The organism is Gordonia spumicola (genome assembly GCF_009932475.1).
Lineage (GTDB): Bacteria > Actinomycetota > Actinomycetes > Mycobacteriales > Mycobacteriaceae > Gordonia > Gordonia spumicola.
In genome coordinates, this window is the sequence record NZ_BJOV01000001.1 from 57074 (window position 1) to 113089 (window position 56016).

Consider the following 56016-nt stretch of genomic DNA (forward strand, 5'->3'; position numbering starts at 1 on the left):
CGCCAACCTGACACTGCTCACCGGCCTCGGCGAGCTCGTCATCTCGATGATCAAGGCGGCGTTGTTCGGCCTGTTCGCCGGCCTCGTCGGCTGCTACCGCGGCCTCAACGTCAAGGGCGGAGCCAAGGGTGTGGGCGACGCGGTCAACGAGACCGTCGTCTACTCGTTCATGGCCCTGTTCGTGGTGAACGTGGTCGTGACCGCGGTCGGACTGAAAGCGACGATGGGCTGACATGGTTCTTCCAGGCACAACTCGACTCCTCACCGCTCGCGTCGCGCTCAAGCGCGCGGGCGACGACTGGAACAAGATCGGCGACCAGGCGCTCTTCTACTGGGACTCGATCGCATCGATTCCACGCGCGCTGCGGCTGTACAAGAAGGAGACGCTGCGATTGATCGCGGAGATCTCCATGGGCACCGGCGCGCTCGCGATGATCGGCGGCACCGTCGTCGTCGTCGGCTTCCTGACGCTGTTCACCGGCGGCACCATCGCCGTCCAGGGCTACAGCTCGCTGGCGAACATCGGCGTCGAGGCCCTGACCGGCTTCTTCTCCGCGTTCATCAATGTCCGCATCGCGGTCCCCGTCATCGCGGGCATCGCGTTGGCCGCGACGATCGGCGCGGGCGCGACGGCGCAGCTCGGCGCCATGCGGGTGAGCGAGGAGATCGACGCGCTCGAAGTCATGGCGATCTCATCGATCCCGTACCTCGTGAGCACCCGCATCGTCGCGGGCCTCGTCGCGATCATCCCGCTGTACTCGCTGGCCGCGCTCGCGTCGTTCATCGCGAGCCGGTTCGCGACCGTCGTCCTGTACGGACAGTCGTCCGGCGTGTACGACCACTACTTCTCGACGTTCCTCATCCCGTCGGACATCCTGTGGTCGTTCGTGCAGGCCATCTGCATGGCCGTCGCCGTCATGCTGATCCACACGTACTACGGCTTCAACGCCTCCGGCGGCCCGGTCGGCGTCGGCGTCGCGGTCGGCAACGCGGTCCGCGCGTCGCTCGTGGTGGTCGTCGTCATCACCCTCCTCACGTCGCTCGCCATCTACGGCTCCGACGGCAACTTCAATCTGGCCGGGTGAGACGTGGCTAAGCAGACCCGCAGTAATGGCGTGCGCAAACTCGCCGCATTCATCATGGTCGGTTCGTTGGCGGCCATCGTCGCGCTCGCATCCGGCCAGTTCCTCGGATGGTTCGACAGCACCAAGACCGTCACCCTGTACGCACCGCGCGCGGGCCTGGTCATGAACCCCGACGCGAAGGTAAAGCTTCGGGGAGTCACCGTCGGGCGCGTCGCGAGCGTCGACGACAACGGGACCAATGCTCGTCTGGTGCTCGACATGGACGCCGACCAGCTCTCGCACATCCCGGCCAACGTAACCGCCGACATCAAGTCGAACACCGTCTTCGGCGCCAAGAACGTGAACCTCGTGATCCCGGAGTCGGGAGGCGAGGGCACGCTCAGCGGCGGCGACGAGATCAAGGCCGACCACGTGGTCGTCGAGCTCAACACCGTGTACCAGCAGCTCGTCAACGTGCTGGCCCAGGTGCAGCCGGACCGGCTCAACGTGGTCCTCGGTGCCGTCAACGACGCGCTGTCGGGCCGAGGCAAGCAGATCGGTCAGTCGCTCGTCCAGCTCAACGACATCCTCGGCAAGACGAATCAGCACCTCCCGGAGCTGAACCGCCTGTTCACCGAGGCCGCGACGGCGACCAACGTGTACGCCGACGCGATGCCGAACCTGATGCGGACCATCGACAACGCGACGGTCGTCGGCAACACCCTCGTCGACAACGCGTCCAACCTCGACAGCCTGCTCATCAATGTGACGGGCATGGCCCGCAGCGGCAACGGGGTGCTCTCCAAGAGCAAGAAGAACCTGATGTCGACCCTCACCGATCTGGCCCCGGTGACGGCGCTGCTCGGTTACCAGGCTCCCGGTCTGCGCTGCTTCATCACCGGAGCCAGCGACGCGGCCGACATCGCCGAACCGCTCCTCGGCGGGCGCAACGGCATGCTGCTGCTCGACGCGGGCCTCATCCCGGGCCAGGACCCGTACCGCTACCCGCAAGACCTCCCCGAGGTCCGCGGCGACGGCCCGCCCACCTGCCAGGCAGGCCTGTCGGACATCAACTCCAAAGAGAAGATCCCGTTCTACGTGATCGACAACGCGGCCCAGCCCTACAAGCCGCGCACCACCCCCAAGGTGCAGGGCCACAAGCTCTTCAACCTGCTGTTCGGAGGTACGCCACGTGGATAGTCGCGCACGCGCCTTCCGCGCAACCGTCATCAAGCTGACGACCTTCGCCGTCGCCATGCTGCTCGTCCTCACCGGACTCGTGCTCGTGTTCAGCCGCTATCAGGGCGGCAGCAGCGAGTCGTACTCGGCGCTGTTCACCAGCGCGTCGGCGATGAAGTCGGGCAGCGTCGTGCAGATCGCTGGCGTCGACGTCGGCACCGTCGACAAGGTGGAGCTGACGCGCGACAACGAGGCGCGCGTCGAGTTCAACGTCAACGAGAACTACCGTCTGCCGAAGACCGTCAAGGCGCTGATCAGGTACCAGAACCTGACCGGCGACCGCTACCTCGAACTGCAGCCCGGTACGGGATCGCTCGCCGACACGTTGTCCGCGGGCTCCGAGATCCCGATCGAGCAGACCGAGCCCGCACTCGACCTCGACAAGCTCCTCGGCGGTTTCAAGCCGCTGTTCCGCACCATGAGCGGCGACGAGGTGAACCAGCTGTCGTCGGCCCTCATCGCGGTCTTCCAGGGGCAGGGCGGTTCGCTGAACAAGCTGCTCGCCAGCACCGCTGAGTTCACCAACACGATCGCCGACCGCGACGCGCTGGTCGGCAGCGTCATCGACAATCTGAACACCACCCTCGGCACCTTGCAGGCCGACCATCAGGGTCTGGATCAGAGCGTGGACCGTCTCCAGCAGTTGATCACCGGACTCGAGGGCGGCAAGGAGGTGATCGGCCGCGCGATCAGCGAGAGCGCGGAGGCCACCACCGGCCTCGCCGACCTGATGAGCACCGTCCGACCGGACATGAAGAAGGCGCTCACCGGACTCGGCAAGACGTCCGAGGAAGCGCTGAAGGCCGAGCCGTTCATCCGCGACCTGTTGGGCCGCCTGCCGGGCGACTTCCACATGCTGTCGAACCTCGGCAGCTACGGATCGTGGCTGCAGATCTACTTCTGCCGCATCCGGCTGCTGCTGCCCGGACCGGGCAACACCCAGTACTACTTCACGGCCATCGACGTGATGGGCGACAAGACCACCGCAGGCGGGAGGTGCGCGACGTGAGCGGCGAGAACACTCCGGACCGCCGGACGAAGCGCTCGAAGGCGTCGGTCGGCGTCATCGGCTTCCTGCTGACCGCGATGCTCGTCATCAGTGCGCTCAACATGGACCGACTGCCGTTCTTCGCGCAGGTCAGCACATACGACGCGTATTTCGAAGACGCGGGCGGGCTGGTCCCCGGCGACGTCGTCATGGTGGCGGGCATCAAGGTCGGAGCCGTCGAAGGCATCTCGATCGCGCAGAAGGACGGCGGGCTGCAGGCGAAGGTCAATTTCCGCCTCGACGACACCGTCCAGCTCGGCGACCGCACCCGCGCGGCCATCAAGACCGAGACCGTCCTCGGCAGGCGCAACCTGACGTTGACGCCGATCGGCGACGGACGCATCAAGCCCGGCGGCTCGATTCCGCTCGAGGCCACCGCGTCGCCCTACTCCCTGACCGACGCCCTCGATCAGGCGACGACGACGCTCGGCGAGACCGACACCGATCAGCTGAACAAGGCCATCGAGACGATGACCGACACGTTCTCGAAGACGCCAGCCAACGTGCGCGGGGCAGTCGAAGGCGTCGGCCGTGTGTCCAAGGCCATCGCCGACCGGGACAACGCGCTGAACGAACTGCTCGACCGTGCACGCGGCGTCACCGACGTCGTCGGCGAACGCAGCAGGCAGATCCGCCAGATGCTGATGGACGCGAACTCGCTGCTCGGCGAGCTGGAGATGCGGCGCGCCGCGATCCGACAGGTGATCTCCGGGACGCGCGACCTGACCGCGCAGGTCAGCGGATTCATCGCCGACAACGGCGAACAGCTTCGGCCGGTGCTGGAGAAGTTCAACCGCGTGATGGACATCCTCAACGACAACGAGGAGAACTTCGGCAAGGCCATCGACAACCTCGGGCCGTACGCGAACATCCTCGGCGAGGCCGTCAGCTCCGGGCCGTACTTCTCGTCACTGGTCGGCGTCGCCACGTTCGGCGACTACTTCGGCACGTTCCTGAAGGTGCTCCAGCGCAAGTACCCGGAGGCCGCGAAGTACTTCTACGACTTCTCCGGCTTCCCGCTGTTGCCGAAGAACTGGAACCAGGGACCGAACGCGGGAGCCCCCGACGTGAAGCGCCCCTCGCCCTCGAACACCTATCCGACGCCTAAGCAGAACGGAGGCAACTGACATGCGGATCTCTCGCCGTGTATGGGCGACCGTCGCAGCAGTCGTCGTCGTGGCGCTCGTCGCCGGAGGCGTGTGGTTCGGTGTGCAGCGCGCCACCACCCGCACCATCACCGCGTACTTCGCGACCGCGGCCAGCGTCTTCGAAGGCGACTCGGTCCGCGTGATCGGTGTCCCGATCGGCACGGTCACCTCGATCGAACCGCGTCAGGGCGACGTCAAGGTGACGATGCGGATCGACCGCAGCACGCCGATCCCGCAGGACGTGCGGGCCGTTGTCGTCGCACAGTCGCTGGTGTCCGGCCGCTTCATCCAGTTGACTCCCGGCTACACCAAGGGCCCCGAGCTCGAAGGCGACGCCGACATCCCCATGGAGCGCACCGCGGTCCCGATGGAGTGGGACGACATCAAGAAGCAGCTGTCAGAGTTGAGCACGGCGCTCGGGCCGAAGGGCGGCGACAAGTCGCCCGATCAGGGTGTCGCGGCGCGAGCCGTCGACGTCTTCGACAAGAACCTGTCGGGCAACGGGCAGGCGATCGCCGATTCGATCAAGCAGATGTCGACAGTCGTCGGCACCCTGTCGGACAATCGCGACGACGTGTTCGGTGCGGTGAAGAGCCTGCAGCAGCTCACCGAGCAGCTGTCGACGAGCCACGATCAGCTCGTCCAGTTCAACGGCCGGATGGCGTCGGTCAGCGAAGTCATGGCGGGCAGCAGCCAGTCGCTCGGCGACGCGATGAGCAACCTCAACGGCGCGATCAGCGACCTCGAAGGCTTCCTCGGCGAGAACAGCTCGACCGTCGTCTCGACCGTCGACAAGCTCGCCCAGCTCACCGGGACCCTGAAGAAGAAGGACGAGCAGCTCCGCGGACTGCTGCATTCGGCTCCGACGCAGCTCGCGAACTTCTTCAACATCTACAACCCGCTGACCGGTTCGCTCGACGGCGTGTTCGGTCTCGGCATGGGCGCCAACCTGATCTCCCTGCTGTGCGGCACCATGCAGTCGACGGCGCGCCCCGGCGACACCAAGCTCGACATCGATCAGTGCGTCGACCTGCTCGGGCCGATCATGAAGGACATCGTCGTCAACTACCCGCCGTTCATGGCGAACCCGGTCATCGGCCGGACCGCGTCGCCCGACCAGATCACCTACCAGAACGCCGACGTGCGGGCCCGCGCCCGACAGGGCGTCGTCGAACGCGACGCCGAGAGTCGTGCCGCGATGCCCGACCCGTTGACGAAGCTGCTGGTTCCGTTCGGAGGCGACAAATGACGACCACGCGCATGCGCCTCGTCGCGCTCGCGGCGGGACTCCTGGTGCTGGCACCGGTCACCGCGGCGTGCAGCGGCAACCCGGTCACCTCGCTCTCGTCGATCGGCGCCGAAGGCACCGGTGCGGGCGCGTACACGATCACGGCGACGATCCCGTCGGCCGCGGGCGTCGTCCGGAACGCTCCGGTGATGATGAACGACGCGACCATCGGCAGCGTCGGCGACATCGAGATCGTCGATTGGCACGCCAAGCTGACGCTCCGGCTCAACGAGGGCGTCAAGATCCCGACGGGTTCGCACGCCATGATCGGCATGACGAGCGTTCTCGGCTCGTCGCACATCGCGATCGTCGCGCCGTCCAAGGCGACGGGGCAGTACCTCTCCGCCGGCGGCTCGCTCTCGCTGCCGAACTGCCCGAAGCAGGACAACATCGCGATGCCGGAGACCAAGCCGGTCGCCGACATCAACGCGGCTCAGCAGGTCGATCCCTGCATGTACCCGACGACCGAGCAGGTCCTCAGCTCGCTGTCGGTGGTGCTCAACGGAGGCGGTCTCTCGCAGGTCGGCGACATCGTGCACGAGATGAGTCAGGCGCTCGGCGGCAACGACGATGAGATCCGCACCCTGATCCCGCGTCTGAACACCCTGGTCAACGACCTCAACGGCCAGACTCAGAACATCATCTCCGCGATGGAGGGGATGGACCGCCTGTCGCAGACGATCAACGACCAGACGCCGACGGTGCAGCGCGCCCTCGAGTCGGGTCCGAAGATCCTGCAGCTGCTCGTCGATGAGCGGGCCAACCTGATCTCGGCGCTCGACAACGTCGGCGACCTGTCGTCGACGGTGAACGACATCCTCGCCGAGAACAGCGACGACATCAAGACGATCGTCCCCAACATGCGGAAGCTGATGGAGCAACTGTCGATGACGGGGCCCGCGCTCTCGAACTCGCTGCGCATCCTGTTGACCTTCCCCTTCCTCGAAGAGAAGATCCCCACGATCGTCAAGGGCGACTACGTGAACTCCGACCTGGTGCTCGACCTGACGTGGAGCCGTCTCAACAAGACGATGGTCGCGTCGGTGACGAACCCCGAGGGCGTGTCCGGCAAGCCGGCGAACCTCGCCAAGCGCGGCACCAACCCGTTCACCGCGCCGCTGACGCCGGGCATCACCACACCCAAGCAGAAGGACCCGGCCAACCCGAAGCCGTCCGAGCTGACACCGAAGTCGTCGGTCCCGACAACCACGAAGAAGAGCGGAGGCGATCGATGAAGATCACCCGCTTCGTCCGCATGCAGCTGCTGATCTTCAGCATCGTCACGGTGATCTCCCTCGTCGTGATGGCGGTGTTCTACATCCGCATCCCGCAGATGTTCGGCATCGGCAGCTACAACGTCGAGGTGTCGATGAAATCGACCGGCGGCCTGTACCAGAACGCGAACGTGAGTTTCCGCGGCGTCAACGTCGGCAAGGTGACGGGCGTCCGTCTCACGTCCGACGGTGTCGCCGCCGACCTCACGATCGAGTCGGGAACCGAGATCCCGGCCGATTCGGTGGTCTCGGTCCGCAGCGTGTCGGCCGTCGGCGAGCAGTTCGTCGAGTTCACGCCGCCTGCCGACTCGTCGGGCCCGGTCCTGTCGAACGGCGCGAGCGTGACCGCGACCGACCTGCCGGTCGAGATCTCCTCGATGCTCGACCAGGCCGATGCGCTCCTGGCCGACGTCAGCAATGCCAAGGTCCGCGCGGTCATGGACGAGGCTTTCACCGCGTTCAACGGCACCGCGGACGAACTGCAGCGGCTCATGGACTCGATGGTCCTGTTCGTCGGCGCGATGAACAAGAACGTCGACGCGACCGTCGACCTGGTCCGGCAGGCCGGCCCGATCCTGGCGACCCAGAATCGGACCGCCGATCAGATCCGCAGCTGGACGCGCGACCTCACCAAGGTCACCGACACTCTGCGCGCGGGCAATCCGGATATCACCGACATCCTGGCGAAGGGGCCCGGCGTCGCGTCGCAGGCCAAGAACCTGTTCGACGACATGGCACCGGGCTTCGAGCTGGGCATGTCGAACCTGAAGGTCGCGGCGCGCACGATGGCCGTCTACCTGCCGAACCTGCGGCAGACCATCGTGCTGTACCCGCGCGTGCTGTCGGCGCTGATCACGGCCGTGAACACCGGCTCCAACCGGCACGGTGCGAACGTGAACTTCACGCTGGGCTTCCAGGACCCGCCGACCTGCACCGTCGGCTTCCTCGAGCCGAGCAAGTGGCGGTTCCCGTCGGCGACGACGCCGCAGGACCTGCCGCCCGGCCTGTTGTGCCGTCTCCCGCAGGACTCGCAGACCTCGGTCCGCGGCGCCCGCAACTTCCCGTGTGTCGAGTTCCCCGGCCGTCGTGCGCCGACTCCGGCCGAGTGCCGCACCGGTTTCGTCCCGTCGAACAAGGACAACGTCGCGCTTCCGAACGGCTTCCCGGGCACCAACTTGCCCAAGCAGCCCGCCGGGTATGTCGTTCCCGGCAGTCCGACCGACTACGACGCTTCGCCCGCCACGTACGCGACCACGTACGATCCGGAGACGGGGGAGTTCATCGGCCCGGACGGCAAGACGTACAAGACGCAGGCCGGCGCCGACAACCGCAACCAGAAGAAGCAATGGTACGAACTGATCACGAAGACGGTCCAGTCCTGAATCCGGACTCGCCCGACGACACGAAGAAGACTGCGGCGGTCCGCAAGTCGAGTCCCGTCTCCCGTCGACGCAAGCCGTCGTCGAAGGCGGCCCCGACACCCGACACGGGCGTCTCGGCCGACGCCGAGACCGACGACGTCGCGGACACGACGGAGAAGGTCGACCTCGAGAAGAGCGAGACCGTCGCCGCCGTCGAGACTGTCGACGCTGCCGAGGCACAGACCGTGGTCGCCGGTCCGCAACCGGTGTCGTACCGGGCGCGGCGTTCGTCCGTGAAGGCGCCGATGGGCTCGTCGTCCGGCGGAGTGAAGCTGCTGCCGGTGCTCGCCGTCGTCTTCGGTGCGCTGCTGCTCATCGGGTCGATCGTCGCGTCGAGCATCTTCCTGGTGCGGTCGTCCGACATCAACGACGAGCGCGCGCTCCGGGCGAGCTACGACCAGTTCGCGCAGGAGGTGGTCATCAAGCTGACCACGCTCGACAAGGCCAACGCCGACGACATGTACAAGTTCATGCTCGAACACACCAGCGGTCGTGCGAAGACGCAGTTCGACGCGTCGATGAAGCAGGCGAGAGACCTCATCAAGTCGGACAACATGAAGACCACCACCACGGTGGTGGCCTCCGCGGTGGAGAAGGCCGAGCAGGATCAGGGTTCGGTGCTCGTCGTGTTCGTCTGGCAGGGCATCGCGCCCGAGGCCCCGCAGCAGCCCGACATTCAGACGTTCCGCTCCCGCATCTCGATCACGCGGATCAACGGCGATCTGAAGATGACGAACTTCGAGTGGGTGAACTGATGTCGACGAATCGAATCCTCGCGGTCGTCGGCGGACTGCTCGTCGTCGCCGCCGTCGCCCTCGCGGTGTTCTCCGGCGTCCGCTACTGGGGGCTGCGCGCGGAGGAGAACTCCAGGGACAGCGCCCTGCAGGCGGCGACGGAGTACACGGACACGATGTTCGCGCGCAACCCGAAGACCGTCGTCGACAACATCAACAAGTCGATGGACTTCTTGACCGGCAACGCGAAGGACGAGTTCCAGAAGAACGTCTCCGAGTACGACATCGCGACGAAGGTGAAGTCGGACAAGATCGTGTCGGTGGTGACGATTCAGGGTGCGGGCGTGATGTCGAATACCAGCGACACCGCGAAGGTCCTCGTCTACATGAACCTGTCGACCACGCGGAACACCGTCGAAGACGTGCAGATCGACCCGTCGCGTCTGGTCTACGACATGGTGCGCCGCGACGGCAAGTGGCTGATCAGCGCGATCGACATCCTCGACGACGACTCGTTGAAGTCGCGCGTCCAGAAGGCCGAGACCGTCCCGTCCGGTGCGGTGAAGATCCCGTCGGCGTCCAGTTCCGTCCCCGTCCCGTCGGCCCCCGTCCCGACTTCCTGACCTGGCCCGTACACCCACAAGAACTTCGGCACTCGCCGCCGCGTCAGACGCGGCCGCGAGTGCCGAAGTTCTTGTGGACGCGTTGACGACCGAAGGCCCGGACTCCCGTGGTGTGGGGGTCCGGGCCTTCGGCGCCGTGCTTACGTGGTGGTGTAGCCCATCGGCATGAGGATCGACTTGTGCTCGAGGTAGCTCTCGAGGCCTTCCTTGCCGTTCTCCCGGCCGATGCCCGACTTCTTGTATCCGCCGAACGGCGACGACGGATCGATGGCGTACCAGTTGATGCCGACGGTACCGGTGCGCACCCGCTTGGCGACCTCGATGCCCTTGTCGACGTCGGCGGTCCAGACCGAGCCGGCGAGGCCGTAGTCGGAGTCGTTCGCGATGGCGATCGCCTCGTCGAGTTCGTCGTAGGCGATGACGCTGATGACGGGCCCGAAGATCTCCTCGCGGGCGATGGTCATGTCATTGGTGACGCCGGTGAAGATGGTCGGGCCGACGAAATTGCCGGTGCCGACCGACGGAGCCTCGACTTCGAGGACCGCGGTGGCGCCTTCGGCCTTGCCCTTGGCGATGTAGCCGGTGACCTTCTCGTGCTGGCGGTCGTTGATGATCGGGCCCAGCTTGGTCTCCGGGTCGGTCGGGAGACCGGGGGTGAACGTCGACGCGACGGCGACCATCGCGTCGACCACCTCGTCGTGGCGCGAGCGCGGGACGAGGACGCGGGTCTGCGCGACGCACGCCTGGCCTGCGTTCAGGATGCCCGAGAAGACGAGCATCGGGGCGCTGGCGGCGGCGTCGGCGTCGTCGAGGACGATGGCGGCCGACTTGCCGCCGAGTTCCAGCGAGCAGCGCTTGAGCTGTTCGCCGCAGCGAGCGGCGATCGACGCGCCCGCGGCCGTCGACCCGGTGAAGGTGATCTTGTCGACCTCAGGGTGATCGACGAGTGCCTTGCCGGTCTCGACGCCGCCGGGGACGATCGAGATGACGCCCTCGGGGACGCCGGCCTCGGTGAAGATCTCGGCGAGCACGTTGGCGTTGAGCGGGGTCTCCGGGGCCGGCTTCAGGACCACCGAGCATCCGGCGGCCAGTGCGGGGCCGAACTTGTTGCAGAAGAGGAACAGCGGCACGTTCCAGGCGATGATCGCTCCGACGACGCCGATCGGCTCGCGGACGATCAGCGTCTCACCGAACAGGCCGGTGCGCTTCTCCTCCCATTCGTAGGCCTCGGCGGCGTCGGCGTAGGCGGAGAGCACGCCGGTGCCCGCGAGCTGCTGGAGTGTGGCGACGTCGCCGGGGGTGGCGCCCATCTCGGCGGAGACGAGTTCGCCGATCTGCGCGCCGCGCTCGTTGATCAGTTCGACGGCGCGGCGGATCACCGCAGCTCGCTGGGCCGGGGGAGTTGTGCTCCAAACGCCGGAGTCGAATGCTTCGCGCGCCGCGCGGACCGCGTTGTCGACGTCGGTGGCGTCGGCCGACGGGACCGACCCGACCTTCTCGCCGGTGGCGGGCGAGAACACGTCGAGGACTTCGGTGGAGTGCGGGTCCACCCACTTTCCACCGATGTACAGCTGAGTGGTCTCGATCGGGTCGGTCATGCGTGCTCCTGGGTAGCAGAGAGGGTTCTCCCCGATACTAGAGCACTACTAGAACACGTTCTAGAAAAATCTGGCCGGAGTCGTGAATTCAGGCGCTCGGCTTCGCGTCGATGACCACCTCGAATTCGAGCAGGCTCGCGCCGGACGCCACCGGCTTCTGATCGCCCGAGTGCGCGGCGCGCGCTCCTCCATTCGCCCACGCCTGGAAGCTGGCCTCGTCCTCCCACTGGGTGACGACGAAGTAGCGGTCCTCGCCCTTGACCGGGCGCAGGAGCTGGAAGCCGAGGAATCCGGCCGCGCCGTCGACGGTGCCCGCCCTGGCGGCGAACCGCTTCTCCAGCTCGGGGCCCGCACCTTCGGGGACTGCGATCGCGTTGATCTTGACGACGCTCATGACGTGATTCCTTGCCGTTCGGATCAGGCGGACCCGCCTGATGAGTTGACGAGTGCCCGACGGGCACACCTCTGGTCACTGTAGTGCCGCGATCTCGGCAGGCCCGTCGACCGTCCGCGTACGTTCGAAGGCATGGCCGAGTCGACGTCGTATCCGTTCCGCACGCTCCGGGAGGGGTTGAACGATCTCGACATCAGACTGTTCGACGCCGTCGCGGAGTCGCCGAGCCCACTGCTGGACGCCACGATGCGCCCGTTGTCGGCCGCGGCCGATCACTCCAAACTGTGGATGGTGATCGCCGCCGGGCTGGGCTTCGGCGGGCAGTCGTCCCGGCGAGCCGCGGTCCGTGGGCTCGGATTGCTCGCGGTCACGAGCCTGGTCGTCAATCAGGGCCTCAAACGGCTCCTTCCGCGGCGAAGGCCGCTGTTCGACGGCGTGCCGATCGCTCGCCTGCGCCGCCAGCCGACCTCGTCGTCCTTCCCTTCCGGGCATTCGGCGGCGGCCGCGGCGTTCGCGATCGGCGTCGGCCTCGAGAACCGCGGCGCCGGATACGTCCTCGCCGGACTGGCCGGTGCTGTGGGACTGTCGAGGATCGCGACGGGCGCGCACTATCCGGGCGACGTCCTGGCGGGCTTCGCGATCGGAGCGGGTGTCGCCGTCGCGGGCGCGCGCCTGGTCCCGATCGTCGACGACAGCAGGACGATGATCCCCGAGCCGACCGTGGAGACGATCGACGTGGACCCCGACGGCGCCGGGCTGATCGTGGTGCTCAATCCGGCGTCGGGCGACGGCACCGGAACGCGCGTCGCCGAGGAACTCCGCGACGCGCTGCCCGCCGCCGAGATCGTGGAGCTCACGGACGACTCGGACATCGACGTCATCGCGGCCGATGCCGCCGCCAGGGCCCGCTTCCTCGGCGTGGCGGGCGGCGACGGCACGGTGGCGACCGTCGCCGCGCACGCGATCGAGGCGGACAAACCGCTCGCGGTGTTCCCCGCGGGCACGTTCAACCACTTCGCCAAGGACATCGGGGCCCAGACGGTCGCCGCCGTCGTCGAGTCGATTCGTTCGGGGCGGATCGCGCACGTCGACGCGGTGTGGCTGAACGACGAGAAACTCCTGCTCAACACCGCGAGCATCGGAGCCTATCCGGAGTTCGTTCGCGCGAGGGAGCGGTATCAGCGACACCGAATCGGCAGGGTCACGGCCACTGTTCGGGCGTTCCGCGCGGTCAGGGCCCAGTCGGAACCCGCGCGCGTGCGGATCGAGGGCAGGCCGACGACGGTGTCGTTCTTCTTCCTCGGCCACTCCAGGTACGGGGCGTCGAACTTCGTGCCGGGTCGCCGTTCGCGCCTCGACGACGGCGTCCTCGACGTGCGTTACCTGGAGGACGGGCACCGGTACGCGAACACCAGGCTGCTGTTGTCCCTGATCAGCGGGCGCATGCAGAACTCGAAGGTGTATCGGGAACTGCAGGCTCCCGTCGTCACCATCGAGGCCGACGAGCCGTTCCGGGTGGCGCACGACGGCGAGGCGGGCGATCTCCGCACGCGGGCGAGATTCCGGGTCGCCTATCGCGAGCTCCGCGTGTTCGGCGTGAGCCGCGTCGGGTGAGCTGCAGGGCCCGCGAACCCGGCTCGTCGTGTCGGTGCGGATAGTGTCGATCGATGTGAACCCCGATTCCACCGATCCGCGCCTGATCGCCGATACCGGGCTGCTCGATCACGGCGGCCTCGACATCTCCGACGGCGGGTTCGGCGCGATCGTCCTCGTGCACGGACTCATGGGACGGGGTCGTACGTGGCGCAGGCAGATCCCGTGGCTTCGTCGGTACGGGCGCGTCTTCACCTTCGACTCGGCCAATCACCAGGGTGTGCACGCCGTCGACGCGTCGGACATCTCGACCGAACGGTTCGTGACCGACCTCGCCGAGATCCTGACGTGGATCGACCGCGGTCCCGCCGTGCTGATCGGCCACTCGATGGGCGGGCTCCACTCGTGGTGCACGACGGCCGCGTACCCCGAACTCGTGGCGGCGCTCGTCGTCGAGGACATGGCTCCCGACTTCCGTGGACAGACCACCGGCACCTGGCAGCCGTGGTTCAGCAGCTGGCCCGACCGGTTCCCCGACCTGCGGGCGGCGGTCGACATGTTCGGTGACGTCGCGGGCCGCTACTTCTACGAGGCGTTCGACGACGGACGGCTGCACGGTTCGATTCCGGTGTGGGCCGATATCGCGGAGGAGTGGGGGACCCGCCACTTCTGGGACGAATGGTCCGCGGTGTCGGTTCCCACGCTGCTCCTGGAGGCGGGATTCTCGGTGACTCCGCCCGGCCAGATGGCGGAGATGGCCGCCGGGAAACCGTCCGCGTCGTACCTGCGCGTCGAAGGCGCGGGTCATCTCCTGCACGACGACGCCCCCGGCGTCTACCGCGGGGCCGTCGAAGCCTTCCTCAGCGGCCCGGCCTGCCGCTGACGGTTCCGCAGCGCCGTCCTGAGCGAGCCTGCGAGCCGAAGGGTCGAGACGCCGTCAGGCTTCGCCCGCGAGGCAGAAGAGACCGTCGTCGGTCACTTCGACGAGCCCGTCGACGAGGAGGGAGTCGAGGGCCCTGGCGCGTTGGCCGGGGTCGCGTTCCCACGCGAGGTCGAGGGCGGCGCGTTCGACGGGCCCGGTGGTTCCACGTAGAACATCGAGCAGGCGGCCGCGGGCCTGGCGATCGGTGCCTTCGAACTTCTGCACTCTGCGGGGCGGGCCGTCGTGTTCGGGGCGGCCGAGCCGGACCCACTCGCACGTCGGCTCCAGCGGGCACTCGCCGCAGCGGGCTTCGCGGGCGGTGCACACGAGGGCGCCCAACTCCATGAGCCCGGCGGAGAAGCGGGGCGTCTCCGGCGCGGGTGAACCGTCCGCGGAGCGGGGGAACAACGCCTCGGCGTCGGCGAGATCGCGACGTCCGGGGTTGCCCGGATGCTGCTTGCCGTGGACGGCACGCGCGATCACGCGCCGGACGTTCACATCGACGACCGGCACCGACTGCCCGTACGCGAAACAGGCGACGGCGCGCGCCGTGTAGTCGCCGATGCCCGGCAACGACAGCAGCGTGTCGACATCGGACGGGACCACGTCGTCGTACTCGTCGGCGAGGACGCGGGCACATTCGTGAAGTCGCATCGCGCGGCGCGGATATCCGAGCTTTCCCCAGGCCCGGACCACTTCGCCCGCGGACTCGGCGGCCATCGCGGACGGGACCGGCCACCGCTGCACCCACCGCGTCCACGGTTCGATCACCCGCGCCGCGGGCGTCTGCTGCAACATGATCTCGCTGATCAGAATGTGCCACCCGGTGAGATCGGCGTCACGCCATGGTAGAACCCGTTCCGCAGACCCGAACCAGGTCAGGACTGTGGCCGGTGGCACACTCGAGGTCATGAAGGATCTCACCCCCACTCAGGCTTGGACATATCTCAAAGAAGGCAACCAGCGGTTCGTCGAGAACCGTCCCGCGCACCCGGGCCAGGGTAGCGCCGAGCGCGAGGCGCTCGTCGCCGGGCAGTCGCCTCACGTCGTGCTGTTCGGCTGCGGCGACTCGCGACTGGCCGCCGAGATCATCTTCGACCAGGGGCTCGGCGACATGTTCGTCGTCCGCACCGCGGGCCACGTCATCGACTCCGCCGTGCTCGGCACCATCGAGTACGGCGCCGACATCCTCAGCACCCCGCTGATCATCGTCCTCGGACACGACCACTGCGGGGCCGTCGGTGCGACGCTCGACGCCCTCGACAACCTCAACCTGCCCGGCGGCTACGTCCGCGACATCGTCGAGAAGGTCGCGCCGAGCATCCTCGCCGGACGCAGCGAAGGACTCACCGACTACTTCGAGTTCGTCACCCGCCACGTGCAGGAGACCAGCCGCGTCCTCATGGATCGCAGCCCGATCATCAAGCAGCGCGTGGAGAACGGCGAACTCGCCATCATCGGGCTCAGCTACCAGTTGGCCGACGGTCGAGTCCACCTCGTCGAGGTGATCGGTGACATCGGCGAGGAGCCCGAGCGCGACCCGCGCAAAGTCGGCAAGGGAGAATAGCCGCACTCGGCGTCGACCAATCCGCGACACGCCGAACGCCCACGCCGCCGAACGAGGTCGTGCGGCGATACCGTTGCAATCGTGATCGAACCACAGGGACCCCTGCCTTCCGAGGTGTACTGGCGACGCCGCGTCGTCGCCGGCATCGGCGCCGTGGTGGCGATCGCTGTGGTCATCGCCCTCATCGTCTGGGCGGGCGGCTCGTCCGACGACTCGGCGCCCAAGAACGCCGCGGCGGCGTCGTCGACGACACCGTCGACGTCGGCGCCCGCTCCGGCTCCGTCGTCGACGCCCGCCGCGCCGACGACCAGCGAACCGGTCAGCGGCGGCGGCGAGCACGGCTCGGACGGCGGGCCGACGAGCACTCAGCCGCCCGCCCCCGCCGCACCCGGCGACGCCGCGGCACAGAACATCTGCGCCGACCAGAGCCTGTCCGTGGTGCTGTACACCGACAAGCCGACGTACGCGGTCGGCGATCAGCCGGTGTTCACTCTCGTCGTCACCAACGGCGGACTCAGCGAATGCAACCGTGATCTCGGCAAGAACGCGCAGAATGTCGTCGTGCGGACGCTCGACGGCTCCAAGACGCTGTGGGCCGCGCAGGACTGCGCGCCGGACAAGGCCGTGAACAACCAGTTGCTCGCGCCCGGCCAGCAGTTCAGCGACACCATCACCTGGTCGGGAACGACGAGCAGCCCGGGCTGCAAGAAGCCCCGCGTCCAGATCCCGGCGGGCGGCTACCAGGCCACCGCCAAGATCGGCGAGAAGGAATCGGCCCCGATCACCTTCAACATAGTCAAACCCGCTCAGGGATGAGACCTGCGTTGAACCGTCGCCGGGAGCGGTGACGGCTCAACGCAGGTCTTATCCCTGTCAGTCGAAGCGCTCGAGTGAACTCTCGGCGAGGCGGGACAGGCCCTCGCGGATGTGGCGAGCCCAGATGCTGCCGATGCCCTCGACGGTCTCCAGATCGGCGGCGCTGCTGGCGAGAAGCGCCTGCAGGGTGCCGAAGTGGCGGACCAGGCGGTCGATGTGCGCGAACTGCAGACGCGAGATGCGGGCGAGCAGACGGTAGCCGCGCGGGCTCATCGCGGTGTCCTGCGCTTCGAGGGTTGTCGGGTATCCGAACGCGCCCGCGACCATCGTCAGGTCGAGCAGGTCGACGTCCGACAGACTCTCGACGGCCTCCAGGATCTGCCGCACCTGCTCGGTGCCCGCGGCCTCGGGGGACGCGTGGTAGTCGCGGACCAGGAGTTCGCGCATGGTGTCGTTGTCGCTGATCAACTCCTCGAGCTGCAGTGCGACCTGTCGACCGTTGACGCCGAGTTCGAGGACGTACTCCTCGATCTCCACCGACACGCGACGGACCATCTCCATGCGCTGAGCGGCGCTCATGGCGTCGCGGAGCAGCACGTAGTCTTCGATCTCCGCGCGCGAGAGCTGGGAACTCACCTCGTCCAGCCGAGACTTGTACCGCTCCAACGTCGACAGCGCGACGTTCGCGCGCGACAGGATCGCGTCGGGATTCTCGACGACGCGGCGCTGTCCGTCCGCGTACACGCTGACGATCGACATCGACGAACTCACCGAGATCACCGGCACCTGCATCTGGATCGCGGTCCGCTCGGCCGCGCGATGCCGGGTGCCCGACTCCTCCGTCGGAATCGACGGATCGGGAACCAGCTGCACGTTCGCGCGGACGATCCGCCGACCGTCCGCCGACAGGACCACGGCGCCGTCCATCTTCGCCAGCTCGCGTAGTCGGGTCGGGGCGAACTCGACGTCGAGGTGGAAACCGCCGTCGCAGATGCGTTCCATGTCGTCGTCGTAGCCGACGACGATCAACGCGCCGGTCCCACCGCGCAGGATCCGTTCGAGGCCGTCGCGCAGTGCCGTTCCCGGCGCCACCCGACGCAGGGTCTCGCGCGTCAGATCGGTGCGCTCGGCATCGGCTCTCTGCGTGTCGTTCATCGCACCTCGTCCATCCTGGGGCATTCGAATGCCGGCGACCGCCGGACCACGTACTAGCGTAACTGGACGTGAAGCATGCTTTCGTCCCGCCCGCAGACCTCGAACCCCTCGTCCGCCATCCGAAGGCGACGGCGCCGGGGGAGCACATCAAGATGCACCACAGCACGTGCTTCGGATGCGGTGAGGACACACCGCTCGGCCTGCACCTGAAGGTGATCGCGGGCGATGACCTGACGGTGACCGCGGAACTGCCGGTCCTCGACTGGATGCAGGGCGGCCCCGGAGTGATCCACGGCGGCGTCTTGTCCGCGGCGTTCGACGAAGTGACCGGTACCGCGCCGCTGCTCATCGGGGCGCCGGTCGTGACCGTGCATCTCGAAGTGGACTTCGCCAAGCCGATCCCGCTCGGCAGCACCCTGCACTTCGAAGGTCGGATCCTCGGCAAGCAGCGGCGCAAGATCTATCTCGCGGCCTCCGCGCATCTCGGCGACCCCGACGACATCGTCGCGTCCGCGCACGCCCTCTTCGTCACCATCGACGTCAAGGAGCACTTCGCGGAGCACTACGACAAGCGTGTGATCCTCTAGCGTCCCGAACCGTCAATCCGTTGAATAAGTATTCACCTGCACATGGTGGTTGAGCCGGGCCGGAGCGATAGCGAAGGCCCGCGTCGAAACCCGGTGACATTCGCTGGAACTGCGGTCCGGCTACTGTCGAATCGTCACCCTGAAACAGGCGTGACCAGTGATTTCACTCAATGCTGTGACCGAGTTCGAGCCGACCTCACCAGGTTTCGACTCGGCCCTTCGCTATCGCTCCGGGTCCGGCTCAACCACCATGGAGGTACGATTATTTATGCAGCGGATTAGCGGTTCGGGACACTAGCGTCAGAAGGGAGCGTCGACAGGCCGCAGCCGACGCCGCGGCGACCCGAGAGCGGAGACCGCCTCGTCCAGGCTCGCGACCTTGGTGACGCGGATGCCCGTGGGCATCTCCTCGTCGGTTCCGGCGGGGATGATCGCGTGCCGGAAGCCGAGTCGTTTCGCCTCGGCCACTCGGCGGGCGGTCGACGAGACCCGCCGGATCTCGCCCGCCAGGCCGACCTCGCCGATGGCGACGGTCGTCGACGGCACCGGCTTCTCGCGGGCGGATGACACGATCGCGAGGAAGATCGCCAGGTCGGCCGCGGGTTCCGTCACCTTCATGCCGCCGACAGTCGACGCGTACACCTCCTGCTTGCCGGTCTTGACGCCGATCCGCTTCTCGGTGACGGCCAGCATCATCGCGACGCGCGCCGGGTCGAGGCCGGACACGGCGCGGCGCGGCGACGTCATCTCGGAGTTGTTGAGCAGCGCTTGGATCTGGCCGACCATCGCCCGCCGACCGTCCATCGCGACGAGTGCGACGCTGCCCGCGACGTCCTCGGGGTGCTCGTGGACGAAGATCCCGGACGGGTCGCTCACCTGGTGGATGCCGTCGGAGCGCTGCTCGAAGCAGCCGACCTCGTCGGACGGCCCGAACCGGTTCTTGATGCCGCGCACCATGCGCAGCGACGAATGACGATCGCCTTCGAACGACAGCACCACGTCGACCAGATGCTCCAGTGACCGCGGCCCGGCGACGTTGCCGTCCTTCGTGACGTGTCCGACGAGGACGATCGCGACACCGCTGGTCTTCGCGAGAGAGACGAGGGCGGTGGTCACCGCTCGGATCTGGGTGACGCCGCCGGTGACGCCGTCGACTCCGGACGCGACGAGCGTCTGGACGGAGTCGACGATGAGCAGGCTCGGGCGGACCTCGTCGACGTGCCCGAGGACGGTGCCGAGGTCCGTCTCGGACGCCAGGAAGATGTTCTCGTGGACGGCGTCGGTCCGCTCGGCGCGCAGCCGGACCTGTCCCGCGGACTCCTCGCCGGTCACGTACAGCGCGGTGCGGCCCGCGGCCGCCCAGTGTTTGACGGTCTCCAGCAGCAGCGTCGACTTGCCGACGCCGGGTTCGCCTGCGAGGAGGACGACGGACCCCGGGACGATGCCCCGGCCGAGGACTCGGTCGAACTCGGAGATCCCGATCGGCGTCGCGGTCGCCACCCCGGCGTCGACGTCGGTGATGCGGCGCGCCGGACTACGGGGGGCGACGGACACCGCACCGGCCGCGGCGACGGCCGGAGCGCCCTCCTCGATCGAACCCCACTCGCCGCACTCCGGGCAGCGGCCGACCCACTTGGACACCTGGTGTCCGCACGCCGTGCACCGGTAGATCGCCTTCGCCTTAGCCACGCCCCGACTCTAAACGTCGGGTACGACAGAACGACCCCCGGCCGTGATCGGCCGGGGGTCGACAGCTGTGCGAGGCGAGGGTCAGTGGCCCTCTTCGCCGTCGATGTGCGCCTGCGGGTCGCGGATCACGTCGACGCGGTGCGCCAGCGTGCCGTTGTCGACGGGTGTCTCGATGGTCACCTGCTTGTCCTCGACGTGCTTGCCCGAGAGGTCGAGGATCTCGAACTTGAACGTCACGGGAGCGGTGACACCCGATGCGACGGTGTCGCCCGCGTTGGTCAGGGTCACGGTGAAACGGTCGATGCCCGCGGCCTGAGCCTCGGTGGTGTCCACGTTGGCCGGGGTGCCCGCGAGCAGCACGCCGTTGGGCTCGATGGTGCGCACGTCGGTCGTGTCGGTATCGGCCTTGGCGGCGGTGGACGACGACTTCGTCGGATCGGTGATCTCGACCTTCGACGAGTCGCCGGGGCCGACGATGTCGACGAGCTTCACCCTGCGGGTGTTGCTGTTGTTGGAGATCGAGAACGAGACGTCGAACGGCCCGCCGTTCTTGAAGGTGTCGTCGGCCTTCTTCGTCGGGTACACGATCTGCACGTTGCTCAGGGTGACCGTGCCGTTCGACAGGTCGCTGCCGGCCTCGGGGCTGAGCGTGATCGAACCGCCCGCGCCGTTGATGGCGGGGAGCTGGTTGTTGGTCTGGGAGATCTTGCCCGCACCGCAGGCAGAGGCGCCGAGGACGACTGCTGCGCCAAGGGCGCCGACGGCTGCAGCCCTGACCAGTCGGCTGCTTGTCCGATTGAGCACTGACACCTTGTTCCTCCGGGTGGTCGTCGCAGGAGTCCGCATGTTGCGAACCTTCACTACGCAGCGTAGTGGCCCGGGGGTGAAAAAGTTCCCTCGGGTCGGCATTCCGGGCCGCGAAAGTGTCGTCTGGCCCGGTGAATGCGGGTTGACCTGCACCGTTGGAAAAGGTGTCGGAGGGTGGGTGTTACACTGGTAACACTGAAGAAGGGGTAGGGAACATTGAATTTCAAAGTTGGCGACACCGTTGTGTACCCCCATCACGGTGCTGCTCGGATCGAGAACATCGTTGTTCGGACCATCAAGGGTGAAGAGGTCGAATACCTGGTCCTGAAGGTCGCCGACGGCGACATGACGGTGCAGATCCCCTCGAGCAAGCTCGAATACGTCGGAGTGCGAGACGTGGTCGGCGAAGAGGGACTCGACGAGGTATTCCAGGTGCTGCGCGCACCGAACGTGGAGGAGCCCACCAACTGGGCCCGCCGGTTCAAGGCCAATCAGGAGAAGCTGAACTCGGGCGACATCATCAAGGTCGCCGAGATCGTCCGCGACCTGTGGCGTCGCGAGCAGGACCGCGGTCTGTCCGCGGGTGAGAAGCGGATGCTCACGCGCGCCCGCCGAGTGCTCGTCGACGAGCTCTCGCTCGCGCGCAACACGAACGACGAGAAGGCCGACAGCATCCTCGACGAGATCCTGGCTGCGGCGTCCTGACCGCTCAGCGTCACAAGATCGCGGCATTGATTCCGGCCGCGGGCATGGGTACCCGATTGGGCGAGCCCGTGCCCAAGGCCTTCGTGGAGGTCGGCGGCGTCACTCTGCTCGAACGCAGCGTGACCGCGGCCCTCGCCTCCGGAGTGGTCGACGACGTCGTCGTCGCCGTTCCGGAAGAACTGATCGACCGCGCGCGGCAGGTGGCCCCTGCCGCGCGCGTCGTCGTCGGCGGGTCCGAACGCAGCGACTCGGTTCGCGCGGCGCTGGCCGTGACCGACGCCGACCTCGTCCTGGTGCACGACGCGGCCCGCCCCCTGACCCCGCCCGGCCTGTTCGCCGCGGTCGTCGACGCGCTCATCGCGGGTGCCGAGGCCGTCGTCCCCGGGCTGCCGGTCGCGGACACGCTCAAACGCGTCGACGACGCCGATCTCGTCGCCGACACCGTCGACCGGTCCGTCCTGCGCGCGGTGCAGACCCCGCAGGGCTTCACCGCGCGGCTGCTGCGTCGAGCCCACGAGAGTGCGCAGGACGCGACCGACGACGCCGGTCTCGTCGAAGCGCTCGGCGTGCCCGTGCACGTGATCGCGGGCGACGCGATGGCGTTCAAAGTGACCACACCGTTCGACCTGCGGCTCGCAAGGCTGCTGGCGTGACCGAGAAGGCGAGGAACATGCGAGTCGGCATCGGAACCGACGTCCACCCGATCGAACCCGGCCGCGACTGCTGGATGGTCGGGCTCCTCTTCGACGACGCCGACGGCTGCTCCGGTCACTCCGACGGCGACGTCGGCGTCCACGCGCTGTGCGACGCGCTGCTCTCGGCGGCGGGCCTCGGCGACCTCGGTCTCGTGTTCGGCGTCGACCGTCCCGAATGGCGGAACGTGACCGGCGCGTCGATGCTGACGCACGTCGTCGGGCTGCTGGACGCCGAGGGTTTCGAGCCGGTCAACGCCGCAGTGCAGATCGTCGGCAACCGGCCGAAGATCGGGCCGCGCCGCGCGCAGGCTCAGGAGGTGCTGTCGGATCTGCTCGGTGCGCCCGTATCGGTGTCGGCGACCACCACCGACGGTCTCGGCCTGACCGGGCGCGGCGAGGGCGTCGCCGCAGTTGCCACCGCGCTCCTGGTGCTCAAGTAGAATCGCAGGCCGTGACCCTAAGCCTGTACGACACCGCCGCCCGCGAGGTCCGCGACTTCGTTCCCCTGCAACCCGGGACCGTCGGCGTGTACCTGTGCGGCGCGACCGTGCAGGGCGTGCCGCACATCGGGCACGTGCGCAGCGGAATCGCGTTCGACGTCCTGCGCCGCTGGCTCACCCATCGCGGATTCGACGTGTTGTTCGTCCGCAACGTCACCGACATCGACGACAAGATCCTCCGCAAGGCGGAGGAGGCCGGTCGTCCCTGGTGGGAGTGGGCGACCACCCACGAGCGCGCCTTCACCTCGGCATACGACGCCTTGAACGTGCTGCCGCCGTCGGCGGAGCCGCGGGCGACCGCATTCGTGACGCAGATGGTCGAGTACATGGAACGCCTCATCGAGCGAGGTCACGCGTACGTCGCGGACGGCAACGTCTACTTCGACGTGCTGAGCCTGCCCGAGTACGGCAGCCTGTCCGGCCACAAGCTCGACGACGTCCATCAGGGCGAGAGTGCGGGCACCGGCAAGCGGGATCCGCGCGACTTCACGCTGTGGAAGGCCGCGAAGCCGGGCGAGCCGTCGTGGCCGACACCGTGGGGCGACGGTCGTCCGGGCTGGCATCTCGAGTGCTCGGCGATGGCGACGTCGCTGCTCGGAGCCGAGTTCGACATCCACTGCGGCGGCATGGACCTGGTGTTCCCGCACCACGAGAACGAGATCGCGCAGAGTCACGCCGCGGGTGACGGGTTCGCGCGCTACTGGCTGCACAACGGGTGGGTGACGATGTCCGGCGAGAAGATGAGCAAGTCGCTCGGCAACGTCGTGTCCATCCCCGCGATGCTGACGAAGGTGCGTCCGGTGGAACTCCGCTACTACCTCGGCAGTGCGCACTACCGGTCGATGCTCGAGTACTCCGACGGCGCGCTCCATGAGGCGGCCGCGGGCTACCGCCGCATCGAGTCGTTCGTGCAGCGGGTGGCCGAACGTGTCGGCGACGTCGGCGTCGGCGAGGTCGGCGACGATTTCGCGGCGGCGCTCGACGATGATCTGGGTGTCCCCGCCGCGATGGCGGCCGTCCACAACGCGGTCCGCGAAGGCAACACCGCGCTGGATGCGGGCGACGGCGCGAAGGCGCTGCAGGTCGCCGAGTCGGTCCGTGCGATGACCGCGATCCTCGGCACCGACCCGCTCGACGAGCATTGGGCGCACTCGTCCGACTCCGACGACGCCGCGACGGCGGCGCTCGACGTCCTCATCCGAGCCGAACTGGAACGACGCGCGGCCGCCAGGGCGGCGAAGGACTGGGCCGTCGCCGACGAGGTGCGCGACCGTCTCGCCGCCGCGGGCGTCGACGTCACCGACACACCCGACGGCGCCCAGTGGGCGCTGAAGACGAAGGACTGAACGCATGGCCGGCAACTCCAAGCGCAAGGGCGCCATCCGCAAGGACGGCAGCAAGAAGGGGCAGACCGTCGGATCGGGCGGTCAGCGTCGTCGTGGTCTGGAGGGCCGCGGTGCGACCCCGAAGGCCGAGGACCGCGTCTACCACGTCGCACACAAGAAGGCGAAGTCCGCGGCCAAGGCGTCCGCCGCTCGTCCGCGCAACCATCGCAAGTCCGAGGACGGGCCCGAGTACGTTCTCGGCCGCAACCCGGTCGTCGAGTGTCTGCGGGCCAAGGTCCCGGCGACCGCGCTGTACGTGATGACGTCGATCGACGCCGACGAGCGCGTCAGGGAAGCCGTGCAGACGGCGGGCGACCGCGGCATCTCGATCCTCGAGGTCGGCAAGCCCGAACTCGACCGCATGTCGCCGAACGGCCTGCATCAGGGGCTCGCCCTCCAGGTGCCCGAGTACCGCTACGCGCATCCCGATGACCTGATGGCACGGGCGCGCGCCGCATCGGAGCAGCCGCTGATCGTGGCGCTGGACAACATCACCGATCCGCGCAACCTCGGAGCGGTGATCCGCTCGGTCGCGGCTTTCGGCGGTCACGGAGTGCTGATCCCGCAGCGTCGCAGTGCCGGCGTCACCGCGGTCACCTGGCGGACCAGCGCCGGTGCGGCGGCACGACTGCCCGTCGCACAGGCGCCGAATCTGACGCGGACGCTCGTCGAGTGGGCCCGCTCGGGTGCGCAGATCGTCGGACTCGACGCGGGCGGCGACGTGACGCTCGACGAGTACGACGGCACGGGGCCGGTCGTCATCGTCGTCGGTTCCGAGGGCAAGGGCCTCTCGAGGCTGGTCCGCGAGACGTGTGATTCGATCTTGTCGGTGCCGATGGCGGGCGATGTCGAGAGCCTCAACGCGTCGGTCGCGGCCGGTGTGGTGCTGGCTGAATTCGCGCGTCAGAGGCGCGTGCAGTGAGCCATATGTGACTTAAGAAAAAGTGTCATTTGAATGACATTCACGTGAGCGACTTACGACTCTATCCCTACCGTTGGGTAGCGTGTAGTGCGTGGTCGACCCATCACGCCCCGAGTTCTTCGAGCGCGTTCGCCTCCTGACTCGGCGGCGCGTGGAGCTCGGCGTGCGCGGATGGTCCGCCGTCGTGGCATCGGTCGTCGGGTTTGCGCTGGTCATCGAGGTCGCCGCGCGACTGAACTCCACGCGCGGGCCGCTCGACCTGATCGTCCACGACTTCGCGGGCCGTCCCGGCGTCGGCGAGATCAAGACCGCCGCGCTGATCCTCGCCCTCGTGTGCATGCCCGCCCGTCTGCGGTGGCGGGTGCTCGGCGGCGTCGCCGCGTTGGAGATCCTGTGGAATCTTCAACGACTCGCCGTCGGCAACACGCCGATCGTCGGCAACGGCATGCTGTGGGGGCTGGTCGCGACCGGAGCCTACGCGCTGTGGCGGCTGCACGGGACCGAGAAGGCGTCCACGCTCAAAGCCGTCGGCCTGGGTCTGATGATGATCGTCGTCGGACGTGTCGGCGACGTGTGGCTGGTCTTGTCGATGAAGGCGAGCCCGCTGGTCCTCGATCACTACGTCGAGATGGCCGACCGCGCGCTCGGCTCGCCGTCGTGGGTGGTCGGACGGGTCGTCGACGACAGCACGGTCCTCACCGAGGTGCTCGGTCGGATCTACGTCTACCTTCCGGTCGGTGCCGCGGTCATCGCGTATCTGCAGTTGCGGAACTCCGCGCGCGACGGGTTCCCCCGGCACCACATCATTCGGACGTTCCTGCTCATCGGCGCGATCGGCCCGATCATCTACTTCCTGTTCCCCGTGGTCGGCCCGACGTACGCGTTCGGCAGCGAGGTCCCCGGAGCGGGCTGGCTGGACGTGTGGCCGCACGCGGTGCCCGAGACGACGGTCCCGGCCGCGCAGTTCTACGACCAGTCGGTGCCGCGGAACTGCATGCCGAGCCTGCACACGGCGTGGGCGATGGCGATCTTCCTGCACGGGTGGCGCGGCGGCACCGGGTCGAAGGTCTTCGGCTCCGTGTGGCTGCTCGCCACGACCGGTGCGACGCTCGGCTTCGGCTTCCACTACGCGGTCGACGTGCTCGCGGGCATCGTCTTCGTGCTCACGCTCGAGGCCGCCCTGACCAGGCCGGACATGGGGTGGACTCGCCTGCGGGCCGGCGTGATCGCCTGCGGTGCGGTCATGTTCGCCGCGCTGCTGCTGATGACGCGCTATGCGGCGCCCTGGCTCGCGGTGGGCGGGGCGCTCCCGGTGCTCCTGCTGCTCGCGCCGGTCGTGATCACGGTCGGCGGGTTCCTCCTGGTGGAGCGGCCCGAGAAGTTCCGGCTCCCAGATTTCTCCGACGGCCCGCGAATCGGCGGCCGTCTACCTCAGAGAGTGCAGGTCTGATCGGATGTTCTATCAGTCGCCTGCGGGCCTCTTCGAACGCGTCCGCCTCCTGACTCGGCGGCGCGTGGAGCTCGGCGCGCGCGGATGGTCCCTCGTGGTCGCGGCTCTCGCCGTGTTCGTCGTCGTGATCGAGATCGTCGCGATCCGATTCGGCATCCACGGTCCGATCGACAGGCTCGCGCACGACTTCGTGGGACGGGCCGAGATCGGTGAGATCAAGCTCGCCGGTCTGATGCTCGCCCTGGTCTGCATGCCGTCACGGCTGCGCTGGTGGACGTTCGGCGCGGCCGTCGCGCTGGAGACGGTCTGGAACGTCCAGCGAGTCGTCGTCGGACACGACCTGACAGTCGGCAACGGCATTCTCTGGGCACTGGTCGGGACGGTGGCGTTCGCGGTCTGGAAGCTGCGCGACGGCGAGCGGACGGCCACGCTCAAGGCCGTCGGCCTCGGCATGATGCTGATCGTGATGGGCCGCGTCGGCGACGTGTGGCTGGTCCTGTCGACGAAGGCCAACGCCAAGGTCCTCGACGGCTACGTCGAACTCGCCGACCGTGCGCTCGGTTCGCCGTCGTGGGCGGTCGGCCGCATCGTGTCCGAGAGCACGGTCCTCACGCAGACGTGCGGTCGGGTGTACATGCTGCTGCCGGTGGGCGCGGCGGTGATCGCGTTCTTCCAGTTGCGGAACTCCGCGCGCGACGGCTTCCCTCGGCATCACATCGTCCGGACGTTCCTGCTCATCGGCATGATCGGGCCGCTGATCTACTTCATCTTCCCGGTTGTCGGACCGACGTACGCGTTCGGACACGACGTCGCGGGCGCTGGCTGGCAGGACGTGTGGCCGTGGTTCACGCCCGACGGCTCGGCGCCGACGCCGACGTACTTCGATCAGCACATCGCCCGCAACTGCATGCCGAGCCTGCACACGGCGTGGGCGATGGCGATCTTCCTGCACGGCTGGCGCGGGTCCACCGCGTCCCGGGTCTTCGGCACGTTCTGGCTGATCGCGACGACGGGGGCCACTCTCGGCTTCGGCTACCACTACGCGGTCGACGTGCTCGCGGGCATGGTGTTCACGCTGACGCTCGAAGCCGCGCTCACCAGGCCCGAGACGGGGGTGACGCGCGTGCGGATGGCCGTCGTCGCCCTCGGAGCCGGACTGTTCAGCGCATTGTTGCTGATGACGAGGTTCGCCGCGCCGTGGCTTGCGACCGGCGGCGCGTTGTCCGTGCTGCTGCTCGTCGGACCGGTGGTCGTCGCCGCGGCCGGATTCCTGCTGGTGGAACGGCCCGCGTTGTTCTCCCGCACCGACCCGGCCGACGGGCCGTGCGTGCGCCCTCGCCGCCGCACTCCGCAGCGGACGTCCGGCCACGGCGGGTGACCGGCGCGGTCGGCGTCAGCGTCGTCTGAGCTGTCCGACGCTGTCGATCGAGAGCAGGACGAGCGCCGCCCACACGATGCCGAAGCCGACCCACTGCTGAGACGAGACGTCTTCGCCGAGCAGCGCGACCGCGCACAGCAGTTGCAGGACGGGCGTGATGAATTGGATCAGTCCGATCGTGACCAGCGGAATGCGGCGGGCGGCCGCCGCGAACATCAGCAACGGCACCGCGGTGGCGAGCCCGGACAGGCACAGCAGTGCGGTGTGCACCGCGCCGTGCCTCCCGAAGTCGAGGCCCGCGGTCGACGCCGCCGTCACGGCGAGGATGACGATCGCGGCAGGCGTCAGGACCGCCGTCTCGAGCGCGAGGCCGTGGAGGGCGGGCAGACGAGCGCCGACCTTCTTCTTCGCGAGCCCGTACAGCGCGAACGAGCAGGCGAGGGCGAGCGCGGTGGCCGGGAACTTCCCTCCCGCGATCGAGAGGTAGAGGCCGGCGATCACGCCGACGCCGACCGCCGTCCACTGCAGCGGGCGAAGTCGTTCGCGGAGGACCACCACGCCGAGGGCCACGGTGACCAGGGGATTGAGGAAGTACCCGAGCGCCGCGTCACTCGTGTGACCGGCCGTGACCGCGGCGACGTAGACCACCCAGTTGATCGCGATGAGCACCGCGGCGACGCTGACGCCCGCGAGCAGTCGCCACTGACCGCGCAGATCGGCGATCCACTGCCAGTCGCGCAGGACGAGCAGCGCGATCAGGCAGGTGACGAGCGTCCAGACGATGCGGTGGGCCAGGATCTCCCAGGCTCCGGTCGGGCGCAGGGCGTCGAACAGCAGCGGGAACAGGCCCCACAGGCCGTACGCGGCAAGCCCGGCGGCCAGGCCTTTCGATCGTGTCGTCATCGGGTGACGACGACGCCCGCGGCGTCCAGCGCGGCGCGGACGGCGCGAGCGTGCTCGACGGCTCCGGGGGTGTCGCCGTGCAGGCAGACGGACTCGACGTCGGCGTCGAGCACCGTCCCGTCGACCGCCCGGATCCGGCCGGTCCGCGCGAGGTCGACGACGCGGGCGGCGATCTCGTCGGAGTCGGTGAGCAGCGCGTGCGGCTCCGTACGCGGGACGAGGGTCGCCTCGCGGGTGTATCCGCGGTCGGCGAACGCCTCGGCGATCACGGTGACCCCGGCCTCGAGCGCGAATCGCTGTGCGACCGACCCGGGCAGCGTCATCAGCGGCAGTCCGAGCGTGTCGGCGGCGGTCACCAGGGCCCGGGCCTGCGCCTCGTGGTGGACCACGGCGTTGTACAGCGCTCCGTGCGGCTTCACATAGTCGACTGTCCCGCCCACCGAGGCGGCCAGGGCGCGCAGAGCACCGACCTGGTAGAGGACGTCGGCGAGCAGGTCCGCGGGGGAGACGTCCATGAAGCGTCGTCCGAACCCGGCGAGATCGGGATACGACACCTGCGCCCCGATGCGGACACCGTGCTCGACGGCGCTCGCACACGACCGGACGAGGACGGTCGGGGTCCCCGCGTGGAACCCGCACGCTATGTTCGCGCTGCTGATGAGGGGCATCATCGCGGCGTCGTCGCCGACGCCTTCCCCGAGGTCGGCGTTGAGATCGATGCGGTGACCGGGCATGGTCGAAACACTAGTACTCCCGCCGCACCCGATATCGTGGAGCGCATGGCAGTGATGGACACGACGGTGACGCTCGTCGAGGGCGCGGTCGAAGGCAGGCGCGGACGCGGCGGACGTCGCGGCACGATCTCGTGGAAGGGCATCCCGTTCGCGGCCCCGCCGGTCGGCTCGCGCCGCTGGCAGGCCCCCGAGCCGGTCACGCCGTGGCCCGGGGTCCTCGAATGCTTCGACTACGGTCCCGCGCCGGTGCAGGAGAAGCTGTTCACCGCCCGCGCCACCGGCAAGTTCCATCCGCGCAGCGAGGACTGCCTCACCGTGAACGTGTTCGCGCCCGCCACGAAGTCGGCGACCCCGCGACCGGTGATGGTCTTCAACTACGGCGGTGCGTACATCCTCGGCGGCACCTCGACCCCGATCTACGACGGCTCGTACCTCGCGCGCAACCGCGACGTGATCGTCGTGACCGTCAACTACCGGTTCGGTCCGCTCGGCTTCATCGACCTGAGCGACTACTCGACGGACGAGCGGCGGTTCGACTCGAACGTCGGCCTGCGCGACATGGTCGCGGGCCTGGAGTGGGTGCAGCGGAACATCGCGGCGTTCGGCGGCGATCCCGACAGGGTGACCGTCTTCGGCGAGAGCGCGGGCGGGTCGGCCGTCATCACCCTGCTGTCGACGCCCGCGGCGGAAGGACTGTTCTCGCGGGCGATCTCGCAGAGCCCGGCCCCGTCGCTGATCGTGTCGAAGGAGAACGCGCGGGTCTTCGCCGACGAGTTCGTCCGCCTCATCGCCGACCCGACTCGCCGGAGCGGCCCCGAACGCACCGAGGGGCCGCTCGACCCGGCCGAGGTGGCGCGCATCGTCGACGGCGCGTCGGCCCAGACCCTGCTGCGCATCGGCAACAAGATGCTCGGATTCGCGCGCGGGGCCGAACTGTCGGACCCGATGCCGTTCGCGCCGACCGTCGACGGCGACTATCTCCCGCAGTCGCCGATCGACGCGGCCCGCGACGGCAGGACGCATCGGGTTCCGCTGATCATCGGCAACAACAAGGACGAGGGCGAGCTGTTCGCGAGGTTCTGGAACATCCTCCCCGACACGGCGCACGCGCTGGTCGGCGTCGACGACCCGGAGATCAAGATGGAGCTGGAGCTCCTGTACCCGGGCAAACGCGATCAGGTGCGCCTGGCGGCCGACGCGACCTTCTGGGAGCCGACGATCCGCTTCGCCGGGTATCACGGCGCCCATTCCCCGACGTACGCCTACCGCTACGACTACGCGCCTGCCGTCCTCAACGCGTCGGGCATCGGAGCGACACACGCCACCGAACTGCTCGCCGTCTTCGGCATCTACCGCGATCCGATCGGTCTTCCGCTCGCGGCCGCGGGCAGTTGGCGCTCCTCCCACCGCATCACGGCGACGATGCAGTCGAACTGGACTTGGTTCGCGCGCACCGGCGTGCCGTCGCCGTCGTGGCCGCGGTACTCGCCCGACGACCGGCGAGTGATGATCCTGGACGATCCGACGCGGGTCGAGCGGGACCCGGACGGCGCCCGTCGGGAGGCGTGGGCGCGAGTCCACGTGCCGGCCGCCGAGATGGTCGAGGCGGCCCGATGACCGGGCGTCGGCTGACCGTCATGGTCCTCGCCTGCACGGTCGTCGCCGGTGCGGCCGCGTGCGGTTCGGACGCGACTCCGGCCGCAGACGCGTCGGTGACGACAAGGCCCGCGTCGTCGTCCCTCGAGTCGTCGGGCAGCTCGTCGATCCCGAACACGCTGCCGCCGCCGTACATCGCCGGGGCCGACTGGGTGCAGACCGACGTCGGCCGCAGTCTCCAGATCCGTCCGACGGCCAACGGGCGGTCCGTCGTCGGCGTCACAGCGGGCGATGAGGCGTGGCGCGAGGTCCTCGCGATCGCACCCGACGGGGACACTCCGGGCATGAAGGCGCAGTTCGACTGCCACTGGACGTTCGCGCGGATCGTCGACCCGAACAAGCCCAGTTGGAACCTCGAACCGTCACGTCCCGTCGTCTCCGAGACGGAGATGATCGCCTCGCGCTGCAACCCCGGGGCGAAGGAAGAGGGCAACACACCCTGAGGCGTTCAGCGAAGTTCCTCGACCTCGATCAGGTCCGAGAATCTCGCGAAGTGGCGGATGTTCGCGGTGACGACGGTGTCGGCGCCATGCGCCAGCGCGACCGCGACGACGTTCGCGTCGTGGATCTGTTTTCCACCCGCACCATGAGTGACAACGAGTTCCGCGAGCAACGTCGTCGACGCGGTTCCTTCGGATAGGACTTCCATCTCGAGGAGGAATTGGTTCACGTTCTCCACGGCCCTACGCGGAGACAGTCCGAATCCGTTGACTTCGGCCGGTCGCGTCGCCACCGCCAAGTATTCGCGAACGATCTGTGGTGTGACGGCCAGTCGCCTCGTGTCGGTGTTCAGAAAGGCCAGGCTCGAATCGTGTGACTGACGACTTCGATCGGTCGCGGCCACGAGGACGTTGGTGTCGACGACCACGAGGCTCGTCGGGTCAGCGCTCATCGTCGCCGTACAGATCGGCCCGATCGAACGTGGCCGCGACGCCGGTATCGACTGTGTTCAGGTTCAGCGGTTTCCGGCGGGCCTCGGTGAGCGGTTCCGCCGCGACTCGGTCGAGAACGTTGCGCAACTCCTGCTGCACCGACCTGCCGTGCCGATGTGCGCGACGCTTGAGGGATGCGATCGTCTCCTCGGAGACGTCTCGGATGTGCAGTGCAGGCATGCCGTCAATGATAGCGAGAAACGCTAGCAAGCCGATTCGTTCGGTCGCGCGGGGTCAGTCGCGACGTCGGAGACCGAAGACGCGGCAGACGACGTAGATCGCGAACGAGATGGATGTGACCATCACCGACACCGGGAGCTCCGGGGCCAGCGACAGGATCAAGCCACCGACGGCGGCGACTTCGGCGAACACCACCGAGAGGACCAGCACGACTGTCGGGTTGGCCGAGAGCCGTGCCGCGGCGGCGGCCGGGGTGATCAGCAGGCTCATCACCAACAGCGCGCCGATGATCTGGACTCCCTGAGCGGCAGCGAGGCCGACGAGGACAGCGAAGACCACCGACAGCAGTCGGGTGGGGATGCCTGCGGTCTCGGCGACGCGCGGGTCGAGGCTCGCGAACAGCAGCGGCCGGTAGATGATCGCGAACACCGTCAGCACCACGACGGCGGTCACGCCGACGGCGATCAGGCCGTCGCGTCCGACGCTGACGACCTGCCCGGTCAGCAGCGCGAAACCCGTTCCGACGCGGCCGTACAGGCTCAGGAACAGCACGCCGAGGCCGAGGCCGAACGCCATGACGACGCCGATCACCGAGTCGCGTTCACGTGCGCGCTGCCCGAGCAGTCCGAAGACCGCGGCCGCGACGACCGCGCCGACGACGCCGCCGATGTTGACACCGACCCCGGCGAGGAGCGCGGCGGCGGCTCCGGTGAACGACAGTTCGGCTGCGCCGTGCACGGCGAAGCTCATCTGCCGGGCCACGATCATCGGGCCGAGCACCCCGCCGATCAGGCCGAGCAGCGCGACGGCCGCCAGCGACTGCTGGACGAACGCGCGCGAGAGGAGGTCGCCGGTCTGGGTGAAGTTCCAGAAGTTGCCCATGTCCGCGGCCAGGACGGTTGTCGTCACGAGGCGGCCCCCGTGACGTGTCCCGTGGCGTCGGCGTAGCCGTGCTCCACGCAGTGGTGGGCGTCCTCGCCGCCGACGACGACCAAGCGTCCACCCACCCGCAGCACGTCGATGGGACTGCCGTACAGCTCGGTCAGCGTGGCCGAGTTCATCACCTCGTCGACGGTGCCGACCCGGAACTGGCCGCCCGCGAGATAGACGACGCGGTCGACGAACGGCAGGATCGGATTCAGTTCGTGGGTGACGAACAGGATCGCGGTGTCGGCGCGGCGACGACGCGCGTCGAGCAGATCGACGACGAGCTGCTGGCTCGCCAGGTCGAGGCTGGCGAGCGGTTCGTCGCACAGCAGGATCGCCGGATCGCGGGTGAGGGCCTGCGCGATGCGCAGTCGCTGCTGTTCGCCGCCGGACAGCAGTCCGACGGGGCTCGTCGCGTAGCGGGTGGCGTCGACCTCGGCGAGCGCCGCGTCCACCGCGGCGCGTCGCGACCGCAGGCCGCGCAGGCCGAGTCCCCACGACGTGCCGTCGACGCCGAACCCGACGAGGTCGCGACCGCGGAGCATCATCGTGTCGGAGTCGTCGGCGTGCTGCTGCGGGACGTAGCCGACCCTGCCGTCCACGGTCATCGTGCCCGCGGTCGCGGTCACCTGGCCGAGCACGGTGCGCAGCAGCGTCGTCTTGCCGGAGCCGTTGGGGCCGAGGACGGCGACGAACTCGCCGGGCGCCACGTCGAGGTCGAGGTCGCGCCACAGGGTGCGCTCGCCGAAGGAGAGCTCGGATCCGGCGAACCGGAGGACGGGATCGGTCACTTCGCCAACGCCTGCTCGAGTGCGGTGATCTGAGCGGACTGCCACACGATGTAGTCGGTGACGCCGTCGGGGAGCGTCTCGGTGAACTGCAGGACCGGCACGCCGGCCGATTTCGCGGTCGCCAGCACGGCCTCGGTCGCGGGATCGACGGCCTGCACGTTGTAGATCAGCGCCGACACCTTGCGGCCGGTCAGCAGGTCGTCGAACGCCGCGCGGTCGGCCGCCGACGGCGACTGTCCCTCTTCGACGGCCGCGGTGAAGCCCGCGGGCGCGACGTCGGAGATGCCGGCCTCTTCGAGCAGGGCGGTGGCGAGGGGCTCGGTGGCGGCGACGCGGGTGCCGGGGCGCTCGCGGGCGATGACGGCCAGGCGCGCGCGGAGGCCGTCGATCTTCGCACGGAACGCCGCGGCGTTGGCGTGGTACGTCTCGGCGTGGATCGGTGCGACGGAGGCGAGGGCGTCGGCGATGCGGCTCGCGGTGTCGGCGACGACGGCGAGATCGTAGAAGGCGTGCTCCTGCGCGTGGTCGTGGTCCTCGTGGCCGTCGGAGCCGTGGTCGTCCTGCAGTGCGGACACCTTGACGCCCTTCGCGTCGGCTGCGGCCCGTTCCATGTACTCGTCGTAGTGGCCGCCGTTCATGACGATCACGTTGGCATCGAGGACGCGGGCGGTGTCGGCGTTGGTCGGCTCGAACTCGTGCGGGTCGCCGCCCGGCGTGGTGAACAGGGCGCTGACATCGGCGTCCGCACCCGCGACCGCACGTGCGACCGACGCCCACACGTCGGTCGACGCGACGACGACGGGGTGGTCGGTGGCCCGCGGCCCCGAGTCGTCGGTGCAGGCGGCGACCGATGCGGTGAGCGCGACGGCCGCGATGATGGCCGCGATCAGGCGACGTGGGCGGGGAGAGGACATGGCGATGCGGAGCTTTCTCACGAGGTAGGGCCGAACAATCAGAAGGTAATGAAAATCGTTACCGACAATGGTAGGGCGGCGGGCGAACCTTTGTCGAAGCGATGCGCGAACGTGCATCGGTCGGTCCGCGCCGAGTCCCGCTCGACGATTCACTACCCTGGTGCCATGACCGGTGGACTTCGCCCGCGACGCATCGCGCTCATCTCGGTGCACACGTCGCCGCTCGCCCAAGCGGGGACCGGCGACGCCGGCGGCATGAACGTCTACGTCTGGCAGACCGCCACCCGGCTCGCCAAACGCGGAGTCGAGGTCGAGATCTTCACCCGTGCGACCTCGTCGAGCGACGCGCCGACCGAACAGGCCGCGCCGGGAGTGACCGTCCATCACGTGCCCGCCGGGCCGTTCGACGGCCTCGACAAGCACGACCTGCCGGGCCAGCTGTGCGCGTTCTCGGCGAACGTCCTGCGCGCCGAGGCGGCCCAGGAGCCCGGCTACTACGATCTGATCCACTCGCACTACTGGCTGTCGGGGCAGGTCGGATGGCTCGCGCGCGACCGGTGGGGCGTCCCGCTCGTCCATACCGCGCACACCCTCGCCGCGGTCAAGAACGCGTCGCTCGCCGACGGCGACACCGCCGAACCCAAACTCCGCGTGATCGGCGAGCAGCAGGTGGTCGACGAGGCCGACCTGCTCGTGGTCAACACGCCGACCGAGGCGTCCGAGCTCGTCGATCTGTACGGCGCCGATCCCGCGCGCGTGGACGTCGTGGTGCCGGGTGCCGATCTGGAGCGCTATTCGCCTGGCGACCGTCTCGCGGCGCGCGCCAGGGTCGGTCTGCGGCCCGACGACGTGGTCGTCACGTTCGTCGGGCGGATACAGCCGCTCAAGGCGCCGGACGTGCTGCTGCGGGCGATGGCTCCGCTGATCCGTTCCGACGCCGCGGGCAGGCTCCGACTGCTGGTGGTCGGCGGTGCGTCGGGCAACGGCGCCGGACTGCCCGAGGCGCTCGTCGACCTCGCGGCGGGTCTCGGCGTCTCCGCCGGGGTGACGTTCCTGCCCCCGCAGGCCCCGGCCGACCTCGCGGACGTGTATCGAGCCTCCGACCTCGTCGCAGTTCCGAGCTACTCGGAGAGCTTCGGTCTGGTGGCGCTCGAGGCGCAGGCCTGCGGGGTCCCGGTGATCGCCGCGAACGTCGGCGGTCTCGGCGTCGCCGTGGCCGACGGGGTGTCGGGCGTGCTCGTCGACGGTCACGACATCGAGGCGTGGACGGCACGGCTGGCCGCCCTCCTCGCCGACCCCGCTCGACTGCGGAGCATGGGGACGCAGGCCGCGATCCACGCGCGGGCGTTCTCGTGGGATCACACGACGGACGCACTGCTCGGAAGCTACGAACGCGCGATGGCCGCGTACCGCCGCGGGGCCGGTCGTCAGACCGGTCTGTTCGGGCTGCGTCGTCGACGCACCCGGCCCCGCGTGACCATCTGACATCCGCCCGCCCGACCCCGCTGACATCCGCCCACCCCCGACCCCGGAGGTCCCGCACGTGTCCGACTACACCGCTGAACTTCGCACCGCCCTGGAGGCGTCCGGCATCGACTACGTCCGACGCTCCTCGGGCGGCGCGAAGTCCGAGCATCTCGTCGTCGAACTGCCGGGTGAGCGCAAGCTGAAGACGACCGTCCTGCTGACGGCCGCGGTCAACGGCGTGCGCGTCGAGGCCTTCGTGTGCCGCAGGCCCGACGAGGAGTTCGAGGCCGTCTACCGCTACCTCCTCAAGCGCAACCGCAGGCTCTACGGGGTCGCGTACACACTCGACAACGCGGGCGACATCTACCTGATCGGACGGATATCCGCCGACTCCGTCACGCAGGACGAGGTCGACCGTGTCCTCGGCCAGGTCCTCGAGGCCGCGGACGGCGACTTCAACCAGATCCTCGAGATCGGATTCCTCACGTCGATCAAACGCGAATGGGCCTGGCGGACGGCCCGAGGCGAGCCGATGAAGAACCTCGACGCGTTCGCGCACCTCATCGACCCGGACGATCTCCCCGAGATCGCGCCGCTCGACGACGACGCCCGCCCGCCGAGCTGAGCCGACGGTGTAGGCGCACCTAACACTGACAATGAATGTTGGTATGGTTTCGGTGACTCGTCCCACTCTGAAGGGTTGTCCATGACCATCGTTTCACCGTTCCCGAACGTCGAGATCCCCGAGACGGGCGTCTACGACTTCCTGTTCGGCGACCTCTCCGACGCCGACCGCGACCGAGTCGCGCTCATCGAGCCGAAGTCGGGCTCCACCACGACGTACGGACAGTTGGTCGCGCAGATCGACGCCGCGGCCGGCGCGCTCGCCGCGCGTGGCATCGGGGTCGGCGACGTCGTCGCGATCCTGTCGCCGAACATCCCCGCGTTCGCCACGGTCTTCCACGGCATCCTGCGTGCCGGGGCCACCGCGACCACGCTGAACGCGCTGTTCACCGCCAACGAGATCCGCAAGCAGCTCGTCGACTCGAAGGCGCGGACGATCATCACCATCTCGCTGATGGCGCCGCAGGCCCTCGAAGCCGCCCGCGAGGTGGGCTTCGCCGACGAGGACGTCGTCATCCTCGACGGCGAGGGTCTGGCCGCGAGCGGGCACCCGAACGCCGCAGACCTGCTCGGCGCGGGCCTGCGGGCTCCGGAGGTGACGTTCGACCCGGCCACCCACATCGCCGCGCTGCCCTACAGCTCCGGCACCACCGGCAACCCCAAGGGCGTCAAGCTCAGTCACCTGAACCTGGTGTCGAACGTCGCCCAGATCAAGCCTCTTCAGGGCATGAAGGAGGACGACGTGATCATCGCCGTCCTCCCGTTCTTCCACATCTACGGCATGACGGTGCTGCTCAACGCGGCGTTGCGCGCCCGCGCGTCGCTCGTCGTCATGCCGAGGTTCGACCTCGTCGAATTCCTGGCGAACATCCAAGAACGCAAGGTCACGTACGCGTTCATCGCGCCGCCGATCGCTGTCGCCCTCGCGAAGCATCCGATCATCGACCAGTACGACCTGTCGTCGCTGCACACGATGGTCTCGGGCGCCGCACCGCTCGACCAGGAGCTCGGCGACGCCGTCGCGGAACGACTCGACCTGCGCATGCTGCAGGGCTTCGGCATGAGCGAGCTGTCGCCGGTCAGTCACCTCATCCCGTTCGACGGCGGCGTCGGGACCGTCGGCGTCGACGCCCCGATCGCCTCGGTCGGCTGGGCCGTGCCGAACTCGGAGAACCGGATCGTCGACCCGGAGTCGGGCGCGGACGTCCCGCAGCCGACCGAGGGGGTCTCGGCGCCCGGTGAGCTCTGGGTCCGCGGGCCCAACGTGATGGTCGGCTACCTCAACAACGACGCGGCGACCGCCGAGACGATCGTCGACGGCGGTTGGTTGCGGACCGGCGACATGGCGACCGTCGACGCGTCGGGATGCATCACGATCGTCGACCGCCTCAAGGAGCTCATCAAGTACAAGGGCTACCAGGTCCCGCCCGCCGAGCTCGAAGCCCTGCTCTTGACGCACCCGGACATCGCCGATGTCGCCGTCATCGGCGTCAACGACGCCGACGGCGAGGAGATCCCGAAGGCGTTCGTCGTCGCGCAGGCCGGATCCCAGCTCTCCGAGGACGACGTCATCGCGTTCACCGCCGAGCGCGTCGCCCCGTACAAGAAGGTCCGCGCCGTCGAGTTCATCGAGACCGTCCCGAAGTCGGCGTCGGGCAAGATCCTGCGCAAGGACCTGCGCAAGTAGTCCCGCCCACCCCGCTCCCATCCGTTCCTTGAGCGAGCGAAGCGAGTCGAAAGGTCTTCCACTCCGTAGACGCTTCGACTCGCTTCGCTCGCTCAACGATCGGGGGACGGGTGCGTGTGGTTCAACGATCGGGGCGGGTGAGCTCAGCGTTCGGGTGGGGAGTCGGGGGCGTGTGAGAAACTGGCTTCCATGAGCAACGGCACCCTGATCCTTATGCGTCACGGCGAGAGCGAATGGAATGCGTCCAACCAGTTCACCGGCTGGGTCGACGTCGCACTGACCGACAAGGGCCGCGCCGAAGCGGTCCGTGCGGGCGAGCTCCTCGTCGAACACGACCTGCTGCCCGACGTGCTGTACACGTCGCTGCTGCGTCGCGCGATCGTCACCGCGCAGCTCGCGCTCGACGCCGCCGACCGCCATTGGATCCCGGTGGTCCGCGACTGGCGTCTCAATGAGCGTCACTACGGCGCGCTTCAGGGCCTGAACAAGGCCGAGACCAAGGCGAAGTACGGCGACGAGCAGTTCATGCTGTGGCGCCGCAGCTACGACACCCCGCCGCCCGCCATCGAGGCCGACGCCGAGTACAGCCAGGTGGGTGATCCGCGGTACGACGGCATCGACGTCCCGCTGACCGAATGCCTCCTCGACGTGGTCAAGCGGTTCATCCCGTACTACACCGAGACCATCGAGGCCGACCTCCGTGCGGGCAAGACCGTCCTGGTCGCGGCCCACGGCAACTCGCTTCGGGCGCTCGTCAAGCACCTCGACGGCATCTCCGACGAGGACATCGCGGGCCTGAACATCCCGACCGGCAACCCGCTGCGCTACGACCTCGACGACGACCTCCGCCCGGTCACGCCGGGCGGCGTCTACCTCGATCCCGAGGCGGCGGCGGCGGGAGCCGCGGCCGTCGCGGCCCAGGGCGAGGCCAAGTAGTTCGAACAACCGATTCGTCGGTTTCGTCAGTCGCCGGAGAACGCGTCACCGCGGGGGAGAACCTGCAGGTGGCGCGTTCTTCGCATGTCGTGATGTCCTTCGTTCGGGCGACGTCGGACATTCCGTGCACGCCGGTGTGGCCTGGGCTACATTGGAGGCATGGCTGACGGGACGATTTCGGTGAAGCATCTGGCCGAGCGTGAGCGCTACCGCGCTGACATCACGGGCGACGACGGTGAGCAGTTGGAGGTCGGCTACGTCGACTACACGCAGGACGGCGACCGCGTGGCCCTCACGCACACCGTCGTCTACGAGCGGTTCGGCGGACGTGGATTCGCCGCGGACCTGGTGAAGTACGTCCTCGACGACGTGCGCACTAACAATCAGACCGTCGTCCCCGTCTGCTCGTACGTCGTCAAGTACCTCGAGAAGCATCCCGAGTACTCGGATCTCGTCGCATCCTGACCCGCCCCGAACACTGTCGGTTCACCTGGCGTCAACCCATGTGGACCGACAGTGAATGCTGTGCGAAGAGTGTCTTCCCGGGCTGCGAACACCAGACGATGGCACGTAGGATTCGGGTGTGTCCGAGACCAGCGGTGACCGCTTGATCAATGGTGCCGCAGCCGCCCGTTTCGGCCCGCCGCACGTCGACGCCTCGTATCTGCAGTCCGTCCGGCCCGACGATGTGTCGCGCGCCGACCTGCTGACCCTCATGGTGGCGCGGGCCGAGTCGGGGATCGTCGTCGTCGACGAGTTCCACAACGTCATCGTCTACAACGATCGGGCCGCCGAACTTGGCATGGTCAGGGACGTGCTCGCCGACGGCGTCGCCGAGGCGATCTCGGAAGTGTTCACGACCGGCGTCGACAGGCACTTCGACTTCTCTCCGCCGCAGTCGACGCTCGGATTCGTCTCGACGGGCCGCACCGTCCACCGCCCGGTCGAGACCGTGCGCTGCACGGCGAGCCTCGCGGCGGTCACCGGCGTCCAGTACGTGCTCGTCTACGGCGACGACGACTCCACCAATCAGCGCGTCGAGGCCACCCGCCGAGACTTCGCCGCCAACGTCTCGCACGAGCTGAAGACGCCGCTCGGCGCGATCAGCCTGATGGCGGAGGCGATGCTGGAGTCGCGTGACGACCCCGCGGCCGTGGAGCATTTCGGTCGCCGTGTCCTCAAGGAGGCCACGCGGATGGGGTCTCTCGTCAACGAGCTGATTGGATTGTCGCGTCTGCAGGACGGAGCCATCGCCGACTTCGTGCCCGTCGACGTCGACGCTCTCGTCGACGACGCCGTCGCGGCCGCCGGGGTGTCCGCGGAGATCGCCGAGATCGAACTCGTCGTCGACGAGCCGACGCACTTCGGCGTCCAAGGCGACCGCACGCTGCTGTTGACCGCGTTGAACAACCTGCTGGTGAACGCGATCAACCATTCGCCGACCGGCGAAGTGGTGTCCGTCAGCCGCAAGAAGGTCGTCATCGACGACGTCGACATGGTCGCCATCGCCGTCACCGACCGAGGCATCGGCATCGCGCCCGCCGATCAGCAGCGCGTGTTCGAGCGTTTCTACCGCGTCGACAAGGCGCGGTCGCGTGCGACCGGCGGCACCGGACTCGGTCTCGCCATCGTCAAGCACGTGGCGGCCAGCCACGGCGGCCACATCGGGTTGTGGAGCAAGCCGGGAACCGGTTCCACGTTCAGCCTGTACATTCCCATCGACCCGGAACCAGAAGAGGAACTCCCGCTTTGACGCACGTACTGATCGTCGAGGATGAAGAATCGCTGGCCGATCCGCTGGCCTTCCTGCTCCGCAAAGAGGGCTTCGAAGCGAGCATCGTGAACGACGGGACGCAGGCGCTGCCCGCGTTCGAGCGGATCAACCCCGACATCGTCCTTCTCGACCTGATGCTCCCCGGCGTGTCCGGCACGGAGATCTGCAAGTCGATCCGCGCCAAGTCGACGACGCCGGTGATCATGGTGACCGCCCGCGACAGCGAGATCGACAAGGTCGTCGGCCTAGAACTCGGCGCCGACGACTACGTCACCAAGCCGTACTCCGCGCGCGAACTCATCGCCCGCATCCGCGCCGTCCTGCGCCGCGGGGGAGTGGTCGCCGACGACGAGGACGCCGCCATCGGCGTCATCGAGGTCGGGCCGGTCCGCATGGACGTCCAGCGCCACACCGTCAGCGTCGGCGGCTCCGATGTGACCCTGCCGCTCAAGGAGTTCGATCTCCTCGAATACCTGCTGCGCAACTCCGGTCGCGTCCTGACTCGGAGCCAGCTGATCGACCGCGTGTGGGGCGCCGACTACGTCGGCGACACCAAGACGCTCGACGTGCACGTCAAGCGCCTGCGCTCCAAGGTGGAACCGGACTCGTCCCAGCCCCGCCACCTCATCACCGTCCGCGGCCTCGGCTACAAGTTCGAGCCGTGATCTGATCGACCCTTCGACCCGCCGTCCTACATCTGTTCGTACTTGAGGTCGGTGTCGCGGCGGGAGGTGGCGGCGGCGGTCGCCGGGTGGACGGCGAGCAGGCCGAGACCGTTGCGCCGACGGCAGACGTCGGCGATGACCTCGTAGGCGGGTTCGCCGACGAGTTCGACGAGCTCGGGCCGGTACGACTCGAAGACCTGGGTGGCTCCGATGTGGGCGTCCGGCGAACCCGAGCAGTACCAGTCCAGGTCGTGGCCGCCTTCGCCCCAGCCGCGGCGGTCGAACTCGGTGAGCGTCGTCTTCAGGATCTCCGAGCCGTCGGGGCGCGTCACCCAGTCCTGCTCGCGCCGCATCGGCAGTTGCCAGCAGACGTCCGGCTTCACGGTGAGCGGCTCGATGCCCTTCCGGAGCGCCATGCCGTGCAGCGAACATCCCTGGCCCGCGGGGAATCCGGGCCTGTTCAAGAAGATGCACGCGCCGTCGTGCAGGCGGGTCTTCAGGGCCGGCTCGCCTTCCAGGTCCTCGTTCTCCTCGAGGTAGCCGCCGGGACCGAGCGGATCGTCGGCGGACCCTTCGGCGTGGAACTCCCAGTCGTCGGCGGTCAGCATAGCCGCGCCCGCGGCGAGTCGTTCGCGATCGTCGTCGTCGGTCAGATACGCCCCGTGCGTGCAGCATCCGTCGGAGGCACGGTCGGCGATGATCCCTTGGCACGCAGGCGTCCCGAAGACGCACGTCCACCGGGACAACATCCAGGTCAGGTCCACGCTGATCAGATGTTCGGGGTCGGCGGGGTCGAAGAACTCGTACCATTCGCGCGGGAAGTCGAGGGCTGCTTCGGGGGCGGGAGCCTGCCTGCGCGGATCAGCGGACACGATGGCCTTCCTGTTGAGAGTGAATGTCAACGGTAGCTGCTGAGTGCCGGGTCGCGCGGACCGCGGCGGCCGAGTACGTTTGATCGGTGCGACTTGGAGTGCTCGACGTTGGCAGCAATACGGTGCATCTGCTCGTGGTCGACGCTCACCGGGGTGGTCATCCGAACCCGATGAGCTCGACGAAGGCGGTCCTGCGGCTCGCCGAGGAGATCGACGAGAACGGGCGCATGCGAGACTCCGGTGCCAGGGCGCTCGTCTCCACGACCGAGGAGTTCACCCGCATCGCCCGGTCGTCCGGTTGCGAACAGGTGATGGCCTTCGCGACGTCCGCGGTCCGCGACGCGACCAACTGCGACCAGGTGCTCCGCAAGGTCAAGGAGGCCTCGGGCCTGGACATCCAGGTCCTCGAAGGCGTCGACGAGTCGCGCCTCACGTCCCTCGCGGTCCGCCGCTGGTACGGCTGGAGCGCGGGCCGGATCCTGGCGTTCGACATCGGCGGCGGCAGCCTCGAGATGTCGAACGGCGTCGACGAGGAACCCGACGTCGCGCTGTCGTTGCCGCTCGGAGCGGGGCGACTCACCCGCGAATGGCTGCAGGGCGACCCGCCGAGCCGTCGCCGCGTGGCCGTGCTGCGCGACTGGCTCGACGCCGAACTCAAGGAACCGGCGAAGGAACTGCGCGCGGTCGGCAAGGCAGACCTCGCGGTCGGCTCGTCCAAGACCTTCCGCTCGCTGGCCCGACTGACCGGAGCCGCGCCGTCCGGTGCGGGGCCGCGCGTCAAACGGACCCTCACGGTCAGCGGCCTGCGCCAGCTCACCGCGTTCATCTCCCGCATGACGACGGCCGACCGCGCCGAACTCGAAGGCGTCAGCGCCGACCGCGCGCCGCAGATCGTCGCGGGTGCTCTCGTGGCGGAGGCGGCGATGCGTGCGCTCGGAGTCGATACACTGGACATCTGTCCGTGGGCTTTGCGAGAAGGCGTGATCCTGCGTCGCCTCGATTCCGAGCCCGCGGGCGCCATGACCACTAACTGACGCACGAAGGGACACCGGAGTCGTATGGCGGACGAGACCGAGCCGGAGTCGAAGCCGATCACAGTGTCGGAACTGATCGCACGGTCCGGCGGTGACGACGCGTTCCCCCGCTCGGAGTCGGTGTCGGTCCGGCGTGCCGGAACGACGGCGTCGTCGACGACCGCGTCGGGCATGCCGTCGTACACGGCCCCGAGCCCCGCACCCGACGCCCCCCGAGCCGTCGGGGCGAGCGGCATGCCGGGCTTCACACCGCCGGTTCGGTCGGATGTCGAGTCGACCGGCGTGATCCCGGCGTTCTCCGACGACGACACCGGCTCGCTGCGCAAGGTCGAAGCCGACGACATGTTCGACTACGATCTGCCGCCCGCGGTGATCCACCAGTCGACGTACGACTCGACCGACGCGTTGACCGTCGCCGCCCCTGTCGACCCGGAACCGGCGTCGTCGTTCGACGACACCACGTCGATCCCGCTGGTCGACGATACCGATACCGATGTCGACGCGGGCGAGCACATCCTCGCCGACGACACTCGGGGCGACGACGTTCGGGCCGACGAGACCGTCGCCCACGAGCTCCTCTCCGAAGGCTCCGACGACAAGGCCGCGGCCAAGGCGGCCAAGGCCAAGGCCGATCGGAAGGCGGCCAAGGCCGAGGCGAAAGCGGCGAAGGCCGCCGAGGACGACGACGCGGAACCGTCGGCCGCGCTCGGGTGGGCCGCGTTCGTCGGCGAGATCGTCGTCGGACTCGGCGTCGGCGCGGGCCTGTTCTGGGGTTTCACCGAACTGTGGAAGCGGTACGTCTACCTGGCGCTCGTCCTGGCGATCGTGGTGATCTTCGCGGTCGTGACGTTCGCGCACATCCTGCGTAAACGCGATCTCGCGACGACGCTCCTCGCGCTCGCCGTCGGCATGCTCGTGACGATCGGCCCGCTCGTCTTCCTCGCGGCCCAGCCCTAGAGCGCCCGGTGTCGCAGCTGCGCATCCCGATCCCGATCGGACTGTCCACCGCCTCGGTGTATCCGCAGAACACCGAGGCCGCTTTCGCCTACGCGAACGAACTCGGCTACGACGGCGTCGAGCTGATGGTGTGGGGCGAGGCCGTCAGCCAGGACATCCCACAGGTCGCCCGACTGTCGCAGCGGTATCAGGTGCCGGTCCTGTCGGTGCACGCGCCGTGCCTGCTCATCTCGCAGCGCGTCTGGGGCCGTGACCCCAAGGCGAAGCTCGCCAAGTCGGTTCGGGCGGCCGAGACGCTCGGCGCGTCGACGGTCGTCGTCCACCCGCCGTTCCGGTGGCAGCGCGAATACGTCGCCGCGTTCGACGACCTCGTCGCCCAGCTGGAGGCCGAGTCGGACGTCTCGGTGGCCGTGGAGAACATGTTCCCGATGCGGGCGGACCGATTGTTCGGCGGCGGGTCCAGGCCTGCCGAGCGGATGGCGCAGCGCGGCGGCGGACCGGGCCTGAGCGCGTCGGCGTTCGGGAAGCCGATCGACCCGACGGCGATCGGCTACGACAATTACACGCTCGACCTGTCGCACGTCGCCACGGCGGGCGACGACGCGCTCGCGATGGCCGACCGCATGGGTCGCGGGCTCAAGCATCTGCACCTGACGGACGGGACCGGAGCCGCGCACGACGAGCACCTGATCCCCGGTGAGGGGACACAGCCGTGCATCGAGGTGTGCAGGCGACTCGCCGACAGCGACTTCGACGGGTCCGTGGTCCTCGAGGTCCACACGACGTCGGCGCGCACCAAGGTCGACCGGGCCGCGATGCTGGCGCGCTCGCTGGAATTCGCTCGCACTCACCTCAGCCGGGAACTCTAGGAGACCTATGACGAAGCTCGCCGACCTCCTGCACCTCGAGACCCTGTCTCGTGGCGGCGACGGCGCGTCGATCACGTACGCCACCGTCATCGACGAGACCTTCACTATCGGACCGAAGGTCCACGGCGGCAGCCTGCAGATGGTCATCACGCGCGCGGCGCGCGCCGCGCTGATCGACCTGGCCGAGCTCGACGCCGACCCGGCGCTGATCGACGGCGTCACCGCGATCGCCGTGGCGAGCGACTATCTCGCGGCGCCGGACCCGGCGGCGATCGTCGTCGAGGTGTCGATCGTCAAGCGCGGCCGGACGGTGTCCCTCGCGCGGGTCGAGGTGACCCAGAACGATCGACGGATGGTCACGTCGACGGTCACTCTCGGCAGGCTCGACGAGGGCGCCGCCGCCTACCGCGCCGACGGCCTGCTCGCCGACATGCCTGTCGAACCAGCGGTCGACGGGCTCAGCGTCGGCGACAGCCCGGTCGGTGAAGTGATGCACCTGGGGGCCGCCGCCGACTTCGTCCTCGACGCGGGCACGTTCGCCGTCGCCCGCGGGGAGACGGGGCCGCCGGTGATCCGCGGATGGTGCAGGCCCAAGGACGACGACGACCAGCCGGACGACATCGGCCTGGACTTCCCGGTCCTGGTCTGCGACATCTCGCCGCCCGTCGTCATGAATCTCGGCATGTTCGGCTGGGCCCCGACGGTCCAGCTGACGACCTACGTCCGTCGCCTCCCGGCGCCGGGCTGGCTGCGGTACGAGGCGTCGACCGTCGAGGTGGGGCGGGGCATGTTCGCCGAGGATCACCTCGTGGTGGACTCGACGGGCGCCGTCGTCGCGCAGTCCCGGCAGCTGGCATTGATCCCGGCGCGGCGTTGACGCGACCGCCCGGACCACACGAACGAACAGAAGGAACAGTGAACTGACATGAGCGAGCGGGTAGCGATCATCGGCGGCGGCAAGATCGGCGAGGCCCTCCTCGCCGGTCTGATCAACGCCGGGAAGCCGGTGAAGGACCTCGTGGTGGTGGAACGGTCGAGCGCCCGGTCGGCCGAACTCATCGAGGACTACGGCGTGCGCGTCACGTCCGACATCGCCGACGCCGCAAGCGGTGTGCAGGTCGTGTTCATCGCGGTGAAGCCGGACGCGGTCGACGCGGTGCTGCCGCTCCTGGCGAAGGCCGACGACAGCAGCGAGGACGAGCGGATCACGATCACCCTGGTCGCGGGCATCCCGACGGACCGCTACGAGGCGTCGCTGCCCGCGGGATCGCCGGTCATCCGGGTGATGCCGAACACGCCGATGCTCGTCAACGAGGCCATGTGCGCCGTCAGCCCCGGACGGTACGCCAACGACGCGCAGGTGGACGTCGCGGTCCGACTCCTCGAGTCGGTCGGCAAGGTGATGGTCGTCCCGGAGCGTTCGCTCGACGCGGTCACCGCGATCTCGGGTTCGGGTCCCGCCTACTTCTTCCTGATGGTCGAGGCGATGATCGACGCGGGCGTCGCGCTCGGGCTCACTCGGCAGCAGTCTGCTGAGCTCGCGGTCCAGACCGTGAAGGGCTCGGGTGTGCTGCTCGCCGAATCGGGTCTGACGGCCGTCGACCTGCGCGCCGCCGTCACCTCGCCGGGCGGCACGACCGCGGCTGCCCTGCGGGAATTCGAGAAGCACGGCCTCCGGCACGCGGTGAACGAGGCGACCGCGGCGTGCGCGAAGACCAGTGCGCAGATGGCACGTCGACCAGAGATTGAGGGTTGATAGAGACCCTCGAGGGCCTTCCGTGCCGCGTCGTGTTCTCGGCGTCAGGGCCTCTGCCAGCGAAGATGTCGTCGAACACTCGGTGAAAACGGATGAGACGCCGATCATTCTTTCTCTCACGTCGCACTATTCACACCCGCCACGCTAAGGTACAACCAGCACGTACGTGTCTGATGTCCGCCGGAGGGGAAGCCGGTGGCCGCGATGCGTGCACCGGAGGTAATGAATACATGGCTGCAGAAAAGCCGGGTGAACGGAACGAAATCGCCGACCGCAGTGTCGCCAACGCGGCGTCCGCGTCGCAGTTCCTGACCGTCGCAGAAGTCGCATCGCTGATGCGTGTGTCGAAGATGACCGTGTACCGCCTGGTGCACAACGGCGAACTGCCCGCCGTTCGCGTGGGACGTTCGTTCCGCGTGCACGCCAAGGCAGTCCACGAGTACCTCGAGACCTCGTACTTCGACGCCGGATAGAGACCGACGCATACACGCACACCGCCCGCCGCGCCACGCACGGCGGGCGGTGCGCGTTCTGCCGGGTCTCATCGATGCCACCGTCTTGCCGGGCAGTGCCGCATCGGCCCGCCGACCGCCCGATTTCGCCTCATGTTCATGCGGGCGGTAGGATTGGCGATCAGGTCGCTGTCGCCCCTGGGTTCATTCGAGCTTGAAGAGTCGGCGACGGCCCCGACAACAATGCCGGCCCCCGTGGCCGGAGGACACCACCATCGATCGTGAGGGAGAGCCCCATGGGTTCCGTTATCAAGAAGCGCCGCAAGCGCATGTCGAAGAAGAAGCACCGCAAGCTGCTCCGCCGCACTCGCGTGCAGCGTCGTAAACTCGGCAAGTGATCGATGGACCCGCCCCCACCAGGGCGGGTTCTTTCGTTTCGGCACTATTCTGTAGGCCATGAGCGACGACACCCAGCAGCACGCACCGCGTTCGGTGCTCGTGACCGGAGCATCGACGTTCCTCGGCGGCTACCTCGTCGCCCGCCTCGCGGCCAACCCGGCGATCGAGCGGGTGGTCGCCGTCGACTCCCGCGTCCCCCGCAAGGATCTGATGCGTCGCATGGGACGCGCGGAGTTCCTGCGTTTGGACATCCGTCGTCCCGCCATCGCGAAGGCCATCGCCACCTACGACGTCGACACCGTCGTCCACGCGGCTCCGTCGATCATGGACGACGTCGAGCACTCCGCCGCGATCAAGGAACTCAACGTCGTCGGCTCCATGCAGGTGTGTGCGGCCTGCCAGCGCAGTCCCTCCGTGAAGCGGCTCATCCTGCGGTCGAGCGCGATGGTGTACGGAGCCACCGCGAAGGACCCGGCGTCGTTCACCGAAGGCACACGTGCCCGCCGCGAGCCGCGCAACGGGTACGGGCGCGACCTCATCGACGTCGAGGGCTACGTCCGCGGGCTGTCGCGCCGCCGTCAGGACATCGACGTGACGATCCTCCGCTACCAGTCGATGCTCGGACCGCGGGTCAAGACCCGCATGGGCGGCTACCTGTCGATGCCGTTGGTGCCGACGGCGTTCGGTTTCTCGCCGCGCCTGCAGTTCCTCCACGAGGAGGACGCCCTCGCGGCGATGGAACACGCGACCCTGCGTCCCCGGCCCGGCACGTTCAACGTGTCCGGCGACGGCGTCGTGACGCTCGCCCAGGCCGTCCACCGAGCCGGACACGTGCAGCTCCCGGTGGCCCCGAGCCTCATCCCGCCGCTCATCGGCGTACTGCAGGACGGCGGCGTCCCCATGATCCGTTCCGAACACACCGCGTACCTCACGTACGGCCGTGTCTTGGACAACACGCGCATGCGCAGCGAGTTCGGGTTCGAACCGAAGTACACGACCCTCGAGACGCTGGACGACTTCATCACCCGCGGCAAGACCGAACCGGTGCTGTCGGCGAACACGTGGCGAGACTTCGAAGCCCGCGCTGTGGCGACCGCCACGGCACTGCAATGACGGGTGTCCGCGCCCGTAGTATGTGAGCGAGACATTCGGTGAAATCCGGCGGACGACCGCCGACGATGCGAGAGGGGAGTTCCATGGCAGCGGCGCATAAGCCCAACGATTCACGCACCGCCAAGGTGATCGCTCTCTACACCGATCCCCGCATGGGCGGACGCGCTCCGTCCGGCCACCCGAACACCGACGGGTTCGGACGGCCCGCGGCTCCGGTGACACCCATCCACGACGGCATCGACCTGCACGACGAACCGTCGCCGATCACGCCGGTGCGGAACTCGCCGCTGTTCAGCCTCGGCGGACTGCGCGGCGCGGTCGCCGACACGTTGATCGCGACGTCCGGCTTCATCCGGGAGCGGATGACGGGCGACTTCGCCGTCGACGACTTCGGCTTCGATCCGCACTTCGCCGAGTCGGTGTGGTTCCCGGCGCTGCGGCAGGTGTACCAGAAGTGGTTCCGCGTCGAGGTGACCGGAGTCGAGAACCTGCCGGCCAGCGGCGGCGCGCTGCTCGTCGCCAACCACGCCGGAGCCATCCCCGTCGACGCCCTGATCACGTCGCTCGCCGTCCGGGACAATCACCCGAACGAGCGGTACCTGAGGGTGCTCGCCGCCGACATGGCGTTCGAGACGCCCGTCATCAGCGACCTCGCCCGCCGCATCGGGGCCACCCTCGCCTGCAACGCCGACGCCGAGGCTCTCCTGCGTCGCGGCGAACTGACAGCGGTGTGGCCCGAGGGCTTCAAGGGCATCGGCAAGCTGTACAAGGACCGGTACAAACTGCAGCGCTTCGGCCGCGGCGGGTTCGTCACCACGGCGATCCGGACCAGGGCTCCGATCGTCCCCGTGTCGATCGTCGGGTCGGAGGAGATCTATCCGATGGTCGCCGACCTCAAGCCGTTCGCGCGCGCGCTCGGGCTCCCGTACTTCCCGGTGACGCCGCTGTTCCCGTGGCTCGGGCCGCTCGGCATGGTCCCGCTGCCGTCCAAGTGGCACATCCACTTCGGCAAGCCGATCGCCACCGACGGCTACGACGAACAGGCCGCCGACGACCCGCTCGTGGTCTTCGACCTGACCGATCACGTCCGTGAAGAGATCCAGCAGACCCTCTTCCGCATGCTCTCCCGCCGCGGCAGCGTCTATCTCGGCTGAGATACGCAGGCACGGTGGGCTTTCCGCCATTTGTGACGAACATGTCGTTACAAATGGCGGAAAGCCATCACGTTGTGGCTACCTGCGGCGGAGGAGGCGGGCGGCCCCGGCGACCGATGCCCCGGCGACGCCGAGGACGACGGCCGAACGCATGCCGTACTTCGCGGCCTTGCGGGCGGTGCGGAAGTCGTACGCCTCCCAGCCGCGGACGCGCGCGATCTCCTTGAGGTCGGTGTCCGGGTTGATCGCGACGGCCGTGCCGACCAGTGACAGCATCGGCACGTCGTTGTGCGAATCCGAGTACGCCGTGCACCGTTTGAGGTCGAGCCCCTCGCGGACGGCGATCGTGCGGACCGCGTGTGCCTTGCCCTGGCCGTGGAGGATGTCGCCGACGAGCCTGCCGGTGAATCGACCGTCGACGCTCTCCGCGACCGTGCCGAGGGCGCCCGTCAGGCCGAGGCGCTTGGCGATCGTCTGCGCCAGTTCGACCGGCGTGGCCGTCACCAGCCACACCTGCTGACCCGCGTCGAGATGACGCTGGGCGAGGGCCGCCGTGCCGGGCCAGATCTTGTCGGCGATGAATTCGTCGTAGATGTCCTCGCCCAGTTCCACGAGTTCGGCCGTCTCGCGTCCCGCGATGAACGACAGCGCCTTGTCCTTGCCCTGTGCGACGTCGGCCGCGTTCTCCTTGCCGGTCACCCGGAACTTCGCCTGCTGCCACGCGAAGCTCGCGATGTCGCCGTACGAGAAGTACTTGCGCGATGCGAGACCGCGCGCGAACAGCACGATCGACGCGCCGTGGACGAGCGTGTTGTCGACGTCGAAGAACGCGGCTGCGGTCAGGTCGGCTCCCGGCACGTCGTCGACGGGGACACGCTTGCCGAGGGATTCGATCGCGGCGCGTGCCGACGCCTCGCCCGCGAGGGTCTGGCGGAGCTCTTCGGCCGTCTGCAGGAACCGTCCGGCGCGACGGTTGAGCCACGCGCTCATGCGGTGGAACTCGTCGTCCTCGGTCGGGCCGTCCCAGTCGGCGTCGTCCGGCAGTCGAGCGCCGTCACGATCGTGAGGGACGTCGTCGCCGTCCACGTCCACCGTGTGATCGACATCGAACTGCTCGGTCTCGAGTTCGCGCGCCTCGTTCAGATCGGAGTCGGCGAGGGCGGCGTCCTCAGGGGTGTGCTCATGATCAGGTTCCATCGAATCGCGGCTCATGCGGCCACCTCCCGTTCGTCACGAGTACCGCTCCTGCGGATTGCTGCCAAGCCTATCGCGGGCCGGCGACTCGTTCGATGTGGCGTCGGCCGCTCGGTGTGCCCGACTTGAATCGTTCGGTGGATCGACGAGCGAAGTCGGATTCGATATCTTCGTCGATCGTGACCGAACCCACTGCACCGACACTCGCACCGAGCCCGACGGCACGTCCGGCCCGTCCCCGATCGTTCGTCGGCTTCATCGGCTCGACGATCTTCGTCAGCCGATGGCTGCAGGCGCCCCTCTATCTGGGGCTGATCGTCGCGCAAGCCGTCTACGTCGTGGTGTTCTGGAAGGAACTGGTCCACCTCGTCAAGGACTTCAATCACTTCACCGAGGCCGATGTGATGCTCTTGGTGCTCGGTCTCGTCGACGTGGTGATGATCGCGAACCTGCTGATCATGGTGATCATCGGCGGATACGAGACGTTCGTGTCCCGGATCAGCATGGACGATCACCGGGACAAGCCGGAGTGGCTCTCGCACGTGAACCCGAACGTGTTGAAGGTCAAACTGGCGATGTCGATCATCGGCATCTCGTCGATCCACCTGCTCAAGTCGTTCATCAATGCCGCCAACATCCCCGCCGAACAGCTCAAGTGGCAGACGATCATCCACATGGCGTTCATCGCGTCGGCGATCGGCCTCGCGTACGTGGACTGGATCTCGGCGAAGGCCGCCGTGCTGCATCGGGAGGCCGAACACTGACCGGTGGCAGACTTGACGGCATGGACGTCACCGTCGAACTCATGGCCCGTGCGGGATGCCACGCGTGTGCCTCCGCGGAAGAAGACCTGCGCCGGATCCTCGCCGACTACGGGCTCACCCCGCGGGTCGTCGACGTCGACGCGGCCGCGGAGGCGGGCGACCCGACGCTCCGCGCCGAGTACGGCGACCGGGTGCCGGTCATCGTCGTCGACGGAGACGAACACGGATACTGGGAGGTCGACGAGCCGCGACTGCGGTCCGACTTGGACGCCGCGCGTTAACCCGGTGTCCACCGGATGTCTGACATCCCACATCGTTCCGGGCGGAAGTGCATTCGTGCCGACGAGTGATCTAGCCTGGAACCACACGTGCCCATCGGATCGGCATCACACGGGTGCCGGGTCACCGGTTGGCTGGAAACGGGCGATGCAGTGAGTGTCTTGTTGTTCGGGGTGTCCCATCGGAGTGCTCCGGTGTCCGTTCTGGAACGACTCACCGTCTCCGAGACCGAACGCCCCAAGCTCGTGGAGGCGCTCGTCCGCTCACCCGCGGTCTCCGAGGCGATGCTCGTCTCGACCTGTAACCGCGTCGAGGTGTACGCGGTCGTCGAGGCGTTCCACCCGGCGCTGGAAGCGGTCGGCGACGTGTTCGGAGCCCACACCGGAATGACGGTCGCCGAGCTGACCGGACACGCCTACGTGCACTACTCCGAGGCCGCCGTCGAGCACCTGTTCACGGTCGCCGCGGGCCTCGACTCGATGGTCGTCGGCGAACAGCAGATCCTCGGCCAGATCCGAACCGCCTACACCGAGGCCGACCAGCACAAATCGGCGGGACGCACCCTGCACGAACTCGCGCAGCAGGCGCTCCGCGTCGGCAAGCGCGTCCACCACGAGACCGACATCGACAGGGCGGGCGCGTCCGTCGTGTCCGTCGCGCTGCATCGCGCGCAGGCCGTCCGGAACGCCGGCGCGGCACAGGCCCCGATCCGACGCGCCGTCGTCTTCGGCGCGGGTGCGATGGGCTCGCTCGCCACGAGCCAGCTCGCGCGCGACGGGGTGCGGGAGATCACCGTCGTCAACCGCACGGCCGAACGCGCGACCGAACTCGCGGCGCTCGTCTCCGAGCGATACGGGATCGTCGCCGACGGCACGTCGATCGACTCCATGGCCGATGCGATGGCCGACGCCGACGTCGTCGTCACCTGTACCGGGTCGGTCAGCTCCGTCGTCGGAGTGGCCGACGTCCACACGGCGCTCACTCGCCGTACCAACCCCGCCCCACTGCTGTTCTGTGATCTCGGCATCCCCCGCGACGTGGATCCCGTCGTCGCCGCGTTGCCCGGCGTCGCCGTCGTCGACATCGAAGGACTCCGGGACGACGAGGAGACGAAGGCCGCGCACGCGGACGCCGTCGCCGCGCGCGGGATCGTCGCGGACGAACTGGCCGGATACCTCGCCGCGCAGCGGCAGGCCGAGGTGACGCCGACCGTCGCGGCACTGCGGCAGCGGGCCGCCGACGTCGTCGAAGCCGAGATCCTGCGCCTGCAGACCCGGCTCCCCGATCTGGACGGCGCCCAGCGCGACGAGGTCGCCAAAGCGGTGCGACGCGTCGCCGACAAACTCCTCCACGCTCCGACGGTGCGGGTGAAGCAACTCGCCTCGAGCGGCCGTGGCGATCACTACGCCGAGGCTCTCCGGGAGCTCTTCGAACTCAAACCAGGTGCGGCCGAATCGGTTTCGGGCGTCGCGAGCAACGGCGACCCCGAGTCCGCATGACCGGCGGAACCGCCCCAGCGGTACCGGCGCACCACCTCTCCTCGAACCGACAGGACGGTCAATCACGTGTCTACATCTGACAACCCCTCGACTGCGCTCGGGGAGCCGGGAACGTCGCTAGGGGAGCCGGGAACGTCGCTTGAGGGGCGGGGAGCGTCGAAGGGGGTCATCCGCATCGGGACGCGGGGATCGTTGCTCGCGACCACGCAGGCGCAGGGGATCGCCGACCGGTTGACCGCGAACGGGCACCCGGCCGAGCTCGTCATCATCAGCACGGCGGGCGACACGTCGACCGCGCCGGTGGCCCAGATCGGCATCGGCGTGTTCACCACCGCCATCCGCACCGCCCTGCGCGACGGTGTCTGCGACGCCGCGATCCACTCCTACAAGGACCTTCCGACGGCCCCCGAAGCAGACTTGAAGATGGCGGCCGTCCCCGAGCGCGTCGACCCCAGAGACGCGCTGGTCAGCAGGGACGGAATGGTCCTCGGCGAACTGCCGTCGGGGTCGACGATCGGAACGTCGTCGCCGCGTCGGGCCGCGCAGCTTAGAGCACTCGGTCTCGGTTTGGAAATTCGCCCCCTACGAGGCAACCTTGACTCTCGGTTGGGCAGAGTCGCGAACGGGGAACTGGACGCGGTAGTGGTCGCCCGAGCCGGACTGGTGCGCATCGGTCGAACCGATGCAGTCACCGAGGCGCTTGACCCCGTGGTCATGCTGCCCGCTCCGGCGCAGGGGGCCCTGGCCGTCGAGTGTCTCGCCGACGATGCCGAACTGGTGAGAATTCTCGCCGAGTTGGACGACCCGTCCACCCGTGCAGCGGTCGACGCCGAACGCGCGGTGCTCGCGGCCCTCGAGGCCGGATGCACCGCCCCGGTCGGAGCGATCGCCGAGGTGGTCGAGTCGATCGATTCCGGTGGGCGCATCTTCGACGAGCTCTCGCTTCGCGCGGGAGTGGCGGCCGAGGACGGATCCGATGTGATCCGCGCTTCGGTGGTGGGCCCGGTGGATCGTGCCGTCGAACTCGGGGAGCGTCTCGCCGCCGAACTGCTGGAGCTCGGCGCGGCCGACTACGTGCCCGGACACTGATCCGGACGCAGACGACGGACGCGCACGCCCCGGCACCAGGAAGTCGACGGCCCGGGTGGACACCGGACGTCGAACGAACTGCAGCCCCCTGGCGGGGGTAGGAGAGTGCGCACGCATGAGCCGTACGAAGAATGCTAAACCCGGCCGGATCCTGTTCGTCGGGTCGGGTCCCGGTAACCCGGATCTCCTGACTGTCAAAGCGCAGAACGTGCTGGTGAACGCCACATCGGCGTTCGTCGACCCCGATGTTCCCTCCGGTGTCGTCGCCCTGATCGGCTCCGCTCACGCCCAGGCCGAGCCGGTGCCGACCCGCGCGGGTCGCAAGGCCGCGGAAGCGGCAGCGGCCGAAGCCGCCGAGCAGGACGTCGTCGACGTGGTCCGCCCGGCTCTCGG

The 56016-nt window shown here is 68.4% G+C and carries 60 protein-coding genes (2 of these 60 only partly in view); 45 read left to right on the forward strand and 15 right to left on the reverse strand.

The window, feature by feature from the left end; translation table 11 throughout:
* The 10 genes in view from GYB83_RS00270 to GYB83_RS00315 are tightly spaced (at most 54 nt apart) and all read left to right on the forward strand, a layout consistent with a single transcriptional unit that may run on beyond the window.
* Positions 1 to 232, forward strand: the final stretch of a protein-coding gene (locus tag GYB83_RS00270) for an MlaE family ABC transporter permease (RefSeq protein ID WP_161893586.1). The gene continues 533 nt to the left of window position 1, outside the view; the window shows 232 of its 765 coding nt (coding positions 534-765); its start codon lies off the left edge, out of view; it ends in the stop codon at positions 230 to 232.
* Position 233: 1 nt separating this feature from the next.
* Positions 234 to 1085, forward strand: a complete 852-nt coding sequence (locus tag GYB83_RS00275) for an MlaE family ABC transporter permease (protein ID WP_161893587.1) — start codon at positions 234 to 236, stop codon at positions 1083 to 1085.
* A 54-nt stretch (positions 1086 to 1139) separates the two neighbouring features.
* Positions 1140 to 2264 (forward strand): MCE family protein, encoded by a 1125-nt coding sequence (locus GYB83_RS00280; protein ID WP_161893882.1) that lies wholly within the window; start codon positions 1140 to 1142, stop codon positions 2262 to 2264.
* The gene (locus tag GYB83_RS00285; protein ID WP_161893588.1) at positions 2257 to 3312 is read left to right on the forward strand and encodes an MCE family protein; all 1056 of its coding nucleotides are present in this window, start codon (positions 2257 to 2259) and stop codon (positions 3310 to 3312) included. The genes GYB83_RS00280 and GYB83_RS00285 overlap by 8 nt, the downstream gene beginning before the upstream one ends.
* Positions 3300 to 4478, forward strand: coding sequence for an MCE family protein (locus tag GYB83_RS00290; RefSeq protein ID WP_161893589.1), 1179 nt, complete (start codon positions 3300 to 3302; stop codon positions 4476 to 4478). Before GYB83_RS00285 ends, GYB83_RS00290 begins: the two co-directional genes overlap by 13 nt.
* Position 4479: 1 nt before the next feature.
* Entirely contained in the window at positions 4480 to 5748 is a 1269-nt protein-coding gene (locus GYB83_RS00295) for an MCE family protein (RefSeq protein ID WP_161893590.1), read from the forward strand.
* On the forward strand, positions 5745 to 7022 hold the full coding sequence (locus GYB83_RS00300; protein WP_186349684.1) for an MlaD family protein: 1278 nt from the start codon (positions 5745 to 5747) through the stop codon (positions 7020 to 7022). Before GYB83_RS00295 ends, GYB83_RS00300 begins: the two co-directional genes overlap by 4 nt.
* Positions 7019 to 8443: an MCE family protein gene (locus GYB83_RS00305; protein WP_161893591.1), complete on the forward strand. Its 1425-nt coding sequence runs from the start codon at positions 7019 to 7021 to the stop codon at positions 8441 to 8443. The genes GYB83_RS00300 and GYB83_RS00305 overlap by 4 nt, the downstream gene beginning before the upstream one ends.
* A complete protein-coding gene (locus GYB83_RS00310) occupies positions 8407 to 9237 on the forward strand; it encodes an Rv1363c family protein (protein ID WP_161893592.1) in 831 nt (276 codons plus the stop codon). The genes GYB83_RS00305 and GYB83_RS00310 overlap by 37 nt, the downstream gene beginning before the upstream one ends.
* A complete protein-coding gene (locus tag GYB83_RS00315; RefSeq protein ID WP_161893593.1) occupies positions 9237 to 9839 on the forward strand; it encodes a hypothetical protein in 603 nt (200 codons plus the stop codon). The genes GYB83_RS00310 and GYB83_RS00315 overlap by 1 nt, the downstream gene beginning before the upstream one ends.
* A gap of 140 nt (positions 9840 to 9979) precedes the next feature.
* Here GYB83_RS00315 and GYB83_RS00320 read toward each other — a convergent pair whose 3' ends face one another.
* Positions 9980 to 11437: an aldehyde dehydrogenase gene (locus tag GYB83_RS00320; RefSeq protein ID WP_161893594.1), complete on the reverse strand. Its 1458-nt coding sequence runs from the start codon at positions 11435 to 11437 to the stop codon at positions 9980 to 9982.
* 88 nt (positions 11438 to 11525) lie between these two features.
* Complete coding sequence (locus GYB83_RS00325) at positions 11526 to 11831, reverse strand: antibiotic biosynthesis monooxygenase family protein (protein WP_161893595.1); 306 nt, start codon at positions 11829 to 11831, stop codon at positions 11526 to 11528.
* 132 nt (positions 11832 to 11963) lie between these two features.
* Between GYB83_RS00325 and GYB83_RS00330 the strand changes: the two genes are divergently transcribed.
* Both GYB83_RS00330 and GYB83_RS00335 read left to right on the forward strand, forming a co-directional pair.
* On the forward strand, positions 11964 to 13445 hold the full coding sequence (locus GYB83_RS00330) for a bifunctional phosphatase PAP2/diacylglycerol kinase family protein (RefSeq protein ID WP_161893596.1): 1482 nt from the start codon (positions 11964 to 11966) through the stop codon (positions 13443 to 13445).
* 55 nt (positions 13446 to 13500) lie between these two features.
* A complete protein-coding gene (locus GYB83_RS00335) occupies positions 13501 to 14307 on the forward strand; it encodes an alpha/beta fold hydrolase (protein ID WP_161893597.1) in 807 nt (268 codons plus the stop codon).
* Positions 14308 to 14361: 54 nt separating this feature from the next.
* On the opposite strand, the gene GYB83_RS00340 is transcribed toward GYB83_RS00335, so the two are convergent.
* Positions 14362 to 15258 (reverse strand): HhH-GPD family protein, encoded by an 897-nt coding sequence (locus tag GYB83_RS00340; RefSeq protein WP_161893598.1) that lies wholly within the window; start codon positions 15256 to 15258, stop codon positions 14362 to 14364.
* Between GYB83_RS00340 and GYB83_RS00345 the strand changes: the two genes are divergently transcribed.
* On the forward strand, positions 15257 to 15913 hold the full coding sequence (locus GYB83_RS00345; protein ID WP_161893599.1) for a carbonic anhydrase: 657 nt from the start codon (positions 15257 to 15259) through the stop codon (positions 15911 to 15913). The two genes, GYB83_RS00340 and GYB83_RS00345, sit on opposite strands and share 2 nt — an antisense overlap.
* Before the next feature lie 81 nt (positions 15914 to 15994).
* A complete protein-coding gene (locus GYB83_RS00350) occupies positions 15995 to 16729 on the forward strand; it encodes a hypothetical protein (RefSeq protein WP_161893600.1) in 735 nt (244 codons plus the stop codon).
* A gap of 57 nt (positions 16730 to 16786) precedes the next feature.
* Here the strand turns inward: GYB83_RS00350 and disA are convergent, their stop codons facing one another.
* Complete coding sequence (disA, locus tag GYB83_RS00355; protein ID WP_161893601.1) at positions 16787 to 17884, reverse strand: DNA integrity scanning diadenylate cyclase DisA; 1098 nt, start codon at positions 17882 to 17884, stop codon at positions 16787 to 16789.
* 68 nt (positions 17885 to 17952) lie between these two features.
* On the opposite strand from disA, the gene GYB83_RS00360 reads away from it, so the two are divergent.
* A complete protein-coding gene (locus tag GYB83_RS00360) occupies positions 17953 to 18471 on the forward strand; it encodes a PaaI family thioesterase (RefSeq protein ID WP_161893602.1) in 519 nt (172 codons plus the stop codon).
* Between the two features lie 300 nt (positions 18472 to 18771).
* On the opposite strand, the gene radA is transcribed toward GYB83_RS00360, so the two are convergent.
* Together radA and GYB83_RS00370 are read right to left on the reverse strand one after the other, a co-directional pair.
* Entirely contained in the window at positions 18772 to 20160 is a 1389-nt protein-coding gene (gene radA, locus GYB83_RS00365) for a DNA repair protein RadA (RefSeq protein ID WP_161893603.1), read from the reverse strand.
* 81 nt (positions 20161 to 20241) lie between these two features.
* On the reverse strand, positions 20242 to 20970 hold the full coding sequence (locus GYB83_RS00370; protein ID WP_161893604.1) for a copper-binding protein: 729 nt from the start codon (positions 20968 to 20970) through the stop codon (positions 20242 to 20244).
* Between the two features lie 213 nt (positions 20971 to 21183).
* On the opposite strand from GYB83_RS00370, the gene GYB83_RS00375 reads away from it, so the two are divergent.
* From GYB83_RS00375 to GYB83_RS00405, 7 genes are all read left to right on the forward strand, one after another.
* A complete protein-coding gene (locus GYB83_RS00375; RefSeq protein WP_161893605.1) occupies positions 21184 to 21672 on the forward strand; it encodes a CarD family transcriptional regulator in 489 nt (162 codons plus the stop codon).
* Positions 21673 to 21689: 17 nt separating this feature from the next.
* Positions 21690 to 22325 (forward strand): 2-C-methyl-D-erythritol 4-phosphate cytidylyltransferase, encoded by a 636-nt coding sequence (ispD, locus tag GYB83_RS00380; RefSeq protein ID WP_161893884.1) that lies wholly within the window; start codon positions 21690 to 21692, stop codon positions 22323 to 22325.
* Between the two features lie 17 nt (positions 22326 to 22342).
* Entirely contained in the window at positions 22343 to 22807 is a 465-nt protein-coding gene (ispF, locus tag GYB83_RS00385) for a 2-C-methyl-D-erythritol 2,4-cyclodiphosphate synthase (protein WP_161893606.1), read from the forward strand.
* 11 nt (positions 22808 to 22818) lie between these two features.
* Entirely contained in the window at positions 22819 to 24213 is a 1395-nt protein-coding gene (gene cysS / locus GYB83_RS00390; RefSeq protein ID WP_161893607.1) for a cysteine--tRNA ligase, read from the forward strand.
* A 4-nt stretch (positions 24214 to 24217) separates the two neighbouring features.
* The gene (gene rlmB / locus GYB83_RS00395; protein ID WP_161893608.1) at positions 24218 to 25174 is read left to right on the forward strand and encodes a 23S rRNA (guanosine(2251)-2'-O)-methyltransferase RlmB; all 957 of its coding nucleotides are present in this window, start codon (positions 24218 to 24220) and stop codon (positions 25172 to 25174) included.
* A 91-nt stretch (positions 25175 to 25265) separates the two neighbouring features.
* A complete protein-coding gene (locus GYB83_RS00400) occupies positions 25266 to 26624 on the forward strand; it encodes a phosphatase PAP2 family protein (RefSeq protein ID WP_228461101.1) in 1359 nt (452 codons plus the stop codon).
* A 4-nt stretch (positions 26625 to 26628) separates the two neighbouring features.
* On the forward strand, positions 26629 to 28002 hold the full coding sequence (locus tag GYB83_RS00405; protein WP_186349685.1) for a phosphatase PAP2 family protein: 1374 nt from the start codon (positions 26629 to 26631) through the stop codon (positions 28000 to 28002).
* A gap of 15 nt (positions 28003 to 28017) precedes the next feature.
* Here the strand turns inward: GYB83_RS00405 and rarD are convergent, their stop codons facing one another.
* Positions 28018 to 28905 (reverse strand): EamA family transporter RarD, encoded by an 888-nt coding sequence (gene rarD, locus GYB83_RS00410; RefSeq protein WP_161893609.1) that lies wholly within the window; start codon positions 28903 to 28905, stop codon positions 28018 to 28020.
* Positions 28902 to 29639, reverse strand: a complete 738-nt coding sequence (locus GYB83_RS00415) for a LamB/YcsF family protein (protein WP_161893610.1) — start codon at positions 29637 to 29639, stop codon at positions 28902 to 28904. The genes rarD and GYB83_RS00415 overlap by 4 nt, the downstream gene beginning before the upstream one ends.
* Positions 29640 to 29684: 45 nt before the next feature.
* Here GYB83_RS00415 and GYB83_RS00420 point away from each other — a divergent pair, with 45 nt between their 5' ends.
* Together GYB83_RS00420 and GYB83_RS00425 are read left to right on the forward strand one after the other, a co-directional pair.
* The gene (locus tag GYB83_RS00420) at positions 29685 to 31256 is read left to right on the forward strand and encodes a carboxylesterase/lipase family protein (RefSeq protein ID WP_161893611.1); all 1572 of its coding nucleotides are present in this window, start codon (positions 29685 to 29687) and stop codon (positions 31254 to 31256) included.
* A complete protein-coding gene (locus tag GYB83_RS00425) occupies positions 31253 to 31738 on the forward strand; it encodes a DUF2599 domain-containing protein (protein ID WP_161893612.1) in 486 nt (161 codons plus the stop codon). The genes GYB83_RS00420 and GYB83_RS00425 overlap by 4 nt, the downstream gene beginning before the upstream one ends.
* A gap of 5 nt (positions 31739 to 31743) precedes the next feature.
* On the opposite strand, the gene GYB83_RS00430 is transcribed toward GYB83_RS00425, so the two are convergent.
* Genes GYB83_RS00430 through GYB83_RS00450 form a run of 5 tightly spaced genes read right to left on the reverse strand, consistent with a single transcriptional unit; the run spans position 31744 to position 35039 of the window.
* Positions 31744 to 32187, reverse strand: a complete 444-nt coding sequence (locus tag GYB83_RS00430; protein ID WP_161893613.1) for a type II toxin-antitoxin system VapC family toxin — start codon at positions 32185 to 32187, stop codon at positions 31744 to 31746.
* Positions 32177 to 32407 carry a FitA-like ribbon-helix-helix domain-containing protein gene (locus tag GYB83_RS00435; protein ID WP_161893614.1) on the reverse strand — a complete coding sequence of 77 codons (231 nt, stop codon included), beginning with the start codon at positions 32405 to 32407 and terminating at the stop codon, positions 32177 to 32179. The genes GYB83_RS00430 and GYB83_RS00435 overlap by 11 nt, the downstream gene beginning before the upstream one ends.
* A gap of 54 nt (positions 32408 to 32461) precedes the next feature.
* A complete protein-coding gene (locus GYB83_RS00440; RefSeq protein WP_161893615.1) occupies positions 32462 to 33316 on the reverse strand; it encodes a metal ABC transporter permease in 855 nt (284 codons plus the stop codon).
* Positions 33313 to 34125, reverse strand: a complete 813-nt coding sequence (locus tag GYB83_RS00445) for a metal ABC transporter ATP-binding protein (RefSeq protein ID WP_161893616.1) — start codon at positions 34123 to 34125, stop codon at positions 33313 to 33315. Before GYB83_RS00445 ends, GYB83_RS00440 begins: the two co-directional genes overlap by 4 nt.
* A complete protein-coding gene (locus GYB83_RS00450) occupies positions 34122 to 35039 on the reverse strand; it encodes a metal ABC transporter solute-binding protein, Zn/Mn family (protein ID WP_161893617.1) in 918 nt (305 codons plus the stop codon). The genes GYB83_RS00445 and GYB83_RS00450 overlap by 4 nt, the downstream gene beginning before the upstream one ends.
* A gap of 165 nt (positions 35040 to 35204) precedes the next feature.
* Here GYB83_RS00450 and mshA point away from each other — a divergent pair, with 165 nt between their 5' ends.
* From mshA to GYB83_RS00485, 7 genes are all read left to right on the forward strand, one after another.
* Positions 35205 to 36524 (forward strand): D-inositol-3-phosphate glycosyltransferase, encoded by a 1320-nt coding sequence (gene mshA / locus GYB83_RS00455; RefSeq protein ID WP_161893618.1) that lies wholly within the window; start codon positions 35205 to 35207, stop codon positions 36522 to 36524.
* 58 nt (positions 36525 to 36582) lie between these two features.
* Positions 36583 to 37131, forward strand: a complete 549-nt coding sequence (locus tag GYB83_RS00460; protein ID WP_161893619.1) for a type III secretion system chaperone family protein — start codon at positions 36583 to 36585, stop codon at positions 37129 to 37131.
* Between the two features lie 81 nt (positions 37132 to 37212).
* Complete coding sequence (locus tag GYB83_RS00465; RefSeq protein WP_161893620.1) at positions 37213 to 38817, forward strand: AMP-binding protein; 1605 nt, start codon at positions 37213 to 37215, stop codon at positions 38815 to 38817.
* A gap of 189 nt (positions 38818 to 39006) precedes the next feature.
* Complete coding sequence (locus tag GYB83_RS00470; protein ID WP_161893621.1) at positions 39007 to 39753, forward strand: phosphoglyceromutase; 747 nt, start codon at positions 39007 to 39009, stop codon at positions 39751 to 39753.
* A gap of 159 nt (positions 39754 to 39912) precedes the next feature.
* Positions 39913 to 40218 carry a GNAT family N-acetyltransferase gene (locus tag GYB83_RS00475; protein WP_161893622.1) on the forward strand — a complete coding sequence of 102 codons (306 nt, stop codon included), beginning with the start codon at positions 39913 to 39915 and terminating at the stop codon, positions 40216 to 40218.
* A 118-nt stretch (positions 40219 to 40336) separates the two neighbouring features.
* Entirely contained in the window at positions 40337 to 41506 is a 1170-nt protein-coding gene (locus tag GYB83_RS00480) for a sensor histidine kinase (RefSeq protein ID WP_161893623.1), read from the forward strand.
* Positions 41503 to 42192 (forward strand): winged helix-turn-helix domain-containing protein, encoded by a 690-nt coding sequence (locus tag GYB83_RS00485; protein WP_161893624.1) that lies wholly within the window; start codon positions 41503 to 41505, stop codon positions 42190 to 42192. The genes GYB83_RS00480 and GYB83_RS00485 overlap by 4 nt, the downstream gene beginning before the upstream one ends.
* 26 nt (positions 42193 to 42218) lie before the next feature.
* On the opposite strand, the gene GYB83_RS00490 is transcribed toward GYB83_RS00485, so the two are convergent.
* The gene (locus tag GYB83_RS00490; RefSeq protein WP_161893625.1) at positions 42219 to 43064 is read right to left on the reverse strand and encodes a DUF3109 family protein; all 846 of its coding nucleotides are present in this window, start codon (positions 43062 to 43064) and stop codon (positions 42219 to 42221) included.
* Between the two features lie 86 nt (positions 43065 to 43150).
* Between GYB83_RS00490 and GYB83_RS00495 the strand changes: the two genes are divergently transcribed.
* The 9 genes from GYB83_RS00495 to GYB83_RS00535 all read left to right on the forward strand — a co-directional run bounded on the left by GYB83_RS00495 (position 43151) and on the right by GYB83_RS00535 (position 50798).
* On the forward strand, positions 43151 to 44098 hold the full coding sequence (locus GYB83_RS00495) for a Ppx/GppA family phosphatase (RefSeq protein ID WP_161893626.1): 948 nt from the start codon (positions 43151 to 43153) through the stop codon (positions 44096 to 44098).
* A gap of 24 nt (positions 44099 to 44122) precedes the next feature.
* A complete protein-coding gene (locus tag GYB83_RS00500) occupies positions 44123 to 45055 on the forward strand; it encodes an Rv0497 family membrane protein (protein ID WP_161893627.1) in 933 nt (310 codons plus the stop codon).
* A gap of 8 nt (positions 45056 to 45063) precedes the next feature.
* A complete protein-coding gene (locus tag GYB83_RS00505; protein ID WP_161893628.1) occupies positions 45064 to 45924 on the forward strand; it encodes a sugar phosphate isomerase/epimerase family protein in 861 nt (286 codons plus the stop codon).
* Positions 45925 to 45931: 7 nt separating this feature from the next.
* Complete coding sequence (locus tag GYB83_RS00510) at positions 45932 to 46801, forward strand: thioesterase family protein (RefSeq protein WP_161893629.1); 870 nt, start codon at positions 45932 to 45934, stop codon at positions 46799 to 46801.
* 48 nt (positions 46802 to 46849) lie between these two features.
* Positions 46850 to 47680 carry a pyrroline-5-carboxylate reductase gene (gene proC / locus GYB83_RS00515; RefSeq protein ID WP_161893630.1) on the forward strand — a complete coding sequence of 277 codons (831 nt, stop codon included), beginning with the start codon at positions 46850 to 46852 and terminating at the stop codon, positions 47678 to 47680.
* Between the two features lie 230 nt (positions 47681 to 47910).
* The gene (locus GYB83_RS00520; RefSeq protein WP_161893631.1) at positions 47911 to 48153 is read left to right on the forward strand and encodes a helix-turn-helix domain-containing protein; all 243 of its coding nucleotides are present in this window, start codon (positions 47911 to 47913) and stop codon (positions 48151 to 48153) included.
* A gap of 275 nt (positions 48154 to 48428) precedes the next feature.
* Positions 48429 to 48530, forward strand: coding sequence for a 30S ribosomal protein bS22 (locus tag GYB83_RS00525; RefSeq protein WP_003402602.1), 102 nt, complete (start codon positions 48429 to 48431; stop codon positions 48528 to 48530).
* A gap of 58 nt (positions 48531 to 48588) precedes the next feature.
* Positions 48589 to 49644, forward strand: a complete 1056-nt coding sequence (locus GYB83_RS00530) for an NAD-dependent epimerase/dehydratase family protein (RefSeq protein ID WP_161893632.1) — start codon at positions 48589 to 48591, stop codon at positions 49642 to 49644.
* 83 nt (positions 49645 to 49727) lie between these two features.
* Positions 49728 to 50798, forward strand: coding sequence for a lysophospholipid acyltransferase family protein (locus GYB83_RS00535; protein ID WP_161893633.1), 1071 nt, complete (start codon positions 49728 to 49730; stop codon positions 50796 to 50798).
* 78 nt (positions 50799 to 50876) lie between these two features.
* Here GYB83_RS00535 and GYB83_RS00540 read toward each other — a convergent pair whose 3' ends face one another.
* Positions 50877 to 52010, reverse strand: coding sequence for an HAD family hydrolase (locus tag GYB83_RS00540; RefSeq protein ID WP_161893634.1), 1134 nt, complete (start codon positions 52008 to 52010; stop codon positions 50877 to 50879).
* Between the two features lie 161 nt (positions 52011 to 52171).
* Between GYB83_RS00540 and GYB83_RS00545 the strand changes: the two genes are divergently transcribed.
* The 5 genes from GYB83_RS00545 to GYB83_RS00565 all read left to right on the forward strand — a co-directional run.
* Positions 52172 to 52756 carry a TIGR00645 family protein gene (locus GYB83_RS00545; protein ID WP_228461102.1) on the forward strand — a complete coding sequence of 195 codons (585 nt, stop codon included), beginning with the start codon at positions 52172 to 52174 and terminating at the stop codon, positions 52754 to 52756.
* Between the two features lie 20 nt (positions 52757 to 52776).
* Positions 52777 to 53037, forward strand: a complete 261-nt coding sequence (locus tag GYB83_RS00550) for a glutaredoxin family protein (RefSeq protein WP_161893636.1) — start codon at positions 52777 to 52779, stop codon at positions 53035 to 53037.
* A gap of 150 nt (positions 53038 to 53187) precedes the next feature.
* Positions 53188 to 54534, forward strand: coding sequence for a glutamyl-tRNA reductase (locus GYB83_RS00555; protein WP_161893637.1), 1347 nt, complete (start codon positions 53188 to 53190; stop codon positions 54532 to 54534).
* A gap of 168 nt (positions 54535 to 54702) precedes the next feature.
* Positions 54703 to 55623 (forward strand): hydroxymethylbilane synthase, encoded by a 921-nt coding sequence (hemC, locus tag GYB83_RS00560; RefSeq protein ID WP_161893887.1) that lies wholly within the window; start codon positions 54703 to 54705, stop codon positions 55621 to 55623.
* A gap of 115 nt (positions 55624 to 55738) precedes the next feature.
* Positions 55739 to 56016, forward strand: partial view of a bifunctional uroporphyrinogen-III C-methyltransferase/uroporphyrinogen-III synthase gene (locus GYB83_RS00565; protein WP_161893638.1) — the 5' end (the start) only. The gene runs 1345 nt beyond the window's last position; the window shows 278 of its 1623 coding nt (coding positions 1-278); its start codon is at positions 55739 to 55741; its stop codon lies beyond the right edge, outside the window.

Bases quoted from the DNA above. Each gene is read 5' to 3' on its own strand.
- GYB83_RS00280 (WP_161893882.1), top strand. From the start codon at position 1,140: ATGGTCGGTTCGTTGGCGGCCATCGTCGCGCTCGCATCCGGCCAGTTC.
- GYB83_RS00435 (WP_161893614.1), bottom strand. From the start codon at position 32,407: ATGCCTGCACTGCACATCCGAGACGTCTCCGAGGAGACGATCGCATCC.
- GYB83_RS00475 (WP_161893622.1), top strand. From the start codon at position 39,913: ATGGCTGACGGGACGATTTCGGTGAAGCATCTGGCCGAGCGTGAGCGC.
- GYB83_RS00405 (WP_186349685.1), top strand. From the start codon at position 26,629: ATGTTCTATCAGTCGCCTGCGGGCCTCTTCGAACGCGTCCGCCTCCTG.
- GYB83_RS00550 (WP_161893636.1), top strand. From the start codon at position 52,777: ATGGACGTCACCGTCGAACTCATGGCCCGTGCGGGATGCCACGCGTGT.
- GYB83_RS00510 (WP_161893629.1), top strand. From the start codon at position 45,932: ATGACGAAGCTCGCCGACCTCCTGCACCTCGAGACCCTGTCTCGTGGC.
- GYB83_RS00310 (WP_161893592.1), top strand. From the start codon at position 8,407: ATGGTACGAACTGATCACGAAGACGGTCCAGTCCTGAATCCGGACTCG.
- disA (WP_161893601.1), bottom strand. From the start codon at position 17,884: ATGAACGACACGCAGAGAGCCGATGCCGAGCGCACCGATCTGACGCGC.
- GYB83_RS00295 (WP_161893590.1), top strand. From the start codon at position 4,480: ATGCGGATCTCTCGCCGTGTATGGGCGACCGTCGCAGCAGTCGTCGTC.
- ispF (WP_161893606.1), top strand. From the start codon at position 22,343: ATGCGAGTCGGCATCGGAACCGACGTCCACCCGATCGAACCCGGCCGC.
- GYB83_RS00305 (WP_161893591.1), top strand. From the start codon at position 7,019: ATGAAGATCACCCGCTTCGTCCGCATGCAGCTGCTGATCTTCAGCATC.
- GYB83_RS00430 (WP_161893613.1), bottom strand. From the start codon at position 32,187: ATGAGCGCTGACCCGACGAGCCTCGTGGTCGTCGACACCAACGTCCTC.
- GYB83_RS00525 (WP_003402602.1), top strand. From the start codon at position 48,429: ATGGGTTCCGTTATCAAGAAGCGCCGCAAGCGCATGTCGAAGAAGAAG.
- GYB83_RS00530 (WP_161893632.1), top strand. From the start codon at position 48,589: ATGAGCGACGACACCCAGCAGCACGCACCGCGTTCGGTGCTCGTGACC.
- GYB83_RS00500 (WP_161893627.1), top strand. From the start codon at position 44,123: ATGGCGGACGAGACCGAGCCGGAGTCGAAGCCGATCACAGTGTCGGAA.
- GYB83_RS00520 (WP_161893631.1), top strand. From the start codon at position 47,911: ATGGCTGCAGAAAAGCCGGGTGAACGGAACGAAATCGCCGACCGCAGT.
- GYB83_RS00330 (WP_161893596.1), top strand. From the start codon at position 11,964: ATGGCCGAGTCGACGTCGTATCCGTTCCGCACGCTCCGGGAGGGGTTG.
- GYB83_RS00315 (WP_161893593.1), top strand. From the start codon at position 9,237: ATGTCGACGAATCGAATCCTCGCGGTCGTCGGCGGACTGCTCGTCGTC.
- GYB83_RS00320 (WP_161893594.1), bottom strand. From the start codon at position 11,437: ATGACCGACCCGATCGAGACCACTCAGCTGTACATCGGTGGAAAGTGG.
- GYB83_RS00540 (WP_161893634.1), bottom strand. From the start codon at position 52,010: ATGAGCCGCGATTCGATGGAACCTGATCATGAGCACACCCCTGAGGAC.
- GYB83_RS00425 (WP_161893612.1), top strand. From the start codon at position 31,253: ATGACCGGGCGTCGGCTGACCGTCATGGTCCTCGCCTGCACGGTCGTC.
- GYB83_RS00325 (WP_161893595.1), bottom strand. From the start codon at position 11,831: ATGAGCGTCGTCAAGATCAACGCGATCGCAGTCCCCGAAGGTGCGGGC.
- GYB83_RS00450 (WP_161893617.1), bottom strand. From the start codon at position 35,039: ATGTCCTCTCCCCGCCCACGTCGCCTGATCGCGGCCATCATCGCGGCC.
- proC (WP_161893630.1), top strand. From the start codon at position 46,850: ATGAGCGAGCGGGTAGCGATCATCGGCGGCGGCAAGATCGGCGAGGCC.
- GYB83_RS00300 (WP_186349684.1), top strand. From the start codon at position 5,745: ATGACGACCACGCGCATGCGCCTCGTCGCGCTCGCGGCGGGACTCCTG.
- GYB83_RS00465 (WP_161893620.1), top strand. From the start codon at position 37,213: ATGACCATCGTTTCACCGTTCCCGAACGTCGAGATCCCCGAGACGGGC.
- rarD (WP_161893609.1), bottom strand. From the start codon at position 28,905: ATGACGACACGATCGAAAGGCCTGGCCGCCGGGCTTGCCGCGTACGGC.
- GYB83_RS00535 (WP_161893633.1), top strand. From the start codon at position 49,728: ATGGCAGCGGCGCATAAGCCCAACGATTCACGCACCGCCAAGGTGATC.
- rlmB (WP_161893608.1), top strand. From the start codon at position 24,218: ATGGCCGGCAACTCCAAGCGCAAGGGCGCCATCCGCAAGGACGGCAGC.
- GYB83_RS00345 (WP_161893599.1), top strand. From the start codon at position 15,257: ATGAAGGATCTCACCCCCACTCAGGCTTGGACATATCTCAAAGAAGGC.
- GYB83_RS00470 (WP_161893621.1), top strand. From the start codon at position 39,007: ATGAGCAACGGCACCCTGATCCTTATGCGTCACGGCGAGAGCGAATGG.
- mshA (WP_161893618.1), top strand. From the start codon at position 35,205: ATGACCGGTGGACTTCGCCCGCGACGCATCGCGCTCATCTCGGTGCAC.
- GYB83_RS00275 (WP_161893587.1), top strand. From the start codon at position 234: ATGGTTCTTCCAGGCACAACTCGACTCCTCACCGCTCGCGTCGCGCTC.
- GYB83_RS00420 (WP_161893611.1), top strand. From the start codon at position 29,685: ATGGCAGTGATGGACACGACGGTGACGCTCGTCGAGGGCGCGGTCGAA.
- GYB83_RS00340 (WP_161893598.1), bottom strand. From the start codon at position 15,258: ATGACCTCGAGTGTGCCACCGGCCACAGTCCTGACCTGGTTCGGGTCT.
- GYB83_RS00415 (WP_161893610.1), bottom strand. From the start codon at position 29,639: ATGCCCGGTCACCGCATCGATCTCAACGCCGACCTCGGGGAAGGCGTC.